This is a genomic window from Rhabdonatronobacter sediminivivens, from assembly GCF_013415485.1.
GTDB classification, from domain to species: domain Bacteria; phylum Pseudomonadota; class Alphaproteobacteria; order Rhodobacterales; family Rhodobacteraceae; genus Rhabdonatronobacter; species Rhabdonatronobacter sediminivivens.
Genome location: NZ_JACBXS010000030.1, coordinates 1 through 46,309 on the forward strand (window position 1 = coordinate 1; position 46,309 = coordinate 46,309).

At 65.8% G+C, this 46,309-nt stretch carries 30 protein-coding genes and 1 pseudogene; 12 read left to right on the top strand and 19 right to left on the bottom strand.

The features are described 5' to 3' along the window. Positions 1 to 260 precede the first annotated feature (260 nt). Both HUK65_RS13485 and HUK65_RS13490 read left to right on the top strand, forming a co-directional pair. Positions 261 to 575: an SRPBCC family protein gene (locus HUK65_RS13485; protein ID WP_179906798.1), complete on the top strand. Its 315-nt coding sequence runs from the start codon at positions 261 to 263 to the stop codon at positions 573 to 575. Continuing rightward, positions 572 to 1,084 carry a GNAT family N-acetyltransferase gene (locus HUK65_RS13490; RefSeq protein WP_179906799.1) on the top strand — a complete coding sequence of 171 codons (513 nt, stop codon included), beginning with the start codon at positions 572 to 574 and terminating at the stop codon, positions 1,082 to 1,084. The genes HUK65_RS13485 and HUK65_RS13490 overlap by 4 nt, the downstream gene beginning before the upstream one ends. 109 nt (positions 1,085 to 1,193) lie before the next feature. Here HUK65_RS13490 and HUK65_RS13495 read toward each other — a convergent pair whose 3' ends face one another. The 7 genes from HUK65_RS13495 to HUK65_RS13525 form a co-directional block, all read right to left on the bottom strand. After that, positions 1,194 to 2,336, bottom strand: coding sequence for an ABC transporter permease (locus HUK65_RS13495; RefSeq protein ID WP_179906800.1), 1,143 nt, complete (start codon positions 2,334 to 2,336; stop codon positions 1,194 to 1,196). Further along, positions 2,333 to 3,487, bottom strand: a complete 1,155-nt coding sequence (locus HUK65_RS13500) for an ABC transporter permease (RefSeq protein ID WP_179906801.1) — start codon at positions 3,485 to 3,487, stop codon at positions 2,333 to 2,335. The genes HUK65_RS13495 and HUK65_RS13500 overlap by 4 nt, the downstream gene beginning before the upstream one ends. 3 nt (positions 3,488 to 3,490) lie before the next feature. After that, entirely contained in the window at positions 3,491 to 4,483 is a 993-nt protein-coding gene (locus HUK65_RS13505) for an HlyD family secretion protein (RefSeq protein WP_179906802.1), read from the bottom strand. 279 nt (positions 4,484 to 4,762) lie between these two features. After that, positions 4,763 to 5,053, bottom strand: coding sequence for a hypothetical protein (locus HUK65_RS13510; RefSeq protein ID WP_179906803.1), 291 nt, complete (start codon positions 5,051 to 5,053; stop codon positions 4,763 to 4,765). Beyond that, on the bottom strand, positions 5,037 to 5,234 hold the full coding sequence (locus tag HUK65_RS13515) for a hypothetical protein (protein ID WP_179906804.1): 198 nt from the start codon (positions 5,232 to 5,234) through the stop codon (positions 5,037 to 5,039). The genes HUK65_RS13510 and HUK65_RS13515 overlap by 17 nt, the downstream gene beginning before the upstream one ends. A gap of 97 nt (positions 5,235 to 5,331) precedes the next feature. Continuing rightward, on the bottom strand, positions 5,332 to 6,156 hold the full coding sequence (locus tag HUK65_RS13520; RefSeq protein WP_179906805.1) for an efflux RND transporter periplasmic adaptor subunit: 825 nt from the start codon (positions 6,154 to 6,156) through the stop codon (positions 5,332 to 5,334). Position 6,157: 1 nt separating this feature from the next. Continuing rightward, positions 6,158 to 7,117 carry a hypothetical protein gene (locus tag HUK65_RS13525; protein WP_179906806.1) on the bottom strand — a complete coding sequence of 320 codons (960 nt, stop codon included), beginning with the start codon at positions 7,115 to 7,117 and terminating at the stop codon, positions 6,158 to 6,160. 342 nt (positions 7,118 to 7,459) lie between these two features. Between HUK65_RS13525 and HUK65_RS13530 the strand changes: the two genes are divergently transcribed. The 5 genes from HUK65_RS13530 to HUK65_RS13550 all read left to right on the top strand — a co-directional run bounded on the left by HUK65_RS13530 (position 7,460) and on the right by HUK65_RS13550 (position 33,356). Further along, positions 7,460 to 26,770: a calcium-binding protein gene (locus HUK65_RS13530; RefSeq protein WP_179906807.1), complete on the top strand. Its 19,311-nt coding sequence runs from the start codon at positions 7,460 to 7,462 to the stop codon at positions 26,768 to 26,770. A gap of 127 nt (positions 26,771 to 26,897) precedes the next feature. After that, a complete protein-coding gene (locus tag HUK65_RS13535) occupies positions 26,898 to 27,257 on the top strand; it encodes a DUF3467 domain-containing protein (protein WP_179906808.1) in 360 nt (119 codons plus the stop codon). Positions 27,258 to 27,286: 29 nt separating this feature from the next. After that, the gene (locus tag HUK65_RS13540; protein WP_179906809.1) at positions 27,287 to 29,221 is read left to right on the top strand and encodes an HlyD family efflux transporter periplasmic adaptor subunit; all 1,935 of its coding nucleotides are present in this window, start codon (positions 27,287 to 27,289) and stop codon (positions 29,219 to 29,221) included. Positions 29,222 to 29,230: 9 nt separating this feature from the next. Further along, positions 29,231 to 31,381: a peptidase M50 gene (locus HUK65_RS13545; protein ID WP_179906810.1), complete on the top strand. Its 2,151-nt coding sequence runs from the start codon at positions 29,231 to 29,233 to the stop codon at positions 31,379 to 31,381. Further along, positions 31,374 to 33,356, top strand: coding sequence for a preprotein translocase subunit SecA (locus tag HUK65_RS13550; RefSeq protein WP_179906811.1), 1,983 nt, complete (start codon positions 31,374 to 31,376; stop codon positions 33,354 to 33,356). Before HUK65_RS13545 ends, HUK65_RS13550 begins: the two co-directional genes overlap by 8 nt. Positions 33,357 to 33,439: 83 nt before the next feature. Here HUK65_RS13550 and HUK65_RS13555 read toward each other — a convergent pair whose 3' ends face one another. The 8 genes from HUK65_RS13555 to HUK65_RS13590 form a co-directional block, all read right to left on the bottom strand. Further along, positions 33,440 to 33,682 carry a hypothetical protein gene (locus HUK65_RS13555; protein WP_179906812.1) on the bottom strand — a complete coding sequence of 81 codons (243 nt, stop codon included), beginning with the start codon at positions 33,680 to 33,682 and terminating at the stop codon, positions 33,440 to 33,442. Between the two features lie 154 nt (positions 33,683 to 33,836). After that, on the bottom strand, positions 33,837 to 34,172 hold the full coding sequence (locus HUK65_RS13560; RefSeq protein WP_179906813.1) for a hypothetical protein: 336 nt from the start codon (positions 34,170 to 34,172) through the stop codon (positions 33,837 to 33,839). A gap of 303 nt (positions 34,173 to 34,475) precedes the next feature. Beyond that, on the bottom strand, positions 34,476 to 34,946 hold the full coding sequence (locus tag HUK65_RS13565; protein ID WP_235442151.1) for a disulfide bond formation protein B: 471 nt from the start codon (positions 34,944 to 34,946) through the stop codon (positions 34,476 to 34,478). Between the two features lie 34 nt (positions 34,947 to 34,980). After that, positions 34,981 to 35,559 (bottom strand): YqaA family protein, encoded by a 579-nt coding sequence (locus HUK65_RS13570; RefSeq protein ID WP_179906814.1) that lies wholly within the window; start codon positions 35,557 to 35,559, stop codon positions 34,981 to 34,983. A 37-nt stretch (positions 35,560 to 35,596) separates the two neighbouring features. Further along, on the bottom strand, positions 35,597 to 36,655 hold the full coding sequence (locus tag HUK65_RS13575; protein ID WP_179906815.1) for a quinone-dependent dihydroorotate dehydrogenase: 1,059 nt from the start codon (positions 36,653 to 36,655) through the stop codon (positions 35,597 to 35,599). Further along, the gene (locus HUK65_RS13580) at positions 36,652 to 36,990 is read right to left on the bottom strand and encodes a DUF952 domain-containing protein (protein ID WP_179906816.1); all 339 of its coding nucleotides are present in this window, start codon (positions 36,988 to 36,990) and stop codon (positions 36,652 to 36,654) included. Before HUK65_RS13580 ends, HUK65_RS13575 begins: the two co-directional genes overlap by 4 nt. A 99-nt stretch (positions 36,991 to 37,089) precedes the next feature. Beyond that, positions 37,090 to 37,545, bottom strand: a complete 456-nt coding sequence (locus HUK65_RS13585) for an Lrp/AsnC family transcriptional regulator (RefSeq protein ID WP_179906817.1) — start codon at positions 37,543 to 37,545, stop codon at positions 37,090 to 37,092. A 136-nt stretch (positions 37,546 to 37,681) separates the two neighbouring features. Continuing rightward, positions 37,682 to 38,140: an Lrp/AsnC family transcriptional regulator gene (locus tag HUK65_RS13590; RefSeq protein ID WP_179906818.1), complete on the bottom strand. Its 459-nt coding sequence runs from the start codon at positions 38,138 to 38,140 to the stop codon at positions 37,682 to 37,684. Between the two features lie 129 nt (positions 38,141 to 38,269). Between HUK65_RS13590 and ilvC the strand changes: the two genes are divergently transcribed. Then, a complete protein-coding gene (ilvC, locus tag HUK65_RS13595) occupies positions 38,270 to 39,292 on the top strand; it encodes a ketol-acid reductoisomerase (RefSeq protein ID WP_179906819.1) in 1,023 nt (340 codons plus the stop codon). 63 nt (positions 39,293 to 39,355) lie between these two features. Here the strand turns inward: ilvC and HUK65_RS13600 are convergent, their stop codons facing one another. Next, positions 39,356 to 40,603, bottom strand: a complete 1,248-nt coding sequence (locus tag HUK65_RS13600) for a DEAD/DEAH box helicase (protein ID WP_327787128.1) — start codon at positions 40,601 to 40,603, stop codon at positions 39,356 to 39,358. Positions 40,604 to 41,045: 442 nt separating this feature from the next. On the opposite strand from HUK65_RS13600, the gene HUK65_RS13605 reads away from it, so the two are divergent. Further along, positions 41,046 to 41,333: a co-chaperone GroES gene (locus HUK65_RS13605; protein WP_179906820.1), complete on the top strand. Its 288-nt coding sequence runs from the start codon at positions 41,046 to 41,048 to the stop codon at positions 41,331 to 41,333. A gap of 55 nt (positions 41,334 to 41,388) precedes the next feature. After that, on the top strand, positions 41,389 to 43,038 hold the full coding sequence (groL, locus tag HUK65_RS13610) for a chaperonin GroEL (protein ID WP_179906821.1): 1,650 nt from the start codon (positions 41,389 to 41,391) through the stop codon (positions 43,036 to 43,038). Between the two features lie 405 nt (positions 43,039 to 43,443). On the opposite strand, the gene HUK65_RS13615 is transcribed toward groL, so the two are convergent. Beyond that, complete coding sequence (locus HUK65_RS13615) at positions 43,444 to 44,271, bottom strand: trypsin-like serine peptidase (RefSeq protein WP_179906822.1); 828 nt, start codon at positions 44,269 to 44,271, stop codon at positions 43,444 to 43,446. 87 nt (positions 44,272 to 44,358) lie between these two features. Beyond that, positions 44,359 to 44,967 carry a LolA family protein gene (locus tag HUK65_RS13620; protein ID WP_179906823.1) on the bottom strand — a complete coding sequence of 203 codons (609 nt, stop codon included), beginning with the start codon at positions 44,965 to 44,967 and terminating at the stop codon, positions 44,359 to 44,361. Between the two features lie 262 nt (positions 44,968 to 45,229). On the opposite strand from HUK65_RS13620, the gene HUK65_RS13625 reads away from it, so the two are divergent. Then, positions 45,230 to 45,472: a hypothetical protein gene (locus HUK65_RS13625; protein ID WP_179906824.1), complete on the top strand. Its 243-nt coding sequence runs from the start codon at positions 45,230 to 45,232 to the stop codon at positions 45,470 to 45,472. Here HUK65_RS13625 and HUK65_RS13630 read toward each other — a convergent pair. Then, a complete protein-coding gene (locus tag HUK65_RS13630) occupies positions 45,463 to 45,876 on the bottom strand; it encodes an HIRAN domain-containing protein (RefSeq protein ID WP_179906825.1) in 414 nt (137 codons plus the stop codon). The genes HUK65_RS13625 and HUK65_RS13630 overlap by 10 nt on opposite strands. Before the next feature lie 128 nt (positions 45,877 to 46,004). Between HUK65_RS13630 and HUK65_RS13635 the strand changes: the two are divergent. Then, positions 46,005 to 46,172, top strand: a pseudogene (locus HUK65_RS13635) (helix-turn-helix domain-containing protein); the annotation flags it as partial. Positions 46,173 to 46,309: the final 137 nt, after the last annotated feature.

A 46,309-nucleotide genomic window follows, 5' to 3' on the forward strand; every position in this document is an offset into this window, starting at 1 on the left:
AAGCCCCACGCCAAGCCGCTTCCTGAAGGCTTCAGGCCGCCGAACCGGCCCTGAAAGGCAAAAATCGAGGTGCCCTATAGCAGATATCGCACTTAATCGCAATTCCCGGATAGGGGTGCATCGGCTATTGCGGTCTCACACCCTCACTGGAGCCCCCTGCCATGACCGCCCTGCTGCTTACGCCTCTGCCCTGGCCCTCGGCCTTGCCGCCGCCTTAGCCCGCGCCCCGCGCGACGGGTTCGAGACTGAAATCTTCATCGATGCCCCGCCCGCGCGTGTTGGTCGCCCATCCGGGCCGCGAATTGCGCTGGCTGGGGCGACTGGGCCTGCCGCGCCTCTTCGATGGCGAGCATTACTTCCGGCTGATCCCCGAGGCAGGCGGCACCTGGCTGATCCAGGGCGAGCGCTTCCACGGTCTGCTGCTCTGGGCGATGGATGTGCAGCAGTTCCGCGCCGGGTTCGAGCCCGGAAATGCGGCGTTGAAGGCGCGCGCGGAATGCAGTGAGCGAATGCAAGCCCAGTCTGAAAACGGCCACTTGGCGCTGGCAGACACCTGCGAAAGGGTATCGGGATGACTGTTGATATTGTGCTGCGCCCCTATGCCGGGCAGGACCGCGATGCCTGCCTCGCCATCTGGCGCGCGGCCTCCGAGGCCGGACACCCGTTCCTGACGCGCCCGGCGCTTGATGCCGATCAGGTGCTGGTGCGTGACGTCTATCTGGCGAAGGCCGCGATCACCCTGGCCTGCGACGGAGCAGGACCGGTCGGCTTCATCGCATTGATCGACGATTTCATCGGTGGGCTGTTCGTGCAGCCCGGCCGGCATCGGCAAGGGGTCGGCCGTCTGCTGATCGCCGCCGCTTCGCGGCAGGCTGGCCCGCTGAGTGTCGAGGTCTATGCAGAAAATGCGAAAGCCCTGCGCTTCTACGAAACGCTTGGCTTCGTGCCGACAGCCGAGCGTGCAACCGACGATCAGGGACGTCCGCATGCGCTGGTTCGGCTGGGGCACCCGTGCCTTGCGGCCATATGCGGGCCCAATGACTGCCCGGATGCTCCGCAAATGACAGCGGTCACTCGGACCTGATGCGGTATCGCAACGAGATCCGTTTCCGCTGCAACTTCAGAGGACACCACTCGGTCGCAGTCAGTCTGCGACGCACAAGGTCATGGCGCCCTTTGCTCCCCCGAAACACTCACCCGTCCTGATGATCCGCGTTTGTTGAAGAGTGCGCCAGAACCTCAAGAGAAACCGCGACAGTCGCAAATGCGCCAACCAGGGCCCAAAGATGCCATAACCGGTGCGCAATCTCCGGCGTGGTCGCCCCCATCTGGCTGACACGCACAAGACCATCTATGGCCGCCGTCGATGGAATGATCTGCGCGATCCAGTTCAGATGCGCGGGAATGGCCTCGACCGGCCAGGCAAAGCCCGAGAGGAAGAAAAACGGCAGCCCTACGGCCAGCAGCACCACCTGAACCACTTCACCGCGCCGGAACAGGGCCGCGACGCATTGCGCCAGCAATCCGGTTGCCAGCACGAAGGGCAGGCCGAGCATCAGCACTGCCGTTACATTGCCCAGATTGGGCAAGCCATAAAGCGCAGGCAGGACAATCAGATAGAGCGGCAGCAGCACCGCATAAAGCGCAATCCAGGCCCCCATGCGCCCCAGCACCCGCCAGACCGGGTGGCCGTGCCCTTGCCCGCGCCGTGTTGCGACCAGCGCAAGGCCCATCAGCATGGTCTGTTGCAGGATCAGCACGAAGGCCGCGGGCAGCACATAGGTCGCATAGCCCGCTGCCGGGTTGAACAGCGGCACTTCGACCTGTTCGGCAGGGCTGACTTGCGCAAGTGCCACATCGGGGGCCGTGCCTTCTGCGATCAGGCGCCCCATTTCGACCTCAGCCCCCAACTGGCGCAGGGGCACGGCGGCGCCTTGCATGACGCGCTGATACATCAGGAAGTAGCTGGCATCCGCATAGAGCGCGACGGGGCTTTGACTGCCGCGCAACAGCGCGCGTTCAAAGCCCTCGGGGATGACCAGCACACCATAGGCGCGGCGCTCCTGCACCAGACGGGTGGCCGCGATCATATCGCGCGCGTCATGGCTGAGCGTCACGGCCTCGGACGCAGTGACCTGCCGTGCAAGGTCCGCTGAACTGGTCGAGCGGTCCAGATCGACCAGCACAACCGGCACATCGCGCAACAGCTCGGCCCGGTAGGGATAGGGATAGACCAGGGCATAGATCACCAGCGCGGCCAGCACGATCAGCCGCACCTGACGATCTGCGAAGATACCGCGCAACTCGCCGCGCAGGGCGGTCAGGATATCGCTCATGTTGCGGCCTCGATCGCGCGGCGCAGACGAACCAGCCGCAGCAGCACAACAGCCCCCAGAGCGAGTGCAATGCAGGCCAGCCAGACCACCGACCAGACAGCGATATCCAGCGGTGTCTGGCGCAGGGACTGGTCGATGCGCAACTGCACATACCATGTGCCGGGGATCAGCGCGCCCCAGGCTTGGGCAAGCTGTGACATGGCCTCGCGCGGGAAGCCCAGCCCCATGAAGCCGAAAGCCGGGGCGGTGATCACGGCGATGATGCTGGCCGCACGGCCCATGTCGCGGGTCAGCACAAAAGCCGCCGCGCCGATCAGTTGCACGCAAAGCACAAACAGCACGGCACCGGTTGCCATCAGCAGCAGCGAGCCGCGCAAGGGCACGCCCAGCCAGCCATAAAGCGCGATATCCGACAGCCCGAGGATCAGCAGGAAAATCAGCGTGTAAGGCAGGATCTTGCCCAGCATCGCGGGCAACACCCCGCCAGCCATGCGCGCCAGCACCTGCGGGTGCCGCCCCGGCCCGAAATCCAGCGAAATCGCATAGGCGGTCGCAGCCGCCGCGATGATCTGCAGCACTGTGGGCACGAGCGCGGCCAGCAGGAAATGCACATAGTCAAAGGCCGGGTTGAACAGCGCATGGGCCTGCAGGGGAATGGGCTGGATGCGGGCCGTGGCCTGCACGGGTGCCTCGCCCTGACCCTGCCGGATCGACAGGCGCTGCCCGGCCAGTGCTGTATCAATGGCACCGCGTGCCCCGCGCGCGACCATAGATCCCGCGCTCATGTGCTGGTTGTCGTAAAAGATCACGATTTCCGGGCGTGCGCCGCGCAGGATGTCACGCTCCAGCCCCTGTGGCAGATAGATTGCGCCGCGCGTCTGGCCCGCCACAATCTGCGCGCGGGCGTCACTCAGGCTCAGCGCCTGTTCATGCACAGTGATTTCGGGGGCGGCATCCAGCATGCGGGTGATGCTGCGCGACAGGTCCGAGCGATCCAGATCAACCACTGTCACGGCCATGCCCGTGGGAATGCCCGCGCGGAAAATCCCCGTCAGCACGACCAGCATCAGTACCGGCAGCAAGACCACCAGCCCCAGCAGAGCCGGGCGCCGCAGGATCAGCCGGATCTCGCGCAGCATCACCGCCAGCATGATCTAGCCACCCAGCGAGATCAGCGCCGACATGCCGGGCCGCAGCCCCTCGACCGGCTCAAGCGGGCGGGCGCGCAGTTCGAAACTGCGCAGATCGAAATCGCCCGTGGCGCGTGTGGCCCGCCAGCTTGCGAATTGCCCCTGCACATTGATCAAGGTGATCTCGGCCTCGATATCGCGCTGCAGTGCGGGCACATGGACCGAGAGAGCATCGCCCACTTGCAGCCCGGTCAACAGATCCTCGCGCAGATTGAAGGTGAACCAGGCCTGATCGATATCCACGACCGTGAAGAGCGGCGCACCGGGGCCGACATTCTCGCCCAGCTCGATGAGGCGGGCGGAAATCTCGCCACTGAGGGGCGCGTAAATGGTCAGCTCGTCCAGATCGGCCTGACGCTGGGCCAACGCGGCTTCAGCCTGCGCGACCTGTGCTGCGGCCACTGCGCGCTCTTCGGGCGAAGCACCGGCACGCGCCAGATCAAGCTGCGCCTCGGCAGCCTCGAACCGGCGGGCGGCGGTATCGACATTCCGTATGGTCTGGTCGATGACAGCCTGCGGACGCAACCCTTGCTGGCCCAGTTCCGCGTCGCGGCTCAGCTGCCCTTCGGCCAGTTGCAGATCGGCCTGCGCCGCGGCCAGTTCCGCTTCACGAGCGCGGATCACCTCGGGCCGGGTGGCCCCGGCGGCAGCTTCCGAGGCGCGCGCGACGTCCAGCCCGGACGCGGCGGCGGCATGGCTGGTGACAAGTTGCGGGTTGGACAGTTCCGCCAATATCTGACCAGCTTCGACCTGTGTGCCCAGTTCGGCCATGATCTCGGCCACCCGGCCAGACGTGCGGGCGGAGATATCGACGCGCGGGGCCGCGACCTCGCCTTGGATCAGCAGGGCGGCAGGGCGTGTAACCCACCAGACAGCAGCCGCTACAGTTACTGCGAGTAGTGCCGCAACCAGAAACGGAAGCGCGGCTTTGCGGGACCAGACCTTTGAGGACGTCATGAGAAGGGCTTTCTGTGGCGCGATGGATCGTCAACAACTTATAAGAAGTGTGCATGCGCCACAATTCGCCCGCGGCCACCTGGTCGCAACGTCAGTTGCGCTGCAGCCGGATGTTGCGCCGCGCTCATTGTCGGGTTGCGACCCATGCTCTGATGGCTCACGCCGCGACCTGCCCGGCCCATGATGGTCATTCGCCATCGCCCCCGTCGAGGTCCGGTGCCAGCCCTTCGCTGCCGCGCGGGTGGACCAAGTCCTCGGCGCTTCGCCCCACCGCCCAGGTTACCAGCAACGCACAATAACCAGGCTTTCGGCGATATGCGATAACAGGCCCGACGGCACCTCTGTCTCCTGTGCGTGCCGCTCGCACTCTGCGACGACCCCGTCCACCTTTTCGACGGTCTCCGCGGCGCGCTTCAGCCTGATTTCGGCCTTTGCCGCAACTGCATCGATTTGCGCACGACCTGGCCTGCGGGCTTCACCGGCGATCAGCAGCGTGTTTTTGCCACCCGGTCCTCGGCTGAAGCTCAGGTCACAGGCCGGGACGAGGCGCCAGTCACCGGTGCGGTCCATAAGGAGCCTGAACCGCCCTCACCGGCATGCGCGCCAGCAAATGGGCGGCCAGCCAGCCGCACTCATTCTGGGTGACGGGCGTGCCGAAGATCACAGGTGTAGCCTGTGCCGCCGTCGCGCCCACCGCCTGATCGCGCGCCAGACGCATGGGCATCGCTGGGTCGACCTCCAGCGAATTCACGCCGTGATCATCGGGACTGGATGGTCGTTTCCGTCACCTTCCGATATTCGGGGCCTGCCTCGCCGCTGGACCAGGGCCGCCACAGGACAGGGCCTGCTCATCCGTCTGACGCAAAGGCGACCTCGCAGCGCAGGCCGGCGCTGATCTTGGTGTCGGGGTTCGGCAAGGCGAGGCGGATGCCGAAGGTCGAACTTGCCGCATCGACGACCTGATCGACAACGACAACGACGGCCTGATAGGCACCGCCCACCGGCTCTTGCGGGAAGACGGTGGCTTCCGTTCCCACGCTTACCGCATTCAGCATTGACGCGGGAAGATAGGCCTCGACATGCAGCGGGTCGATCCGTGCCAGGTGCAGGACGGGGGCGTCCTGATGGACAAATTCCCCCGGAGACAGCATCCGCTCGACCACGATGCCGTTGATCGGACTACGGATCTGGCGCAGGGCCAGCAGACGCTCGGCGCGGTCACGCTCCATCAGGGCGGCCTCGGCCTCCAGCGCGGCGCGTTCGGTTTCCAGCGCCACCAGACGGCGTTCGGCCTGCAGTTCCTCATACTGTGCTTCGGTGGCGACCTGCCGGGCAAACAACTCCTCGATCCGGGCGCCGCGGGTCTCGGTCAGCTCGGCGCGGGCACGCGCGATCTCAAGCTCGATGTTGGAACCGGCCCGCAGCGTGGCCATGGACAGTTCGACCTCCTGCACGCTGGATTCCAGCCGGGCGAGGATCTGGCCCTCCTGCACGGTCTCGCCGCGTTCCACCGGCACTTCGGTCAGCAGGCCCACTGTCGCGCTGGACAGGCGTATCTCCATCGACGGGTGGATGACGCATTGCTGCCGGGTCTCCAACGCTGCAACCGTGCCTCCATGCAGCAAGGCCAAGAGCGTCACGATGGCGCCGGTTCCGCATATGCCAGAACGCATGTCAGTCCCTCCTGTCCAAAGCCGCGCGCGCGGCGGCCACGCGCCGGGGGTCGGCCCAGGCCGGGCTTTCCCGTTGCAGCCTGTCCAATGTGGCCGGGCGCATCCGCGCCAGCAGGATGTCCTGCATTGCCGTCAACAGCGCCTGCGGATCCTTCAGTCGCCGATGCACAGCCCTGGCCGTCGTTGGCGCAAAGGGATCCGTTCCGGGGGCGCTGTCCGGCACCATGGACGGCGCGGCACCTTCCGTGGCGAAATACGTGGCCTGTCGACGGGCCGCGCCGATCTGGTTGAACAGGACCATCAACGCCGCGGCCAGATGTTCGGGCAGGATCGAGGCAGGCCCCCTGCGCAACAGCAGGTCGCTGGCCAGGGCATGGATGATGGCGAAAAGGATCGCGCCTCGCGTCGTCTCGGCATCCGGCAGATCGGCGGTCAATTGCGCGATCAATGCCTGACCGACCACAAGTTCGCGGCCGATCACCCGTGGCCGGGGCGGTCCGGGATCATCCAGTCGCAGCGTCAGCCCGTCCAGATCGAAGGCTGCGTCCAGTTGCGTCTGCAGCACCTTGAACTGATGCGGCAAGGGCAGCGGGGGTGCGGCGTCCTGCGTTCGCCCGCGCAGGGCCAGCAGAACCTCCCGCGGCGCGGTCCCGCTCCGGTTGTCGGCGATCAGGACATAATCTTCGCTTCGGGGCAGCGTGATCTCGGCCACCATTGCGGCTTCGACCTGCCGGTCGAACAGGGCGTCGATGGGCCCGGGAAAGCTGTCATGGCTTTCGGCATCAGCCAGCAACAACCGCAGCGGACCATCGCTTTGGGCTTCGATCCGAAGGCTGCCGCCAAGGGGCAGGCCGCGCAGCGCGGCGCCGGTCCAGTTGCCCGCGGCCACCTGCAGGCGCAGCCGCGATGTCCTTTCGCGGTCATCCCCTTCGGCTTTGAGCGTGGCGCGCTGCAAGTTCATGCTCCATTCCGACGACCTGGGCGATACCCCGGGTCCATGAGCGATGCAGAGGAAGCTGCCCGGGATGCGGAGAGGGTGTCATGGTGATCATGTCCGCGTCGGCCATCCGGCCCCCCCCTTCAACACGCAAAGCGTAAGCGTGAACCCGGTGCCCTGTCCAGTGTGAACGGCTGTGCGTCCTCGGCGCTGCCGTTTTTGATGACGTAAGGTCAATTTTCTGCTACACGTTTAAGTTGAGCTACTGGTTTTTTTCGATTCATGGTGTGGTTCTCACGAGGCTTTGCCGCTCCGGACAGGCTGATGGTCCGGGGCAACCAGCCAAATTGAAAAGGAAGCGGGACCATGGGGATTGCGTTCCGATTCAGGCCTGAGCGGGGCGGTCTGCCCCGCGGACCGAGGGACTCCACGTCGCTGGATCAATTCTGGATCCCGCGCAGACGCAGGCCCCGGCAACGGCCTGCCCCGGAGGACAGCGCCGCACCGCAAAACAGGACGCTCCATTTCGAACCGCTGGAGCCACGCATCCTGCTGAATGCCGACCCTTGGGCGATCGCTCTGACCAGTCTGGGCGACAGCGATGGCTTCTACACGCTGGATGTTATCGAAGGTGAAAACGCCAGCGATCCCAGGCAGTTCCGCATCTTTACCGGCGATGAGGGGGAAGACGGCTTTGTCGCGGCGACCCGGGATGTGACCGGTGTCACCGGGATCGAGATCGCGGGCACCGACGCCGATGACCATCTGACGATCGACTTCGGCGCGCATCTGGACCTCTTCTTTCAGATCGGGATCAGCTTCGATGGCGGGGACGGCAGCGATACCCTGGTCCTTGCGGATGGCGCCGCATCGGTTGACCATGACGCGGCCCTCTCGGCGCTGATCCTGCGCCAGAATGGCGCGGAAACGACGGTCAGCTACGATGATGTCGCGGCGCTGCGCCTGGCGGGAGCCGTGGCAACGGTCAGCCATCTGGCAACCGATGGCGAGGATGCGATATTCTTTGGCGCCGCCGATGATGACTTCTTCGGAATCAGCGGCAACACCACCCCTGATTTCCTGTTCCGGGACCCCGGCGATGCGTTGCGTATCGATGCCCGGGGCGGCGATGATGACATCACATTGCAGGCCGCCGAGGGGTTCACGGCCACCCTGGCGCTGGTCTTCGGCGATGACTGGGGCCATGACAGGCTGACGGTCGATGACTTCGATGGTCCGGTGACGCTGGATTTCGAAGGTCATGAAGGCATCGTCAGCGCCCAGCTTGAAGTTGAAGAGGGTACAGAGGGTACGCTGACCATCATCAGCGGTGATGATTTCGAGACCCCCGATGCCTCGCTCACCATCGACACCGGTGAACTGCCCATCAGCAAGATCGCGCTGCGCGGGGCCGAGTTCGATATCCTTGGCGGCGGCGATGGGGTGGGCACTGCACTGCAGCAGTTGCGCGAAAAGATCGGCGAGGCGCTCGACACCCTGCGTGCGGTGATTGACGACAGCCCGCTGGGCGCGGAACTGCCGCTGCTGAACCAGATCGTCGAATTCGGCCCCGAGGATCAGGAGGAAGACTTCGCCGTCGGCTCCAGCTTTGCCAAGCTGCTGCGGATCACCGATTTCCTGGAAGCGGTGGAGACGCGGATCGGGGCCTTTGCCGATGAGGTCGAAGACCTGACCTCGCCCCCCGCCGCACTGCTCGAAGGCGGGCCGCTCAGCCTGCAATTCGCGCAGCTGATCCTCGATCTGGCGGCCGAATATGAGTTTGCCACCGATGAGGACAGCCCGCTGGCGATCCTGGGCCAGTTGTCGCTGATGGTGACGGCGGTGCGGCTGATCCCGCAGCGCAGCGGTGGCCAGATCGATGGCTACGGCGTGGAAATGGACGTTCGGGGCGGGGTCGAATCGACCTTCGAGCCGGATTTCGGCCCCAATGCCAGTATTGCCGGCGTGGAATTCCTGGGCGACCCGCCGGCGCTGCGCGCGGCGGCAGGGTTCGAAGGCACGCTGGGGCTGGAGGTTGCCAACCTGCCCGGCGCGCCCGAGCTGTCCCTGAGCGAGGCAACCGGGCTTTCGCTGGGCCTGGAGATCGACTCCGGGGCGGTGGACAATGGCGATTTCACCGCCGGACCCTTGAATGCCGGGCTGCGGCTGAGCGTGCTGGAAGCCGAGATCGTGGACGGCCAGTTCAGTGCCAGCTTCGGGGCTGATATCGGCTTCGACGATGGCGACCTGACCCTTGAAATCGATGAGGACTTGCGCGCGCTCGACCTCTCGCTGCCCTTCGCGGTCAATGTCGCGGGGTTCAGCGTTGGTGATATCTTCGGTGGTGCGGACGGGGAACTCGGCGCTTTGCGGGTGACGCTGGAGGATGTCTTCTCGGGCCGCGCCCCGGATATCAGCGCCGAAATCGACATGTTCGACACGGCAGGCGCGTTGCTGGCTGATGCCTATGACCTGCTGGACGCGTTCCGGACCGCCAGCCCGGGCGATATCTTCGGGATGCTGGGGCAGTTCCGCAGCCTGTTCGAACAGATCACCGTCTCGGACCTGCTGACGGCGGAAATCCCGCTGGTCGGCAAGCGCCTGAACGAGATGATCCCCTTCGTCGATACGATCGAGGAGGTGATCCTGGGCCCGCTGTTCACCGAAACCGTGGCGGGCGAGACCGATGTGCTGTATGACAGCGTCCAGCAACTGGTGGCGCTCATCAATGATGAGTTCGGCGAGGAGATCGTCTCCCTCGATTTCCGCCTGCCGGGGCTGGAACTGGACGTGCCGGACCTGACCCTGCCGCCGGAGATCGAGTTCACCTTCGACTGGTCGCAGACCTTCACCCTGGCGAACGTCCCGGTGGCCTTCGATTTCGCGCTGGGCGATCTGGGCAATATCGAGGTGCGCCCGGTCGGTCAGGGTGCCGAGGATCAAGATATCCCGCCCGAACTGGCGCTGGAGGCCGAGGTCCGCTTCAACTTCACCTTCGGCATCGAACTGGCGCCGGGCGAGGAATTGTTCCTGGGCTTTCCCATGTTCGTCGCCGAACCGGGCGACGACGTAAAGACACGCGGACAGTTGCCGGACGACGCGCAATTCGCCTTCAAGCTGTTCGACCGGGAGAGGACCGGCGAGCAGAACGGCGACGGCACGCCCGAGATCCTGCTCAACCCGCTCAGCGATGATGCAATCAGCGTGACGCTGGAGGCCGCCGAGACCGCCGAAAACATCGCGCCCGGGTCTGTCATCCTGCGCTCGGTCGCCTCGGGCGCGTCCGGCAACAACGGTCTGGTCGATCTTGCCGCCGACTTCGACACCCTGCTGCCGGACGATCCCGGCGAGCACAGCATCTTCGTCCGGATCGTCTCGGGGACCGGCGCCGGGCAGTTGCGCCAGATCGACGCTGTAGAAGACACGTTGGCCCCCCAGGTGGGTGCGCATCTGCTGCGCATGACCGAAGACTGGTCCACCAATCCGGATGACACCAGCCGCTATGAAATCGTCACCGGCCAGCGCATTGTCGGCGGCAGTATCGACAGCGTGGGCTTCGAGCCGGCCAGCGATGAAGTCGGCGCACCCGAGTTCACGACGATCGTCGATCGAGGCACCAATTTCTCCAACCGACTGAACGACAGCGGCACCTATTTTGTCGAAGTTCTCGACGGGCCGGAACGCGGCGGGATTTTCGAGGTCGAGGATTGGGACGGCAATCGCCTGTTCCTGAAGGACCGCCAGACCGCGCTTGAAGGCGCGAGTAGCGATGCCTGGCGCTATCAGATCTATCTGGGCGATCCGACCAAGACGCTTCAGCATGACCTGAACCGGGTGGTCAACAACGCGCTGCACGCCGCGCGCGACGATGTGCCGGAGAATACCCGGAGCGAACTGCGCCCCGGTGATATGGTCATCACCTGGACCGGCACGCGCTTTGTCACCGATGCGCCCGCAACGCGGGTGGTCTCGGTGGATGATGACGGGATCGAAACCACCGAAATCATTGACCGGGTCATGGCCTTTCAGGGCTTCAATGACATCACCCTGAACGAGCTCGGCCTGCTGTCCTCGCCCGTGCCGTTTGACGGGCAGTTCGCCGATCCGGATGGCGCAGGGACCATTGATGCCGTGTTCGTCGTGAATATCGACGGCGATGCGTATATTGTGTCGTTGGCGGGCGCGGATACCGCCGATAATGAGGGCATCGACGATCTGGTCGAGGATCTGAACGCCGCCCTGCACGCCGCGATCCTGGACGCCGCCGATCCCGATGACGAAGACGCGGTCGCTGCCGCCGAGGCACGCGTCGAACAGGTCAGTTTCGTGCGCCAGTCGCTCAACGGCTTTGCCGATGGCAACCGGATCGCGCTCAGGGGCGACGGGATCGGTCGGCTGGAGATGCGCCTGCCTGACGGCGCCGACCCCACCAGCCTGACCAACGCCGCCGTGGTACATCTGGGGCTGATCGAAGGCGTCGATGCGCGCGGGCTGGCGACCGAGTTCTTCATCCGCGGCGACTCTAATGGCAATGGCGGCTTCGACCCGGCGGACTTCAAGGCCGATATCACCCTCACGCTGGACCAGCTGGAGTTTGCCGCCACGCTGGGTTTCCTTGGCGTCGAGGTGAAACTGGACGAGGCGGCCAGCATCTCGGCCGGGTTCGACCTCAATATCGTGGATCCGGCCACGGGCGGCGGCCGGGTGCAGATCCCTGATCTATGGGGGCAACTCAGCCGGGGTAATTTCCTCCATGACCCGGACAACGTCGATGAGGATGACGCGCCCGACCCGCGCGGCTTCCTGCAGCCCGAGTTGAGCTTCGACGGCAGCTTCGCCTTCACCGCCCGCCCCGTGGGCCTGCCCGACGCGATCACCGAGGGTATCGCCGCTTTCCTCGGGTCGGACGAGGCGCTGGAAATCCCGGTCAGCATCGAATTCGGCCTTTCTGACACGGAGCGCGAAAGCGACGTCGAGGCCGGCACCTTCGCCTTCAACGTGGAGCTTGGCCGGGTCTCGGCGCTGGACCTCGGGTTTCTGTTCGTCGAGGCCGAGCTTGATACCAGCGTGATCGACGGGATCGACGATCTGTTCCGTGCCTTCCGCAACCTGTCGGTGGCCGATATCCTGATGCTGCTCAACCAGGCGGTGGATTTCGTTTCGAACCTCGATGGCGCGTTCGGCGAGACGGTGGGGCAGGTATTCGATTTCCCGCTGCCGCTGGTGAATGTCAGCCTGAATGACACGCTCGAATTCGCTGAGGATCTGGCGCGCACCATCGAAGGGGTGATGGCCGATCCCGGTGCCTCGGTGCAGGAGCTGGAGGACAGGCTGCGCGAGGCGCTGGGCCTGTCCGATGGCAATGACGACGAAACCCCCGAGGGCTTTGACCTGCGGCTGGCCTTCGACCCCGGGGATGCGGGCGAAGGCATCGACCCGGCGCTGCGGCTGGACATGAGCTTCGGATTCAGCTTCAGCGACACGCTGAACATCGACCTGGATGTGTTGGAGCTGCTGGAACTGGCGGGAATCATCACGCCGGGGCAGGACCTTGGCGGGTTTTCCCTGACCGAGCTGCTGGGGCTTGGCGGGGGCGGATCGTTGACGCTGGCCGGGGGTGGGGCCTTCACCCTGGCGCTGGGCCTGCCGACCCTGCCCAACCGTGGCACCACCACCGAGAACGGTGAAACCGTGCCCGAGGACCTCTCGCCCTTCATCTATATCGGCGTTGACGGCACGCGGCTGGAATTCAACCTCGAACTGACCGGCGCGGACCTGACCTTCGAGGGGCGCGTGCTGAACCTTGGCGTCTTCGTCAAGGAGGGCGAGGGCGCGCTGAATGCGGATTTCGCGCTGGCCCTGATCCCCGGCGCGGATGACGGTGAGCGGCTGCTGTTCACCGATATCTTCGGAGGCAACGTAGCCTGGGACGATATCGTCACCCCCAGTTTTGGCGGTTCGGGCACGCTGACGCTGCCGATCTACTTCCCAACTGAAAACAATTTCCTCTTCGATCTGGAGGTGGAGATTCCGTCGCTGGCGGCGCTGGTCAACACGCTTTTCGACAGCGATTTCGATTTCGTCGACGGAACGGGCGGCCTTCTGGCGCTTGAGGACGGCGTCGACTTCTCCGAGGGCGATACGCTTGTCATGGTTACGCCCGATGACATCCTGGGGCGCTTCACCCCGACCATCCCCAGCCTGCTGGACCTGCTGCTGGACCCGTCGATCATCGTGGACGGGATCGACCTGGGCCTTGATTATCTGGAAGAGGCGCTGCGCGGGCAGATCCTGGGCATCGACCTGCCGGTGATCGGCGATGCGCTGGCCCCGGCAGCCGAGTTCATCGAGGATTTCCGCGGCCAGTTCCTGACGCCCTTTGCCAACACCATCCTGACGGGCGTGGGCGACGAATACGAGTCCAGCGCGCATCTGGTGCATGACCTGCTTTACCGGATTTTCGCCAATGACGAAGAGGCCGCGCTGATTTCCGCCTTTGGTGCGCAATTCGGCCGCCTGGGCCTGTTGCAGAACTGGGAGGGCGACGGGGACGCCAGCCGCTCGGATGTGCGCGTCTCGGGCGTTTACACCAATTTCGATGATGATGGCGGCATCGACGTCTCGGATGACTGGCTGTTCGACGGCGATGAGGATTTCATCCAGTTCGAGTTTTCCATCGGTGGCACGCTGGCCGAGCTGGAACTGCCCACCGGCTTCGACATCGGCATACCGGGGCTGGGGTTGGCGCTGAACGCCGATGTCGAACTTGGCGTGGACTGGGAAATCAATTTCGGCTTCGGCATCGATGCGCGCACCGGCTTCTACCTTGTCACCTATGAGGAATTCGACGAGGACGGCGACCTGGTCATCGAGAATGGCGAGGTGCAGTTCACCCGCGATACCGCGCGGATCGGCGCCAGCGCCGGGCTGGTCGGCACCAATGGCGCTACCATCGAAGGCACGTTGGGCTTCCTGCAGCTGGCCGCCCAGGATCAGGGGACCGACCTGACGGCGGATTTCATCGTCAACCTGAAGGACCCCAAGCCCGCGGATGACAAGAACAACCGGCTGACCATCCGGGACCTGACCACGCGCAGCAACGGAGTGTCGGACCTGATCTCGGCCCGGCTGACCGGTGGCGCCAATGTCGATCTGGGGGTCGAGGTCGATTTCGGCGGCCTGGGCGATCTGGGCATCAACCTGCCGGTGTCGGTGCTGCCCTCGGTTGCTTTCGATTTCGTCATGGACTGGGATTTCGGCGAGTTCCGGTTCTTCAACGGCGGCGGGCAGCTGGGCGATGCGCCGGAGGTGCATCTCAACGATATCACGCTGGATCTGGGCTCTTTCATCGGCGAATTCGCCGGGCCGATCCTGGATATCTTCGGGGAAATCCTTGGCCCGCTGGAATGGCTGATCGGGCCGGACGGGCTCTTGAACCAGCGTATTCCCATCCTGTCGGACCTGGCGGGCACCACCATCACGCTGAAGACCTTGGCCGAAGCCTTCGATCAGGACGCGCGCATCACGCCGTTTCTGGAGATCGCCGAACAGATCTTCGGCCTGCTGAAGATCATCGACGAGGCCCGGAACGAGGCCGATGGCGGGAACCTGAAACTCAGCTTCGGGGACATCCACCTCAACACCTTGTTCGACGGGGATATTCGCAGCGTCGACAGCCTGAGCAACTTCGATCAGGACAGCTTCGACAACCTGATCAACGGCAACGGCAACGCGCTGGACGATGTCGATTTCGACGGCGCGCAGAGTTCACGCCAGTTCACCAACACCCTGACCAAGGGTGATGCGTCCTTCCGCTTCCCCATCCTGTCGCCGGAGGCGGTGTTCCAGCTGATCCTGGGCGCCGATGATGTCGATCTGGTGCAGGTTGATCTGCCGGAACTGGCCTTCGGCTTCGAATACCGTCAGGTGTTCCATGTGTTTGGCCCGCTGGCCGCCACCCTGCGCGGGGCGTTTTCGGCCACGCTGGACCTGGCGCTGGGCTATGACACCTTCGGGCTGTCGAATTTCCTCAATTCTGACAATCCGCTGGATCTGATCGACGGCTTCTATTTCTCCACCGTCGATTTCGACACGGGCGAGCGCAAGCCCGCCCTGACCCTGCGCGGTGAGATCGCGGCAGGTGCGGCACTGTCGCTCGGTGTGGCCACGGCCGGGGTCGAAGGGGGGATTGCCGCCACGATCTTTTTCGACTGGAATGACCCCAACAAGGATACCAAGGTCCGCCTGAAAGAGATGCAGGGCAACATCCAGGCCAACTGGGACAATCTGGGCCCGCTGGCGGTGATGTCGGTCTTTGACATCACGGGCGTGATCGAATGGTTCTTCAAGGCCTTTGTCGAGGTCAACCTGCTGTTCCTGAAATTCTCGAAAAGCTGGGACCTGGGCGGCGGGGTGATCGCCGAGTTCGAGATTCCGTTCGAACGACAGGGGGTGCTGGGCAGCAAGGCCGGGGACACGCTGACGCTGAATGTCGGGCCGAACGCGGCGTCGCGCCTGCAGGGCAACATCACCGACGGGTCCGAGAAGATCTTTGTTGCCGACGGCCCGGGCAACAGCGTCGATGTCTGGGCGCCGCAGTTCAACGTGACCGCCAGCAATCCGCAGAATTTCCGCGATATCAGCAAGATCGTCGTCAACGGCGGCAATGGCAACGACACCATCGACATGAGCGGCTTGACCCAGGCGGTCGAGGTGCAGATCGACGGCGGGCGCGGCAACAACACCATCAAGCTGGGCACTTCGGACAATCCAAGCGACGCCACCGGCGTGATCCGCGGCGGCTCGGGCGCCGATGTGATCGAGGTCTACGCTCCAGGCATTACCGTTGATGGCGGCGGCGGGTTCGACCAGATCACCGCGGCCTCGCTGGGCGGGTCGATCAGCGCGGGGTCGGGCGGTGGCAATGTGACCGTCACCGGTGGCAGCGACAACGCGATGGAGCATCTCGTCACCACCGGCAACACGCGCGTGAACCTGAGCGGGGTTGGCAGCGGGACCGAACACCGGGTGGTGTTCGACCAGGACATCGGCTCGGACAATGTGGTCTTCGGCTCGCGCGGGGATGATACGCGCACGGTGCTCGATTTCTCGCGCATCCAGGGCCAGACGGTGAGTTTCACGCTTGAGAAAGGCTCGGCCAACATCAACGGCACCGCCTCGGACAGCGATTATGTGATCGTCGCGCAATGGGGCTCCAACAGGGTGGTGATCGACGGGTATGTGGACCTGATCATCGGCAGCCGGTCGGGCGATATGTTCCGTGTCTATGGCACCCATGGCTTCGGTGATGCGGACCGCGGCCTGGTGCTGGATGGCGGGCAGGGGCGCGATGAATACTACGTCTTTGGCTGGGACGGGGTTGGCGACGGCCCGCCGAACCTGGACCTGCGGCTGCGCGACACGGGCACGGATTCCTGGAACAATGACCAGTTGTTCATCATCGGCGCGCCGGGCGATGATGATATCGCCGTGCTGGAGGATGACGACGAATTCTACGTCGAACTCCGCTATGGCGGCGGGCAGACCCAGCGCGTCAGCTTCTTCAACAAGAACGGTGCGAGTGATGCCGACGGTGCCCTGATCACGCAACTGACCGATCTGGACAAGGTCGGGCGCGACGACCCGCAGACCGATGCCGATCTGCCCGACCGCCTGCGGCTGGGTGCGCAGTTCACCGACGCGGCCCTGCCCGCAGGCATCGCCCGGCTGATCATCGAGGGGCGCGATGGCGACGATCTGATCCAGGTCGATGCCATGCCCGAGCAGATGGGCCTGCAGGTGCTGGGCGAGGCGGGCGATGACACCATCGTCATCGGCTCGGGCATCTATCATGCATGGGAGGATGGCGACCCGGAGCCCACCACCTCGGGCGTGCTGGGTGAGGTGAAGGCAAATCCCGCGCTGGGCGGGCTGCGGGTCTTTGGCGGCTCCGGCACCAACACCCTGATCGTCGAGGACAGCGCCAGCCCCATCGGCACCGCGGGCGAGCTGATCAAGTCCGAGAATGACGGCTGGATGGAGGTCGTGGGCCTTGGCCTGCAAACCCCGCTGGAGTTCATCGAGTTCCAGAACCTGGAGGTCCGCCTGGGCACCGGGGATGACCGCTTCGACATCCGCAGCACGCTCTATTTCGAACCCTCGAACCTGATCATCGAGGATCTGCGCGTCTATGGCGGCGATGGCGATGACCTGATCAACCTGCACGCCAACGAATCCGGCAGCGAAACCCGGTTGTTCGGCGATTACACCGTCGATGTCATGGCCGACAACGATGGCTCCAACACCGGGCCGGGCGGCAATGACATCATCAACATCCTTGCGACCAATGAACGCACCTGGGTCTACGGTGGCCCCGGCGATGACGCCATCAGCATCGACAGCATCGACGCGGAAACGATGGTCTTCGGCGGCACCGGCGATGATCGTTTCCATGTCGGAGTGACCATCGACCCCGAGACCGGCAACCTGATCGACGCCCGCGACGGCGCCCTGATCAACCCGCTGACCGGTCAGCGCGACGATGGCACCGAAGGCGTTCTGCAGCGCAACGCGGGCAACCGGATCGGCGCCGAGCTGACGCTGAACGGGCAGGATGGCAGCGACAGCTATTTCATCCTGCTGGGCGGCGAAGGCCGCGCCGACATCAACGTGTTCGACACCGGCGCATCGGGCGCTGACCGGCTGAACATCTTCGGCTCCGAGGGGGATGACCTGTTCCTGATCCGCGCCGGGATCGACGACGATCAGGATATCGGGCTGGGCAAGACCGGGCGCATCGGCTTTGTGGCGCTGTTCAACGAAAACCGCGCCAGCACCCGCGCGGAGATCGAGCGGATCAACTATTCCCGCGATCTGGACGAGAATACCGGCATCAACGAATTCGTCTCCATCGACGGACAGGGCGGCTTTGGCGAGTTCTTTGTGGATGACACGCTTGCCCCCATGGCGCTGACCGGCGCCGAGGAAGGCAATTATTTCCAGTTCGGCCAGCTCTACAATTCCGAACGGGTCAGCGACGATTTCACCGGCATCGTGCTGGAGGACGCCTTCTTCACTGTGGAAACCACGCGCGGCTGGCTCAGCCGTGGTGTCAGCTTCGATGTGACCGCCCAGGGCGCGGCCGAGTTTTCCAACGAGTTCGTGGTGCTCAACAACCAGGCGACGCTGAACCTCTATGGCGGCGATGCCAATGACAGCTTCCTTGTACGCAGCTTCGCGCAGGTGGGATCCGAGGATCCGCAGCGCGAGAATATCGATATCTCCACCGGCGGGGGCGAAAACTACATCGAATATGTGATCGGCGCGCCGGTGAACATCGACGGCGGCGGCGGGTTCAACACTCTGGTGGTGATCGGCACCGAATTCGCCGATGACTATGTCATCACCGAAGACGGTATCTTCGGCGCCGGGCGGCTGGTCAATTTCGTGAATATCCAGCAGCTTGAGGTTGACGGCGCCGAGGGCAACGACCGGTTCTTCATCCTGGGCACGGCGCCCGGGACATCAACGGTGGTTTCCGGCGGGCTGGGTTCGGATGCGGTCTTCATCGGCGGCGAGGCGCCGGACATCATCAGCCGTGACCTGCGCGGCCATTCCGGCATCATCAGCCACAGCCTGATCAGCAATGATCCGCGCTGGAACGGGCTGAAGGCCGACGAGATTTCGGCCAATGTCGCCGATAATGACGAGCCCGGGATCGTCGTGACCGAAACCGGCGGGCGGACCACCGTGGTCGATGGGGTGCTGAAGGATTCCTATTCCATCGTGCTGACCCGCGCGCCCCTTCCGGGCACCGAGGTTACGGTGACAGTGTCCATGTCGCCCCGCCCGGTCAAGCTGGCGGATGGAACCCGCGTCCTGCGCGACTTCGTGCAGTTCGGCAAGGCCGAGGGGGGCGATTTCGACTCGGCGCTGGAACTGGTCTTTACCGAGGACAACTGGTTCAAGGCGCAGGATGTCTGGATCGCGGCCAAGGGGGATGAGCCTTTCGAAGGCATCGTCTCTGGCTTCGTCGCCCATGACGTGGCGGGCGACCGGATCACGGGGACCACCACCACCGCCTTGCGGGTCAGCGGCGACGACCCCAACCGGCTGATCCACGACGGCGCGGGTTACGACCCCGACAGCCTGCGCGGCGCGGTGGTCGAAATCACCGAAGGCCCCGGCACCGGCCAGACCCGCGTGGTGATCGGCAATACCGCCGACACGCTGACCCTGGACAAGCCCTGGGTGCTGGACCCGGTGGCCGCGGGCGACGCTACCGACCCCGCCAACCAGAGCGCATACCAGATCCGACTCTATGAAGGGCTGGCGATCCCGGCGGTGCAGACCAAGGTCTATTTCCAGGACTTCGGCGCCGCGCTGATCGAACCCGGCGGCGGGGTGCAGGTGGTCGAACAGGCGGGCGATCTGACGTGGAACGCCGACTCGCCCTTCGTTGGCAGTTACGAAGTCGTGCTGACCGAAGCGCCGGGTGATACCCCGGGCGAGATCACCTTCGATCTCCCCGACGGTCTGATCCTGGCCGATGCAGACGGTAACGAAATCGCGTCACTGACTTTCACCGACGAAAACTGGGACACGCCGCAGACCGTGCTGGTCGCCGCCACCGCCGATGGCGTTGCGCAAAAGGCGCGCACGCTGGAAATCGGCCATGCGCTGAACGGTCAGGCGCTGGAAACCATGTTCGTGCGCGTCACCGACGGCGACACGCCCTCGGTGATCATCACCGAATCCGACGGGCATACCTCGGTGATCGAGGGCGGCGCGCTGGACCCGGCAACGCTGGACGGCGACACGCTTGATCTGGACAACCCGGTCGTCACCGGGTCGCTGTCCAACCCCGAAGGCCCCTTCGTGGACAGCTACACGGTTGCACTCAGCAAGGCGCCCGAAAGCGAGGTGCATATCGTCGTACGCGCCGAGGGCACGCGCACCACCAAGGGAAATCTGGTCAATTTCGGCGAACAGGTCGAACTGGCGCTGCAGGATGCCGATGGCTTCCACGCCTACCGGCTGGCCGGGGCGGGCGAGGACGCCGATCTGGTGATCGACGGACAGGGCTACATGCGCACGGATGGCGCGGGCGGCATCGTCATCCTGTCCTTCACCGCCGACACCTGGAACGCGGCGCAGACTGTCCATGTGCAGGCGCTGGACAATGATGTGGTGGACGGCGGCGATACCAAGGTCTTTGGCACCCGCGCCGATGACACCAGCCGCATCCAGGGCCCGCTGGAGCTTCGCGGCGGCGGCGGGCAGGGCTCGCTTGTGGGGCTGCCCGTGGCGCTCCTGTTCCCGGATGATGAAACCAACGACTTCCTCGCCATTGGCGAGGTGACCGAGGGTGCGGAGGAAGGCAGCAACGAACTGGTGGTCCAGGCCGCCGATCTGCAATCCTTCATCACCCGCTACGGGCTGGATTTCGACCTTGCCCCGGGCCAGCCGGTCTATGACGCGCTGATCGGCCTGACCTTCCGCCTGATCTCGGGTCAGAACGGAACATATTTCGAAGAACAGTTCACCCCGCAGGTCAACGACACCCCGCCGCCGCCCTTCGCCCCGCCCCTGCAGGAGTTCGACCCGTTCGACCCCGCGGCGCAGCTTTTCATCCCCTTCCGCGAGATCGTCGATTTCGAGGACATGGGCGATGGCACCATCCGCCTGATCTTCCCCGAGGACCTGCCCTGGGCCTTCGATACCGAGGCGGGCGACGAATATGTCCTCATCAATTCCTCGCCGTCGAACTTCTTTGCGCGTGAGGAGGGGCAGGTGGACCTGCTGTTCGTGCGCGACACCGACGCGCTGACGGATGAGGAAGGCCGCCTGATCTTCCACACCGAAGAGCCGCTGGGCGCGGATGGCGAACCGCTTTATGACGTCGAACTGACCAATCGCAGCCAGCTTGTCGGCCTGGGCATGGGGCCGGACCGCACCATCGGGCTGGGCGAGGATGCCGTGCGCCTGCCCGGCGGCGTGGTCTTCGACGAAATGGAGGTTCTGGACATCGCGCTCGGCGATGGCGACAACCGCTTCGTCATCGAAGGCACCCATTCCGGCGCCACCCGCCTGCACACGGGGGCGGGCAATGACGAGGTCGAGGTCTGGACCGTGGCGGGCCAGACCACCGTGATCACCGGGTCGGGCGACACTGTCACCACGGTGGGCGATCCCGGCGCCGATGATCTGCACAGCCTGGCCGAAATCGCCGCGCTGCTGACCGTGGCCGGCAGTGTGCCCGAGGCCGACGCCCGCATCACCGTGCGCGGCGAGCCTGACGTGCTGGCGCAGGACGGCTCGGTCCTCGCACAGGGCTCCACCAATGAGCAGGAGGTTTTCCTGCGCAACGCCGATGGCGGCTTCTTCACCCTGCGGTTCAAGGGCATCGTGGACGATGACACCGTGCAATCGCCCATCGGCGCGGAGACCGGCCCCATCGCCTATGGTGCCAGCGCCGCCGATATCCTGACGGCCCTGCTGGCGTTGGACGAGATCGCCGAGGGCGACCTGTCCGTCGAACGCTTCGGCGACCGCATCGTCATCCGCTTCAGCCCCGACGGGCAGTATGAAAAGACTCCGATGCACACCTTCGGCGTGTCCAGCACCGGGCTGATATCGAGCGGGCAGAACACGCTGAACGTGCTGGGCACCGAGGATGCGGGCAGCGTCTGGGCGCTGCTGACTCAGAGCACCCTGTCCGGCATGGGCATGCCGGTGTTCAACGCCATCCAGACACTCTATCTGGACGACCCGCTGCCGGGTGACGCCAACCGCGACTTCGCGCTGGGCTATGACGGGGCAACCACCGGCGCGCTGCACCGCGACATGAGCGCAGCCGAGATTCAGGCGGCCCTTGAAGATCTGGACACCGTCGGCACCGGCAATGTCGCTGTCTCCAAGGCCGACCGGGTGATTGTGGTGCGGTTCCAGGGGGACCTGACCAACCAGACGGTGGCGCCGCTGACCTCGGACGCCGATTTCGTCCATATCGCCACACGCGAGCCCGGGATCGACAAGCTGGACGACCCCGAGATCCCACCCAGCGCCGATGCCAGCGCGCGCAACGATATCCAGACCCTGACCATCGAAGCTGCGGGCGGCAGCTTCACCCTGGCGCTGGACATCCTTGGTGAAACCGGCCCCATCGCCCATAGCGCCACCGCCGCGGAACTGCGCGAAGCGCTGCAGCGCCTGCTGCCGGACCGCTTTGCCGATGACATCGCCGTGCAGCGGTTCGGCAATGCCTATCACATCGCCTTCCAGGGCCTGTTGCGCGGGGTGATGCAGGGCGAGGGCGTGGGCTTCCTGACCGTGGATGCCGATGCGCTGGACGGCAACGCGCATCTGGCCACGCGGATGGACGGGCTGAACTATTACGGCATTCAGGAGCTGAACATCGGCTTTGGCCCGGCGGATGATGCAGGCACCGGCCATGTGCTCAACGTGCAGGGCAGCACGGCGGACGTAACCAACATCAACCTCAATTCCGGCGATGACCGCATCTTCATCTCCTCGCTGGTCGATCTCGATGCCGACACCCTGCTGCCCGAGGGCGCGGCGTATGGGTTTGATTTCCTGCCCGGTTCGCTGGATCTGATCCTGGGCGATCTGAACATCGATGCCGGCGAAGGCCGCCATCAGTTGATGATCAGTGATGAGGCGACTGACCTTGCCAAGAGCGTCACCATCGGCGCCGATGCAGGTACCGCCGCAGACCATGCGCTGCTGGAGAATATCGAGATCGAGATGCTCGGCTGGGCGGGCGGTGCGATCCGCTACGGTGCAGCCCCGGACGTGGCGGGCAATTTCTTCGACGGGATCACGCTCTGGGGCGGGGCGCAGGGCAACAGTTTCGACGTAAGCGCCACGCATCAGCGCGACAGCAACAACTGGCGCAGCCAGACCACGCTGAATGCCGGGTTGGGCGATGACAGCGCGACCGTGGACCTGCTGGCCGGGCTGCACGGGGTGTTCGTGCTGAACATGCAGGATGGCGATGATGTGGTGGATGCCACGGCCTCGACCCTGCCGCTGGTCATCTTCGGCGGCGCGGGCGATGACCTGATCCGCGGCGGTCAGGGCGGCGATCTGATCTTCGGCGATCAAGGCCGGATCGTCTACACCGACCCGCTGACCGGCTTGCCGGTGACGGTGCTGGGCCATGGCGGGCGGTTCGATTTCACCGATGGCCGGCGGCTGCCGCCAGATGTGATGTTCTCGGTCGATCCTGACACGCGCGGCGACAACCGCATCTTCGGGGGCGCCGGGGCGGATATCATCGTCGGCGGCTTTGGCAACACCTGGATCGACGCGGGCGCGGGCGATGACATTGCGCTGGGCGATGGCGCCTGGATCGGATTCGAGACCGCGCGCCCGGATTGGCACGGGATCGACGGCATCCTGCCCAACTACATCGAATCCGTCTTCGACACGGACCAGCTGGACGGCGGCGACGGTCAGGGTCGCGCCTGGGGTTTCGATATCGATCCGCTTCTGGCCGGCCTTTCCGGGCTGATCGCGGGCGGGACAGATGTGATCCTGGGCGGCGATGGCGACGATCTGGTGATCGGCGGCTCGGGCAGCGATATCCTCGATGGTGACGATGGCCGCGTGGACCGCAACACCGGCGCGCTGCTGGAGGATGTGGAAAGCGAGGAACGCAACCGCGATCTGGTGATCGGCGACAATGTCATCCTTGACCGGCGCGGCGCCGCGCTGGATGACTTCACCAACCCGCGTTTCCGCGTTCTTACGGGGGCGGAAATTTATGACACGGCCCTCGGCGCGGATGGCGATCTGCTGATCGACCGCGACAGCCAGTATCTGGACCCCGACTGGGACGGCGCGGCACCCGATTGGGCCAACTGGGCTGTCGCCCTGCATGACGGGCTGACCCATTACGCCGGTTGGCAGGGCGTGCGCGCAGGCGATTATGACCTTGAGGGCGTGCTGGCTCCGGACGCGGCGCTCACCCATGGTGACAACATCATCGCCGGTGGGCGCGATGCCGACATGATCTTTGGCCAGCGCGGTAACAACGCCATTCAGGGCGACGGGTCGATCTTCTTCGACATCTGGTCGGGCGACTGGCTGGACGGCCCGCTGACGGCTGATGCCTTCGGTGCGAATGGCGCCGCGCCGCTTGGGTTGTGGGACGCGCTGGAGGCAGCCCGCCTGGCCGCACTGGTGGACGGCCAGATCACCCGCCTGCCGCAATCCTTCGAATCCGCCGATGACGGCGATGATTACATCGAAGGCGGGGCAGGGCGTGACGTGATCCTGGGCAATCTGGGGCAGAATGATATCATCGGGGGGTCGTCCAGCCAGTTCGGCCTGACCGAATACTGGCAGCGCGACGACAGCGGCGACAATATCCTGTTCGGCGGCGCCGGCACCCGCATCGACCGGCTGGACGAGGGCCATGGCGGGCTCATCAGCTTCGAGGATCGCCACGCCCGCAATGCCAGCGTCATCCTGGGCGACAATGGCAACATTTTCCGCCTTGTCGGTGTGAATGGCGAAGACAGCGGCGAACACCTCGGGTTCAACTACGATGCCGAGGATCCCACCCGCGGCGATCTGCGCGTCAAGGCGCGCGGTGTCGATCTGCTGGACTACACGCGCTGGGAACTGGCGCTTGATGATGGGCGCACGGTGCCCGGGCATCTGGGCTTTGTCGATGTCATCGGCGCGGGCGACCTGATCCATGGCGAATCCGGCGATGACGTGATCTTCGGCATGGGCGGGGACAACGTGATCTTTGGCCATGCGGGCGACGATCTGATCGTGGGCGGCATGGGTAACAACTGGATCTCGGGCGGGATGGGCCATGACGGCATCATGGGCGATGACGGGCTGATCTTCCTCAGCCGCAACGGCTTTGCCGAGCCGCTCTACGGGATCGGGGCCGAGGAACAGCGCACCATTTCCAACCCCGGCGGAAGCTGGGTGGCCGAACTCTACACCGAGGGCGAGATCCGCCATGTCGCGCGCCATTTCGGCTTTGCCTATGAGACCGGCGGCAATGATATCCTCTATGGCGGGATCGGCAACAATTCGATCCACGCGGGCGCGGGCGATGACGCGGTCTCGGGCGCCGAGGCACTGCCGGGGTATTTCTCGGGCGAGCTGAACTGGCTGATGAAGCGGACCCAAAGCCCGGAGCTGGACGGGCTGACGCCCGAGGCGTGGTTCTACAATGTCGCGCCCTACAACCCCGGCGATATCCTGCAGTTCACCGGCGAAGAGGGACTGTGGTTCCGCCTCTACAATGAACTCGACCCGCTGCGGCTGATGCTGCTGGACGAAACCGGCCAGCGGGTCGAGGCGGCGACGATCGATCTGGCCTTCAAGGACCCTGATGGCGATCTGACGGATCTGTTCAATGTCGATCTGCATAACTCCACATGGCGGTCGCTCTCGGGCGAAGTTGTCCATGACTTCTTCCTGAACTTCGATCCGACCGAGGGGCCGCGCGACACCCGCTTCCCCGATGATCCGGCCGACGGGATCCCCACCGACGGCGATGACGTGATCTTCGGCAATCTGGGCAACAACTGGATCATGGGTGGCACCGGGCGTGATCATATCTGGGGCGGCTGGGGCGAGAGCGTCCTCAATGCAGACGACAACCATCACAGCACGCTGTTTGGCCCTGACCCGATTGCCAATGATGTCGAGGACCCGTTCCAGTCCTATGCCGATATCGTCTTTGGCGGGGCCGGGCGCGATGTGCTGATCGGCAATACCGGCGCCGACCGGCTGATCGACTGGATCGGCGAGTTCAACACCTATGTCGTGCCCTTCAGCCCGTTTGGCGGGCTGCATATCTGGCGCATGGCGCCAAACCCGAACGTGCTGGACTTCCTGCTGGAGCTGTCACGCGCCGACGGGGCGGATCAGGTGCTGGGGCTGGAGCGTGGGGGCGATCCGGCGCGGCAGGGTGAACCGAGGGGCGAGATCGCGCTGGTCACGCGCGAGGATGCCGAATGGCAGGACCAGTCCGGCGGGCCTGCGCAGCCCTTCCCCGAACGCTATCAGGGCCAGCGCGAGCTGATGTGGCGTGCGCTGCCAGGCGAAAACGCCGGCCCGGGTGGCGGTGGCGGCGGTGGTGGCCAGAGCGGCGGCCAGGGCAATCAGGGCGGCGGACAAGGGAACCAGGGCGGTGGACAAGGGAGCCAGGGCGGTGGGCAGGGCAACCCCGGTGGCGGCCAGGGCAATCAAGGTGGCCAGGGCAACCAGAGCAACAACGGCGGCCAGGGCAACAACGGCGGGCAGGGGAATGGCAACGCCGGAAACGGTCAGGGGAACGCCCCTGCCCCCGGCCCGGGCACTGAGACCGCCGATACGCTGTTGTTCTTTGGCCAGCCCGAGGACGGCAGCCCGGACGCTACGCCGATCAAGATCGAACCCGGGCTTGTGCCACCGCCGCCCGATGAGGATGACGTGATCTGGCTGTCGGATCTGACCGGGGATGAAGATGAAGATGACGAGGACGCCGATTTCGTGCTGCTTCCCGCCGACGATGACGCGCCGGTGCCGCCTGCGGCATGGACCAGCCCGGTGACACCGGGCAATGGCAATGGCAAGGGAAACGGTAATGGCAACGGCCAGGCCAATGGTCGCGGCAACGGGAATGGCAATGGCGCGCGGCGGTGATGGGTGCCGGCGCGGCCAGGGTGCAACCCTGGGATGCGGATTTTTCGTGTATCACACGCGTAACCGTGCAAGGCTGTTCGCGGCGAAGCCTGCATCCGAAACCGACCTGCAAAGCAAGTGAGGATCCATGAGCGACCAGACGAACCCCAAGCCCGAGACCGCCGAAGCCGGCGCCCGCCGCACCCCAAAAGTGGAGTGGGACGACAGCAAGATGCGCTCCACCTACGCCAATGTGGTGAACGCTGCCAGCACGCGCGAGGAGATCAGCGTCTTTTTCGGCACCAACCAGACCTGGAACCTGGACGAGAAGCGCGAGGTCACCGTGCAGCTTTCGGACCGCATCATCATGAGCCCCTTTGCCGCCAAGCGCCTGTGGGTGTTGCTGGGGGCGGTGCTGAAACAGCACGAACAGCGCTTCGGCACGCTGGCCATCGATGACGGCAACCGCGTCCCCGAGGTTCTGAGCGGCGGGCACAAGCCCAATTGAGGGGCGGCTGAGCCTCGTGCGGATGCGCCATGGTTGACCCTGCTTCCGACACCCTTGTCACGTCCGCCACCCCCGGCGCCGAGGCGGGGCGGCGTGCCGCGGATCGTGGCGACAGCCATTGGAAGGATCTGCGCGCCGCCGCAACGGCCCAAGAATTTGCGCGCGCCTGGCTTGCCCTGCTCATGCGCCGGGTAGAGGCCGCGCTGGTGGGCGTGGTGGTGCTGGGCGGGGGCGCGCGAGGCCCGTTCCGCCCCGTTGCCCTGCGCCCCGAAGGCATCGCGCTGCCCGAACGGCTGCACGCGGTCGCTGAACGCGCCATGTCCGAGCGCCGCGGCGTTGCCCATGCCGGCAAGACCGAAGGCGCACCGACCGTGCTGCGCCCGCTGGCCAGGCAGGAGCACGGGGCCGAGCCCGGCGCAGGGACCATGCTGGCCTGCCCGCTGATTGTCGCGGGCGAGGTGCTGGGCGTCGCCGGGCTGCAGGTCCGCCCCACCACCGCGCGCGAGGTCCGCGCCCTGATGCGCGAGCTGCAATGGAGCGCGCAATTACTGGAATATGCGCTGTTTCGCGAACGTGCGGGGCAGGCGAATGCCAGCCGCGACGCGCTGCGTCTGGCCCATGAAATGCTGGCGGGGGTGGTCGAGGAACCGGCCTTCGAGGCCGCCGCCATCGCCTTTGTCACCGAACTGGCCGAGCATCTGGGCTGCGAGCGTGTCTCGCTCGGGTTTCGCCAGCGCAACCGCTCGGTGGTGCGCGCGCTTTCGCACAGTGCGCGCTTCGGCAAGCGCATGAACCTGATGCGCCGGATCGCCAATGCGATGGACGAGGCGATCGACCAGCATTCCATCGTCCGCTATCCGCCGGGATCCGATGACGACAGCCAGATCGACGCCGCCCATCGCCATCTGGCCGAGGTGTCTGCGGGTGCAACCATCCTGACCGTGCCCTTCGCCTCTTCCGAGCGGATCATCGGTGCGCTGGTGCTGGAGCGTCTGGAAGCGCGGCCCTTCAGCGACGCGGATATCCAGATGCTGGAATACCTTGCCGGGGTGGCGGGGCCGGTTCTGGATGACAAGCGGCGCAATGACCGCTGGTTGATCGCACAGATCGGCGACGCGGGGTTGACCCAGATCAGGCGGCTGTTCGGCCCGCGCTATTATGGCCGGAAGCTGGCAGCGCTGGCGGTGGTGGCGGCAACGGGGTTTCTGGCCTTTGCCACGGGAACCTATCGCGTCAGCGCCGATGCCGTGCTGGAAGGCACGCTGCAACGCGCCGTGGTCGCCGCCTATGACGGGTATCTGCAGCAGGAATTCGTGCGCGCCGGTGATGTGGTCGAAGCCGATGCGCTGCTCGCGCAGCTGGATACGCGCGACATGGAACTGGAACTTGCCCGCAGGGTGGCCGAGCGTCAGGAGCTCGTGCTCGAACACTCGCGCGCGCTGGGCACCGGGCAACGCTCCGAAAGCGCGATCCTGCAGCAGCGGATCGGACAGGTCGATGCCCAGATCGTCTTGCTGGAGGAACAGATCGCCCGCGCCGCCATTCGCGCCCCCTTCGACGGGGTCGTGGTGCGCGGTGACCTGAGCCAGGAGGTGGGGGCATCTGTCCGGCGCGGGGATGAGCTGTTCGTGATCGCCCCACTGGACTCCTACCGCGTGGTTCTGGGCGTGGATGAGGGCCAGATCGCCGATGTCATGGCGGGCCAGCAGGGACGTCTGTTGCTGGCGGCCCTGCCCGACAGCGCGCTTGATCTGACGGTGGAACGGATGACGCCCGTGGCCGAGGCGCGCGAGGGTCGCACGGTGTTTCGCGTCGAAGCGGCGCTGGATGCGCCCACCCTGCGCCTGCGCCCGGGGATGGAAGGGGTGGCCAAGATCGATGTGGATGAGCGCCTGCTGGTCCTGATCTGGTCACGCGGATTGATCGATTGGGTGAAGCTCGCGCTCTGGCGCTATTGGCCCTGAGGCGCGCCCATGGCCGAGAAGTCGCAATTCAGCCCGTCCTGGTATCGTGTCGCCGATCTGACGCCCCGGCTGCGCGCGCATGTGGAGATCCACCGCCGCCAGTTCCGGGGTGACATCTGGTATGTGCTGGAGGATGCGGCCTCGAACCGGTTCCACCGCTTCTCGCCTGCGGCCTATACCGTGATCGCCCAGATGGACGGCAAGCGCCCCATGCGCGAGATATGGAAGGCCGCCGCGCGCAAGCTGGGGCACGACCTGCCCACCCAGGACGAGGTCATCCAGCTTCTGTCGCAGCTGCATCAGGCGGATGCGCTGGACAGCGGCGCCCCGCCCGATATCACCGAACTGGCCGAGCGCGCCCGCAGCCAGCGTCGGCGTGAGCTGATGCAGCGGGTGCAGAACCCCATGGCCATACGCATCCCGCTGCTGGACCCTGACCGCTTTCTGGACGCGACCTTTCCGCTGGTCCGCCCGCTCATCTCGTGGCTGGGGCTGGTGCTGTGGCTGGGGCTGGTCGGCTGGGCGCTGGTGGCCACTGCGCAGCACTGGCCGCTGCTGACCGAAAACCTGACCGACCGGGTGCTGAGCGCGCAGAATATCGCGCTGATCCTGCTCAGCTATCCCGTCATCAAGGGCATCCACGAGCTTGGCCATGGCTACGCCGTCAAACGCTGGGGCGGTGAGGTGCATGAAATGGGGATCATGTTCCTGGTCTTCATGCCGGTTCCTTACGTCGAGGCCTCGGCCGCCGCCGCCTTCCGCTCCAAGTGGCAGCGCGCCTTTGTCGCCGGCGCCGGGATCATGGTCGAGGTCACGCTGGCTGCCATTGCACTTGCGGTCTGGCTGAATGTCGAACCGGGGCTGGTGCGCACCATCGCCTTCAACACCATGCTGATCGCCGGGGTTTCGACGGTGCTGTTCAACGGCAACCCGCTTCTGCGCTTCGATGGCTACTATGTGCTGGCCGATCTGCTGGAGGTGCCCAATCTGGGCAACCGCTCGAACAAGCATCTGCTGCATCTGATCCAGCGCTACGGCTTCGGGCTGCGCGCCTCCCGCTCGCCCGCCACGGCGCGGGGGGAACGCTTCTGGTTCGTGCTCTACGGGCTGGCGGCGCTGGCCTATCGGCTGTTCATCATGACGGTGATCGTGGTTTTCGTGGCGACGCATTTCTTCGTTGTCGGGGTGTTGCTGGCGATCTGGTCGGCCACGCTGATGCTGGTCTGGCCGGTGCTGAAAGGGGCGTGGTTCGTGCTGACCAGCCCGCGCCTGGACCGGGTGCGCGGGCGCGCCATGGGCGTGACGCTGGGCGCTCTGGGCGCGATTGGCGCCGCCTTGGCGCTGATCCCGCTGCCGCATGCCACACTGGCCCAGGGGGTGCTGTGGATCCCGGATCATGCGGTGGTCCATGCGCAGGGAACCGGCACGGTGGTCGAGATCATTGCACCGCCGAACAGCCAGGTCGCGCCCGGCGATCCGCTGTTGCGGCTGGAGGATCCCTTGATCCGGGCCGAGATCGGCGTGGTCGATGCCCGCATCGCCGAGCTGCGCCTGACCCTTGCCGCGGTCGAGATCGCGGACCGGGTCGAGGCCGCCCGCATGCGCGAACGCCTGGGTCAGGCGGAGCGCGGACGCGCGCGTCTGGCCGAGCGACAGGAGGGCCTGGCGCTGCGCAGCACGGCGCAGGGCGTGTTCGTCTTGCCCGATGCCGACGACCTGCCGGGCCGGTTCATCCGCCAGGGCCAGCCCCTGGGCTATGTGGTCGAGGGGGGAACGCCGGTGATCCGCACACTGGTCTCCGACCGCGATATCGATCTGGTCCGCCACCGCACGCGCGATGTGCAAGTGCGCTTTGCTGACCGGCTGGATGACATCCTGCCCGCCCAGTTGCGCGCCCAGACCCCGGCGGCGACACGGCATCTGGTCTCGCCGGTGCTCAGCGATCAGGGGGGCGGCCCGTTTGCGCTGGACCCTGCGGGCGAGTCGCCCCTGCAGGCGTTGCAGACGGTATTCCAGATCGATGTCGCGCTGGACCAGCCGCTGGATCGCACGCTGATCGGGGGGCGGGCGCATGTGCGCTTCGATCTGGGGGCCGAACCGCTGGGGTATCGTCTCTGGCGGTCAACCCGGCAGATTTTCCTGCGGACCTTCCGTGTCTGAGGGGGTGCGTCCCCTGCCACTGGGACTGACCGCCCGGTGCCTGCTGTCGGAACGCGCGGTCACAGTGCCGCACTGGACCGAAAAGCTGGTGGACGCCTGTGTCGCCCCTGTCATCGCCCGGACCGAAGGGCTGCGCGCGCGGCGGATGCGCCGGATCATCCCGGCGGTAGAGGAATTCGCAGGCTACTACGCCGCCGCGACCCCCGAGGAGATGCGCGAGGCCACGGCAGCCCTGCGCTGGGCCTTGCGCAAGCCCGGCGGGCTGGAGGACGTGGGCGCCGTCGGCAGCGCCTTTGCGCTGGTGCGCGAGGCCTCGGCCCGCGTCACCGGCATGCGCCATTTCCCGGTGCAGCTGATGGGCGGCTACGCCCTGCTGACCGGCCATGTTGCCGAAATGGCCACCGGTGAGGGCAAGACCCTGACCGCCACGCTGGCCGCGGCCACCGCGGCCCTGGCCGGGCTGCCGGTGCATGTGGTCACGGTCAACGACTATCTGGCCGCCCGCGATGCCGAAGCCATGGGGCCGATCTTCGAGGCGATGGGCCTGACCGTGGGGCTGGTCCAGCACGGCCAGAGCCCCGAGGAACGGCGCGCCGCCTATCGCGCCGATGTCACCTATGCCACCAACAAGGAACTGGCCTTCGACTATCTGCGTGACCGCATCGCGCTGGGCAAACGCTATGGCGAGCTGCGGTTGCGCGCCCGGCGCCTGTCGCGCGATCAGGGGCCCGCGGGGCAGTTGCTGCTGCGCGGGCTGCATTTCGCCATCGTGGACGAGGCCGACAGCATCTTCATCGATGAGGCCCGCACGCCGCTGATCATCTCGGGCGAGGCGGCGGCGGATGAGCGGCTGGAAATGGCGCCTCGGGCGCTGGAGATCGCGCGCACCCTGCGCGTGGGCGCGGATTTCACCCTGCAGCGCAATCGCCGCCGCGCCGACCTGACGCCTGCGGGCACCGCGCAGCTGGAGCGCGTGGTAGCGGGCGAGGGCTGGCGCTGGCAGAACCCTGTGCTGCGTGAGGAAATGGTCACCCTGGCCCTGGCCGCGCTGCATCTGTTCCATGACGGCGAGGCCTATGTCGTCCAGCAGGGCAAGGTGGCGATCGTGGATGAATTCACCGGCCGGATCATGCCGGACCGTAACTGGGGCGAAGGGCTGCACCAGTTGATCGAACTGAAGGAAGGGGTGGAGATGACGCGGCCGCGCGTGCCGCAGGCGCGCATCACCTATCAGCGCCTGTTCCGGCGGTATCGGCGGCTTTCCGGCATGACCGGCACCGCGCGCGAGGTCGGGCGCGAGTTGTGGTCCGTGTTCCGCCTGCCGGTGGTGCCGATCCCGACCGCCCGTCCTGATCAGCGCCGCATCCTTCCCGCGCAGATCCTGCCGGATGCCGATGCGAAATGGCGCGTCATCACGCGGCGCTGCCTGGAATTGCAGGCACGGGGTCAGCCGGTGCTGCTGGGCACGCGTTCGGTCCTGGCTTCGAAACTGGCGTCCGAGTATCTGACCCGCGCCGGGCTGGCGCATCAGGTGCTCAATGCCGTCCAGAACCGGGACGAGGCCGCGATCATCGCCCGGGCCGGGGCCGCTGGGAGCATCACCGTGGCCACCAACATGGCCGGGCGCGGCACCGACATCCTGATCCCGACCGCGGTTGCCGCCCTGGGCGGGCTGCATGTGATCATGTCCGAACGGCACGAGGCCGCCCGCATCGACCGCCAGCTTGCCGGGCGCACGGCCCGCCAGGGCGCGCCCGGCAGTTTCGAGGTCATCCTGTCGCTGGACGATGCGCTGCTGCAGCATTCGCCCTTTGCCGCGCTGGCAGGCCGCATCCCCGGCACGCGCGGCAAGTTGCTGGCCTCGCGGCTGGCGCAACGCTGGGCTGAGGGTATCCACCGCAAGATGCGCCACCGCCTGTTGCAACATGACGAGCAGTCGACAAAGCTGATGTCTTTCTCCGGCCGCGCCGAGTGACGGGGCGTCGGGCGGCGGCACTGTCGCACTGCCTGCCCACCCGCCAGCCGTGCCGTTTGAAGCAGGTCATAGTTGCAGGCACGTCAGAACAGGCTCGGGCCGACAGGTGTCGCGCCTCTCAGCTTCCACTCTGTCCCGGCGGCCAGATGCGCGCCCGTCTTGCGCGCCTTGTGCGGGATGCGGATGAACAGGTGCCTGATGACTGCGCCGGCCTTGCCTGCTGCATCCCATATCTGGCGCGCATCCGCAGTTCCGGGCAGCTTGATCGACGCGCTCTCAAGCTTCTCGCGGCGGCACGCGTGATGGCGCTGCAAGGCGCCGACCATGCGGGGGTCGCAGGGTTCCGGAAAGCTGCGCGAAGGGCGAGACCTGCTCCTGGTCTGCAAGGGAGCCGCTGCCGTGCCGGTCCTTGAAGCGACCGCGGACGGCACCGCGCGACGCAAACCGGCGCGGTGGCCGCGCGCGCTGGAAGGCCGCTGCCTATGCGCCCTGCTCTCCGCGTGCCGTGCGTTCCGCCAGCGCGCGGTCGAGCGCGGCGTTGAGGTAGTCATGCTTGTTCAGCGTCCCGGCGTTGCCGCTGGCCGCGGTTGCCCCGGCGGGGGCGGCCTTGGCGCGTGCCTCGCGTCCCTGCCGGTCGGCAATGTCCCGGGCGCGGTTGCGGCGCGTGCGCAGGCGGCTCACAAGGTCCGAAAGCGCGCGGTCGGAAAGCTGGCCCAGAGCGGGGTGTCGGGCCATATCGGCGAGTTGCAGTTCCTCGGCATCGAGCGCGCGACGTTCCTCGGCGCTGGCGGGGGCGTCCTTTGCTGTGTTTGCCATTGTTGCGCTCCTTTCGTTAATTCAGGTCATCACATGATGTGCACTTGGTCAACGCCGGGGAACGGGGTCCGGTTGCAGACGGCCCGTCCGTCAGGAAGGGGGTGTTTCATGGTCGACCCGGTTCCGCCAGGATTGTCGCCGACACCAATGCCCGAGATGCCGGTGGCCGGGTTGGCCATTGCCGGATTCGCTTCGGTGTTCGAACGGGGGGGCGAAAACCGATCTTGATCTGGCCTTTCCGGTCGCTGCCGGTTTGCCCGAGGTCCGCGATCATCGCCCCTGGCGCGCCTTTCCTGCGCTCCGTTACCGGCGCCACATGCTCGCCAGCCAAAGCCCGGCCAGCGCGAAGGAGGCGACCGCGTTCCAGCTGGCCATGGACAGGCCCAGCATCTCCCACGGAATTTCGTCACAGCGGACCACCGGGGCGGCCAGGATCGCGTCCAGCAGTTCCTCGGCCGTCAGCCCGGAGAGATCCTGCCCCGCGGCGCAGGCGCTGGGGCCGCTCCACCAGCCCTGTTCGACCCCGCTGTGATAGACCGCGATGCCGCCCGAGGTTCCAGCACCCAACGCCCCCAGCAGCGGCCAGATCGCCCCCGGCAGCATCAGCCCGGCAAGCCCCGCCAGTGCCACCAGATGCGGCCAGCGCTGCCAGATGCACAGCGGGCAGGGCGCCAGCCCGCCCAGATGCTCGAACGCCAGCGCGCCCAGCAGCAACCCCGCGGACCCCAGTCCGGCCAGCAGCATCAGGTTTCGGCGTGTCAGCAGTCCCGTCATTCGGCTGTTCCGCATCTTTCCGGTGGCGCGCTTGTCACAGATACCGGACCAGCGCAAAGCCTCCGATCAGGAGCACGACAAACACCGTGAAGACAAGCCCCAGACGGTGTTCGACGAAATCACGTATCGGTGCGCCGAACTTCCACAGCAGTGCCGCCACGATGAAGAACCGCAGCGCCCGCGCAATGATCGAGGCCAGGATGAACACCGGCAATGACAGCGCTGTCGCGCCTGAAAGGATGGTGATGACCTTGTAGGGAAAGGGCGTTACCCCTGCCATCAGCACCGCCCAGGCGCCCCAGTCGTTGTAGCGCTCGGCGAATTCGGCGAAATAGGCCTCCTTGCCGTAGAACTCCAGCACCGGGCGGCCCACGGTTTCAAAAGCGCCATAGCCGATCCAGTAGCCCGCCAGCCCCCCCGCGACCGAGGCCACCGTGGCCACCGAGGCGATCACGAAAGCCCGCGACGGGGCGGCGATGATCATTGCAACCATCAGCACATCGGGCGGGATGGGAAAGACCGAGCTTTCGACAAAGGCCACCACCGCCAGCGCCCAGAGCGCATGGCGTGAGCGTGACAGCGACAGGGTCCAGTCATAGAGCGCGCGCAGCATCGCCGTCACCTGCGCCGCGCGCCGGGCGGGGCGCTTGTCACAGCCATGCGTCGCGCCCGGTGCCCACGGCGTCGGCCACAGTGGCAAAGCCGTCGCGGGCCAGCAGCGCATCCAGGCCGCGGTTGATTCTGGCGACCAGGCCCAGCCCCTGATAGCTCAGCGCGGTGTAGAGCTGCACCGCCGTGGCGCCGGCGTGGATCTTGGCATAGGCGGCCTCGGCGCTGTCGATCCCGCCCACACCGACCAACGGCAACGCCCCTTCCAGCAGATGCGACAGTTGCGCCAGAACGCGGGTCGAGCGGTCAAAGAGCGGCCGGCCGGACAGGCCCCCGGCTTCGGCCGCATGGGGGCCGTGCAGACCCTCGCGCGCCAGGGTGGTGTTGGTGGCGATCACCCCGTCGATCCCTGACCGCAGGGCGACCCCGGCCACGGCCTCCAGCGCGGGGGCATCCAGGTCCGGGGCGATCTTCAGGAAGATCGGGATCGGGCGGGGCAGGTCGGCGCGGGCGGCGATCACGCCCTCCAGCAGCGCGGCCAGCGCCTGCGGGCCCTGCAGGTCGCGCAGTTTCTCGGTATTGGGCGAGGAGACATTGACCGTGGCGAAATCCAGATCCGCCCCGCAGCGGCGCAGGACGGCGGCGAAATCGGCAGCACGGTCGGTGCTGTCCTTGTTCGCGCCCAGGTTCAGGCCGATCACCGCGTTGCGCGGGCGCTGGTGCAGCCGGGCGGCAATCGCCTCGGCGCCGTCATTGTTGAAGCCGAAACGGTTGATGACCGCGCCATCGCGGGGCAGGCGAAAGAGGCGCGGGCGCGGGTTGCCGGGTTGCGGGCGCGGGGTGGCGGCGCCAACCTCCAGAAAGCCGAAGCCCGCGCGGGCCAGCGGCTGCAGCGCGGTGGCGTTCTTGTCGAACCCGGCGGCCAGCCCAACGGGGTTGGCCAGCGCCAGCCCCGCCAGATCCACCTTCAGCCGGTCCGACAGGATCTGCGGCGGCATGGGGGCGAGCCCGGTCTTGAGCGCGCGCAGGGCAAGGGCATGGGCGCGCTCCGGCTCCAGCCGGTGCAGAAGGGACAGGCCCAGCGCTTCGACCCGGCTCAAATCACGCCCTCCGGGAAGATATGCCCGGCCGCGCCCAGCGGCAGGGATTTGTCCCAGACCACATCGGAGCGGTGCAGCATGCGATAGAGATGCGGAAACAGCGCCCCTCGGCGTGACGGCTCCCACCGCAGATCGGGGCCAAGCTGGTCGGCATCCACCGCCACCAGCACCAGATCGCTCTCGCCCGCGAAATGCCGGGCGGCGGTCTCCATGACCTGCTGGGCGGTGGAGAGGTGGATATACCCGTCGGCCAGATCGACGGCAGCGCCACGGGTGGACCCGTCGCGCACCAGCGCGTCCCATTCCGGGCGCCGAAAGATCTTGTAGACCAGCATGAATGCGTCATGCCCAAACCCCGCGTCCGGGTCAATGGGGCGCGGGTCCGGCGCGTGCGCCCTGTGCGCCGGTGCAACGCCGAGTCAGAGCGGGCCGAGTCAGAGCGGGCCGGGGCGGCGTTCCTCGCTCAGCAGGACATTGGCATCGACGGCGCCGACGCCGGGCAGGGTCATGATGCGTCGGCGCAGGACGCGTTCGAAATCGGGGATGTCGCGGGCGATGACGCGCAGGCGATAGTCATAGAGGCCCAGCACATGCTGGACGGTCTGGACCTCGGGGATGGCGCTGACGGCGCGTTCGAAATCGGCCAGGCTGGTGCGGCCCTTGGCGGCCAGGGTGACGCCCAGAAAGACGGTGACGCCGAACCCCAGCGCGCCCGCATCCAGCACCAGCCGCCGCCGCCGGATCGCCCCGACCTGGTGCAGGCGGCGCAGGCGGCGCCAGGTGGCGGGCTGGCTGAGCCCCACCTGCCGCCCCAGCGCCCCGGCGCCAAGGGTCGCATCCTGCGCCAAGGCGCGCAGGAGCGCGCGGTCGGTGTCATCAAGGTCGATCATGGGGCGGTGCCTGTGGAGAGGGGGTGCTCCCGCCCCCCTGCGGGCGTTGGGCCGGGCAGCGCGGGCAAGCCCGCGCTGCGGTTGGTGCCTGTTGGGGCGGTCCGTCCATGCCCACGGGGCCGGTGTTTGCCGGGGGTCATAGCGGCAGGGCCTCGCCGCTCTTGATGTCGCTGACATGCATCAGCGCCTCAAGATCGGCGATATGGGGCAGGGTGAGGATACGCTCGCGGTAGAGGCGGCGGTAATCCTCCATGTCGCGGGCGATGATGTTGAGCCGGACATCGACCCGGCCGAGGAAGGTCTGGATCTCCAGCACTTCGGGGATCTGGCGGGCGGCGGCGATGAAGCCGTCGAAGGCGCGGGGATCGGTCTTGTCCAGCGTCACACGCAGCGAGACCTCGACCGACCAACCCAGGCGGTGCCAGTCGATCACCGCCTGCTGGCCCTGCAACACGCCACGGGTGCGCAGCCGTTCCAGCCGCCGCCAGCAGGTGGCTTCGGTCACATTGGCGCGGGCGGCCAGGTCGGCGGTGGTCAGCGCCGGGTCGGCCTGAAGCTGGCGCAGCAAGCGGCGGTCGGTGTCATCAATCTGCATGGATTTTTCAATATCATGGCTATTAACAAATGAAAATTGCGAAAACTGGGCCTGGTGCGTGAAGAACGAAATGCGCAGCCGCCTCTGGCCGGATAGGGTCTGCCGCGTGATATCCAAGGAGGAAGCGAGATGCGCGTCTACTATGATCGCGATTGCGATGTGAACCTGATCAAGGACAAGAAGGTGGCGATCCTGGGCTATGGCAGCCAGGGCCATGCCCATGCCCTGAACCTGCGCGATTCGGGTGCCAAGAATGTTGTGGTGGCCCTGCGTGAGGGCTCGCCCTCGGCCAAGAAGGCAGAGGCCGAGGGGTTGCAGGTCATGGGCATCGCCGAGGCCGCCGCCTGGTGTGACCTGATCATGTTCACCATGCCCGATGAGCTGCAGGCCGAGACCTACAGGAAATACGTCCATGACAACCTGCGCGACGGCGCCGCCATCGCCTTTGCCCACGGCCTGAACGTGCATTTCGGCCTGATCGAGGCCAAGCCCGGCGTCGATGTCATCATGATGGCGCCCAAGGGCCCCGGCCATACGGTGCGCAGCGAATACACCAAGGGCGGCGGCGTGCCTTGTCTGGTGGCCGTGCATCAGGACGCCACCGGCCGCGCGATGGAGCTTGGCCTGTCCTATTGCAGCGCCATCGGTGGCGGGCGCTCCGGGATCATCGAGACCAATTTCCGCCAGGAATGCGAAACCGACCTGTTCGGCGAGCAGGCGGTGCTCTGCGGCGGTCTGGTGGAGCTGATCCGCATGGGGTTTGAGACGCTGGTCGAGGCCGGGTATGAGCCCGAGATGGCCTATTTCGAATGCCTGCACGAGGTGAAGCTGATCGTGGACCTGATCTACGAGGGCGGCATCGCCAACATGAACTATTCGATCAGCAACACCGCGGAATATGGCGAATATGTCAGCGGCCCGCGCATCCTGCCCTATGCCGAGACCAAGGCACGGATGAAGGAAGTGCTGCACGACATCCAGACCGGCAAGTTCGTGCGTGACTTCATGCAGGAAAACGCCGTGGGCCAGCCCATGTTCAAGGCCACCCGCCGGATCAATGACGAACACCAGATCGAACAGGTGGGCGAGAAGCTGCGCGGCATGATGCCCTGGATCGGCGCGTCCAAGATGGTGGACAAGGACCGCAACTGAGGCCGCAAGGGGCCGCAGATCAAGGGGCGGGGCGGGTGGCCCCGCCCCGTTTGCGTTGGTGGCTCAGGCCGCGCGGGATTTGTTGCGCGGCTGCGGGCGGCGGCGGCGGGCGGGTTTGGCGCCCGGTTTCGCACCGGGTTTGGCGCCGGGGCGCCCGCCCTTGCGCACCGGCTCGGCGCTTTCCCAGGGCTGGCCTGAGGCGACGGGAATCGGCCGGCCCATCACCTTGTGGATGGCGCGGAGCTCCTCCATCTCGTCGGGGGCGCAGAAGGCCACGGCGGCGCCATCGGCGCCCGCGCGGGCGGTGCGGCCGATCCGGTGAATGTAATTGTCCGGCACGTTGGGCAGGTCGAAGTTGTAGACATGCCGCACCTCGGGGATGTCCAGCCCGCGGGCGGCGACATCGGTGGCCACCAGCACGCGAACCTCCCCCGCGCGGAAGGCGCGCAGGGCGCGGTCGCGCTGGCCCTGGCTCTTGTTGCCATGGATCGAGGCGACGGCGAAGCCCGTGCGCTCCAGCGTGCGGGCCAGCTTCTCGGACCCGTGCTTGGTGCGGCCAAAGACGATGGCACGCTCGGCCCGGTGCGCGTCCAAAAGCTCGATCAACCGCGCGGGCTTGTCGCCCTTGGTGACGAAATGCACCGACTGGGTGATCTTGCTGACCGCCGTGCCGGGGGGCGAGACCTGCACCTTGACCGGGCGGGTCAGATAGGTCTGGGCCAGTTCCTCCATCTGCTTGGGCATGGTGGCGGAAAACAGCATGGTCTGACGGTCCGGCGACAGGGCCGAGGCGATCCGGCGCAGGGCGTGGATGAAGCCCAGATCCAGCATCTGGTCGCCCTCGTCCAGCACCAGAAAGCGGGTTTCGGCCAGCGACACCGCGCCGCGGTTCATCAGGTCGATGAGCCGCCCCGGCGTGGCCACCAGCAGGTCGGTCCCGCGTGCCAGCCGCTGGGCCTGCACATTGACCGAGGCCCCGCCCACCACCAGTTCGATGCGCGTGGGCGTGCCCGCGACCAGTGGGCGTAGGGTGTCGGCGATCTGGCGGACCAGTTCGCGGGTGGGGGCCAGCACCAGGGCGCGGGCGGTTTTCGGGGCAGGCTTGCCCTGCATTTCGCCCAGCACGCTCAGCAGCGGCAGGCCAAAGGCGGCGGTCTTGCCGGTGCCGGTCTGCGCCAGGCCGATCACATCGCGCCCTTCAAGCGCGGGGGGGATGGCGCGGGTCTGGATGGGGGTGGGTTCGGTGATGCCGGCCTCGGCCAGACGCGCCACCAGGCGGGCCGGAAGGCCCATATGTTCGAATTGATTCACTTCTGTCCTTTCAAGCGACCGTCTGGCCGCCGGGAATATGCGTCCGCCATATCTGCGCGAACGGGTGAGCGGGCCGTCCGCGCATGGGCCGCAGCCCCGGACAACCCCTGAACCCCTGCGTGACTGTGGGAACGGATACATGTGCAGCGCGGATTTCCTGCGCCCGACGGCGTCATGCGTCCTGGGCCGGATCCTGCTCACGCGGCAGGTCGCGCACTGTTCGGCCTGTATGTAAGTGTGTGGGCCGCCTGCGTCAATGACCTTGTCGGAGCGTCTGCGCGCAGGCGCGGGGTTCCAGACGGCGCAGCGGCGAAATCCGGGTGCATTTTCTGCCGGTCGACTTCTTGACAGTGCCTTGAAGCTTGCCTAGATCGGCGCTGTTGGCACTCGCCGGCTGTGAGTGCTAATCCTCATTCAACTGGAACCGAAGGAGCGTTCTCAGATGGCTTTCAAACCGCTGCATGACCGCGTGCTGGTGCGTCGCATCGAAAGCGATGAAAAGACCAAGGGTGGCCTGATCATCCCCGATACCGCCAAGGAAAAGCCCGCCGAGGGTGAGATCATCTCGGTCGGCGAAGGCGCCCGCAAGGATTCGGGCGAACTGATCGCCCCCTCCGTCAAGGCCGGTGACCGTGTGCTGTTCGGCAAATGGTCGGGCACCGAGGTGACCCTGGACGGCGAAGAACTGCTGATCATGAAGGAAAGCGACATCCTGGGCGTGATCGACTGATCGCACCGGACCGCTGCACCCTTCAAACGCAATCAAGACACCAAGGAGAGGCCAGATGGCAGCCAAGGAAGTCAAATTCAATACCAATGCCCGCGATCGGATGCTGCGCGGCGTGAACACCCTCGCCGATGCCGTGAAGGTCACACTGGGCCCCAAGGGCCGCAATGTGGTGATCGAAAAGAGCTTCGGCTCGCCCCGGATCACCAAGGACGGCGTGACCGTTGCCAAGGAAATCGAACTGGAAGACAAGTTCGAGAACATGGGCGCGCAGATGGTGAAGGAAGTCGCCTCGCGCACCAATGACGAGGCTGGCGACGGCACCACCACCGCGACCGTGCTGGCGCAGGCCATCGTGCGCGAAGGCATGAAGGCCGTGGCCGCGGGCATGAACCCGATGGATCTGAAGCGCGGCATCGACACCGCTGTTCTGAAGGTGGTCGAGCAGATCAAATCCGCCGCACGCCCGGTCAGCGGCAGCGATGAAGTTGCCCAGGTCGGCACCATTTCGGCCAATGGCGAAGCGTCGATCGGCCGTCAGATCGCGGACGCCATGCAGCGTGTTGGCAACGAGGGTGTGATCACCGTCGAAGAAAACAAGGGCATGGAGACCGAGGTCGAGGTCGTCGAAGGCATGCAGTTCGACCGCGGCTACCTGTCGCCCTACTTTGTCACCAACCCCGACAAGATGGTGGCCGAGCTGGAAGACTGCTTCATCCTGCTGCATGAGAAGAAGCTGAGCTCGCTGCAGCCGATGGTGCCGCTGCTGGAGCAGGTGATCCAGTCGCAGAAGCCGCTGCTGATCATCGCCGAGGATGTCGAAGGCGAAGCCCTGGCCACGCTGGTGGTCAACAAGCTGCGCGGCGGCCTGAAGATCGCTGCCGTCAAGGCGCCGGGCTTTGGTGATCGCCGCAAGGCCATGCTGCAGGACATCGCCATCCTGACCGGCGGTCAGGTAATCAGCGAAGACCTGGGCATGAAGCTTGAGAATGTCTCCATGGACATGCTGGGCACCGCCAAGAAGGTGACGATCAACAAGGACACCACCACCATCGTCGATGGTCTGGGTGAAAAGTCCGAGATCGAGGCACGCGTCGCCCAGATCCGCCAGCAGATCGAGGAAACCACCTCGGACTACGACAAGGAGAAGCTGCAGGAGCGTCTGGCCAAGCTGGCAGGCGGCGTTGCGGTCATCCGCGTCGGTGGCATGTCCGAAATCGAGGTGAAGGAGCGCAAGGACCGTGTGGACGACGCGCTGAACGCCACCCGTGCTGCAGTGCAGGAAGGCATCGTTGTCGGCGGTGGTGTGTCGCTGGTGCAGGGTGCCAAGTCGCTGGCCGATGTGACGGGCGAAAACTCGGATCAGAACGCCGGTATCGCCATTGTGCGCCGCGCGCTGGAAGCACCGCTGCGCCAGATCGCAGAAAACGCCGGTGTGGATGGCGCTGTGGTTGCTGGCAAGATCCGCGAAAGCGAAGACCTGAAATACGGGTTCAACGCGCAGACCGAAGAATATGGCGACATGTTCAAGTTCGGCGTGATCGACCCGGCCAAGGTTGTGCGCACCGCGCTGGAAGACGCAGCATCGGTTGCAGGTCTGCTGATCACCACCGAGGCAATGATCGCCGACAAGCCCGAGCCCAAGGGCCAGGGCGGTGCCGCTGGCGGTGGCATGCCCGACATGGGCGGCATGGGCGGCATGATGTAATCTGCCCGGCTGATTTCCGGCCCTTTCCAGGGCCGGACCCGCGCGCCCCGCTGCCTTGCAGCGGGGCGTTTGCGTTTATGGGTGCCGCGCGCGCCATCGGGCAATGCGGGTTATCTACAGCCAGAATCGTATGGGTCATCGAGGCTGGATCGCGGCGCAACCGGCCCGTGGCAACGCCCCCGGTGCCGTCATCGGCGCCCTGGCGCGCAGGCTCCTGTGCCGCTTGAACGCCAGCTTCCGGATCAACACAATTTCCGAGGCTCCAGCGCGATCAGGGGCCGCAGACAAAGACATTTGCCACCCGATGCGCGCGCCATGCGCGCTGGATTGTCTGCGGGAGCTTGCCGATTTCCGGCAGCTTCGGGCATAGCGTGCGAGGGTCCGCTCACATGCGGCAGGTGCCCCTCATGGTCTGACGAAGCGCGCCCCGCCGCCGCTGCTCATCTGTCGCTGACCATCACTTGGCAGGTCCTGAACGCGAACGAAGCGCTGGTCGCCTGCAGCCAGTGCAGCGCGCAGCACATCCAGGCGCGGCCCCAGCGAAACCCCCAGCGCGACCCGGCGCTGCGAGGGGTCGGTCGAGTCCGACATGGCCGAAACCACCGATACGATTCGCACCTGTCCGTGGCTGAGGGCAAAGACCGGCGCGCCAGAGGCGCCAAAATCCACGGAACAACTCATGGTCACCACGCCCATCCGGTCGCGTTGCAGCACATGGCAGCGTTCTTCAAGCGAGGGCACCTCGCTGCGGCCGCGGGCATATGAGACCACGCCGATCTCATCACCGCGGCGAGGTTCCGAATAGACCGCAAAGGGCTGGACATTGCTGAGCTGGATGGGGCGATCCAGTTCCAGCAGGGCCAGGTCATGGGCCACGCGGGTGCTGCCGATGCTTCCGACATGGCGATATTCGGGGTGTACGGCGCTGCGGCGCACGCCGCGGTCGGCTTCGGACCGGCCATTGCGCAGCCCGGCGCGAAATCGCAATTCGCTATCCGGCAGCCGTGCGCCGGTCTGGTTGTCGAACAGGCAATGCGCCGCCGTCAGCACCAGTTGCGGCGCAATCATTGCCCCCGAGCAGAAGCCGCGCCGCCCGATATCGATCCGCCCCACCGCTTCCCAGCCACGGCCCAGCGTGCCCGTGTCCAGCGCCCGCAGCGCGCCATCGTCGGCGCGAACCCCGTTGCCCGCGACTGTTGCCAAGGCGATGACCAATACCGCAATGAACCGCATTGTCCGACCCTTTGGTTGCCCCCGATGGGGAAGGCCTCGCATGTCAGTTGGGCGGGAATTGGGCGCAGTCGCGGCAGGGGCGGCGCCTCAGCGGCGGCGGGCATCGGCCTCGGCCGAGATATTGAACAGCCGCGCGCTGAGGTCCGTGCCAAAGCGCAGGTCCCCCAGGACCACTGTGGTTTGCGCGCGCGTGTCATCGGTGATGACCCATTGGCGCAATTCGGTCGGATTGGCACTGAAGACCAGCCGGATATTGCCGTATTCCGGATATTCCGGGTCCTGCGCCACCACCGAGGTGGTGCTCTCATCGGCGAAATGGTCCACCACCATGCGATCACGCGTCAGGTCCACATTCGGCGCCAGGATCAGGTTCAGCGGTGTGCGCCGCAGCGGATACTGGTTGGGCGGCTGATTCGATCGCCCGTCAAAAATCGCAACCTGCCCCCCCGAGGCCATCACGAGGCTGTCTTCGGGCGGGTCATATTCGAAGCGCACCCGCCCCGGGCGGCGGATGTATATCCGCCCCGTCGAGATGGTGTCATCGGGGTTGATCTGTGTAAAATCCCCCTGCGCGGTGGAGAAGCTGTTGAGATAGCGCGAGATCTCGGAGAGTGACAGAGGCTCCTGCGCGAAGCCTGGTCGGGCCAGGGCCAGCGCGGGAAGGGACAGCAAGAGGGACCGGCGGGTGATGCTCATGCCATCTTGATAGCGGATTTGCCGTGACGGTAAAGCCACGAACGGCTCACACAGGGGACACAAGGCAGAGAGGTGGGCGCGGTCGTCCCGGGGCGCACCATCATCCGCCGGAAGATCATGCCTATACGCCCCGTTCAGGGCTGATCTGACCCACTGGATCAAATCTTGTCGCCCTTCATCCCGGGTCGGAAGTCCCGCGGCAAGGCCGTCCACTACGCCAACCACCTCACTCCGGGCAGGCGGCCGAAACCGGGCGGTTACAGTGATTCGAGAGGCGCAACGGCACCTTGCGCAATGGACGCTGGAACCAATTGCCAAGCTGATCAGCGAAGAAGCCTCGGCCAAGCTGGGCGGCGCCGTCCAGATCGACGTGGTGCGGCCTCTGCAAGCCTATGACGCGGGCGGCAAGGCGCGGGCGTTCTCGGCCATGATCAAGGCACTGGCAGAGGCCAAGGCGGCGGGGAACGATCCGGGGCCGGTGCTGCATATGCTGGATCACGAATAAGGGCGTTGTGCCTCATGCCCTATTGTTTTTTTGCGCCGGGCACTCTCGCTGTGGCCGGGCGGGGCAAGACCGATAATGTTAAAATCCAAGAATCCGCTATCGCTTTCATAGATCGAGTGCAGCTCTGCCGCGATCTGAATATTCTCTGAGAGAAAATCACTTACCAATTCTGCCGCAAGTTCGCTTTCGAGATAACCAATGTGCCATTCCGCTACACTCTTGGAAAATAAGCCTTTCTTTTCCGAAATGCCATAAACTGCTATCGCATTGGGATCATGCGGGTTGTTTGGCTGATGCTCAAGCTGCACGCCGTATTGAAGGCCTTTCTTCTCGGCTTTGCGTGCTGCATCCGCGAAGGCTTGGGCCTCTGCCTTGCGATGCTGAACACCGACTACTTTCTGCATTGTGGTAGCCTGCACCCACTTGCTGTCGGGCCTATGTGTTCCATCCCGGATGATCACATAGACCCTCGCCGGTCTGCCCTGTTCATGGCAAGATCGATGCTGCGTGAGGTTCGGGAGGGGGCGGGAGGATGCTGATTTCTCTGCACAAGCAGGCAACGACGACGCCGAAGATCCGGGCTGCGATCCAGGCGAGCCGCGAACCGGCGCGGGTGGTGGCCGAGCGCTACGGGGTCTCCGAGCAGACGGTCTGGAAGTGGCGCAGCCGCGACGACGTCCACGACCGGAGCCACACGCCACGGGAGTGTCTGAAACTCTGTGTATCTGATCGGGCCCATGCGGTTTTCAGATACGTTCAGGCGTCGAAGCGCCCGGCGAACATTATGGCCAGCTGATTGCGGGCCGCAACCCATTCTCGGACCGCGCGGCCGCCCTT

What these genes read in the sequence shown, in the direction of transcription:
- groL (WP_179906821.1), top strand. Translation starts at nt 41,389, where the DNA reads ATGGCAGCCAAGGAAGTCAAATTCAATACCAATGCCCGCGATCGGATG.
- HUK65_RS13560 (WP_179906813.1), bottom strand. Translation starts at nt 34,172, where the DNA reads ATGGCAAACACAGCAAAGGACGCCCCCGCCAGCGCCGAGGAACGTCGC.
- ilvC (WP_179906819.1), top strand. Translation starts at nt 38,270, where the DNA reads ATGCGCGTCTACTATGATCGCGATTGCGATGTGAACCTGATCAAGGAC.
- HUK65_RS13525 (WP_179906806.1), bottom strand. Translation starts at nt 7,117, where the DNA reads ATGAACTTGCAGCGCGCCACGCTCAAAGCCGAAGGGGATGACCGCGAA.
- HUK65_RS13630 (WP_179906825.1), bottom strand. Translation starts at nt 45,876, where the DNA reads ATGCAGAAAGTAGTCGGTGTTCAGCATCGCAAGGCAGAGGCCCAAGCC.
- HUK65_RS13580 (WP_179906816.1), bottom strand. Translation starts at nt 36,990, where the DNA reads ATGCTGGTCTACAAGATCTTTCGGCGCCCGGAATGGGACGCGCTGGTG.
- HUK65_RS13590 (WP_179906818.1), bottom strand. Translation starts at nt 38,140, where the DNA reads ATGCAGATTGATGACACCGACCGCCGCTTGCTGCGCCAGCTTCAGGCC.
- HUK65_RS13605 (WP_179906820.1), top strand. Translation starts at nt 41,046, where the DNA reads ATGGCTTTCAAACCGCTGCATGACCGCGTGCTGGTGCGTCGCATCGAA.
- HUK65_RS13520 (WP_179906805.1), bottom strand. Translation starts at nt 6,156, where the DNA reads ATGCGTTCTGGCATATGCGGAACCGGCGCCATCGTGACGCTCTTGGCC.
- HUK65_RS13485 (WP_179906798.1), top strand. Translation starts at nt 261, where the DNA reads ATGCCCCGCCCGCGCGTGTTGGTCGCCCATCCGGGCCGCGAATTGCGC.
- HUK65_RS13510 (WP_179906803.1), bottom strand. Translation starts at nt 5,053, where the DNA reads ATGGACCGCACCGGTGACTGGCGCCTCGTCCCGGCCTGTGACCTGAGC.
- HUK65_RS13505 (WP_179906802.1), bottom strand. Translation starts at nt 4,483, where the DNA reads ATGACGTCCTCAAAGGTCTGGTCCCGCAAAGCCGCGCTTCCGTTTCTG.
- HUK65_RS13500 (WP_179906801.1), bottom strand. Translation starts at nt 3,487, where the DNA reads ATGCTGGCGGTGATGCTGCGCGAGATCCGGCTGATCCTGCGGCGCCCG.
- HUK65_RS13490 (WP_179906799.1), top strand. Translation starts at nt 572, where the DNA reads ATGACTGTTGATATTGTGCTGCGCCCCTATGCCGGGCAGGACCGCGAT.
- HUK65_RS13620 (WP_179906823.1), bottom strand. Translation starts at nt 44,967, where the DNA reads ATGAGCATCACCCGCCGGTCCCTCTTGCTGTCCCTTCCCGCGCTGGCC.
- HUK65_RS13540 (WP_179906809.1), top strand. Translation starts at nt 27,287, where the DNA reads ATGGTTGACCCTGCTTCCGACACCCTTGTCACGTCCGCCACCCCCGGC.
- HUK65_RS13615 (WP_179906822.1), bottom strand. Translation starts at nt 44,271, where the DNA reads ATGCGGTTCATTGCGGTATTGGTCATCGCCTTGGCAACAGTCGCGGGC.
- HUK65_RS13530 (WP_179906807.1), top strand. Translation starts at nt 7,460, where the DNA reads ATGGGGATTGCGTTCCGATTCAGGCCTGAGCGGGGCGGTCTGCCCCGC.
- HUK65_RS13585 (WP_179906817.1), bottom strand. Translation starts at nt 37,545, where the DNA reads ATGATCGACCTTGATGACACCGACCGCGCGCTCCTGCGCGCCTTGGCG.
- HUK65_RS13545 (WP_179906810.1), top strand. Translation starts at nt 29,231, where the DNA reads ATGGCCGAGAAGTCGCAATTCAGCCCGTCCTGGTATCGTGTCGCCGAT.
- HUK65_RS13535 (WP_179906808.1), top strand. Translation starts at nt 26,898, where the DNA reads ATGAGCGACCAGACGAACCCCAAGCCCGAGACCGCCGAAGCCGGCGCC.
- HUK65_RS13570 (WP_179906814.1), bottom strand. Translation starts at nt 35,559, where the DNA reads ATGCTGCGCGCGCTCTATGACTGGACCCTGTCGCTGTCACGCTCACGC.
- HUK65_RS13495 (WP_179906800.1), bottom strand. Translation starts at nt 2,336, where the DNA reads ATGAGCGATATCCTGACCGCCCTGCGCGGCGAGTTGCGCGGTATCTTC.
- HUK65_RS13565 (WP_235442151.1), bottom strand. Translation starts at nt 34,946, where the DNA reads ATGACGGGACTGCTGACACGCCGAAACCTGATGCTGCTGGCCGGACTG.
- HUK65_RS13555 (WP_179906812.1), bottom strand. Translation starts at nt 33,682, where the DNA reads ATGGTCGGCGCCTTGCAGCGCCATCACGCGTGCCGCCGCGAGAAGCTT.